The sequence below is a fragment of the Paenibacillus sp. 37 genome (assembly GCF_008386395.1).
In the GTDB taxonomy this organism is placed as follows: domain Bacteria; phylum Bacillota; class Bacilli; order Paenibacillales; family Paenibacillaceae; genus Paenibacillus; species Paenibacillus amylolyticus_B.
Window position 1 is genome coordinate 692,059 of the sequence record NZ_CP043761.1, and the last position, 57,671, is coordinate 749,729.

Below are 57,671 nucleotides of genomic sequence, written 5' to 3' on the forward strand. Positions count from 1 at the left end.
ATGTCAGTAGGTATCTTTATCGCGGGACTTGGCTTGATGTTCAGCAAGGATGAATTTGGTAATGCATTTATGAATGTCATTTTTAACAATTATATTGTAGTTATTATTGGTCTCGTAATCACATTTGGCGCAATGGCACTTCGTTCACTTTATGATGATCATGGCTGGCATATTGAACCGGAGGATCAGGATGAGAAGGGGGCTAGAACATGACAACCTCACATGCCGAACCGGTGAACGACAAATTGCCGCATGAACCGGAGAAAGCAACGCTGGAGGGCCGTAACAAGCTTATCGCCTTCTGGTTGTTCCTTGGCGGCGAGACGGTACTGTTCGGTACACTCTTTGCTACCTTCCTGGCTCTTCGTGGCCAAACCAATGATGGACCTACGGCGAATGAGCTGTTCCACCTGCCACTTGTGGCCGCTGCAACGTTCATTCTCCTGGTCAGTAGTTTGACAAGTGTATTTGCGATTCAGGCCATGCATAAGGGCAAGCGAGATGCACTGGCGTTGTGGCTTGGCATCACAGTAGTACTGGGCATGGGATTTCTCGCCCTGGAAATTTACGAGTTCTACGAGTATGTGAAACATAAAGAGTTTGGCATGACCACGAGTGCATTCAGTTCAGCGTTCTATACACTGGTCGGGTTCCACGGAGCCCACGTTGCTTTTGGTATTGTGTGGATCGGAATCATTATCGGTCAGCTGTTCAAAAAAGGATTGACGGTCGTAACCGCACCTAAAGTATACGTCTCCGCAATGTACTGGCACTTTATTGACGTGGTCTGGGTGTTCATCTTTACGGTCGTGTACCTGCTCGGAAAGGTGGGGTAGCACATGTCGGCACAGGATAAGACAGATCAACAGCCTGTGAAACACCGTCACCGGACGGAAGGGCCACAGAAACACGTCGTGGTGTTTATCTTCTCCATTATTCTCACGCTGATTGCGTTTGCGGCTGCTTCTGCCGGAGGGGTCAACACAACCTTTATCATTATTATTTTGCTCGTCATGGCTATTCTTCAAGTATTCGTTCAATTGGGTTATTGGATGCACTTGAAGGACAAAGGGCACTTGATGCCGATTCTGTTCATGGCCTTTGGCTTTTTCGTAGCCTTTACGTGCATCATTATGGCACTCTATTGGGTCTGGTGGTAAAAGAGATGGCGGCGGCGCAATGCCGCCGTCTTTTCCCCTTTGTGGCGAATGAATCTTCACAACGAAATGAAGGCAACAACCAAATCAGGTCACGGGGAGGTTTCCCGTATGCTCGGGTTGCAATATTTTAGTTTCAACGATTTATGGAGTCCGCTTATATTGGCTTTATTTCTGATCATTGCTGCGGCTTATTTGGTGCTTGTGGGACCGTTAAGCGAGCAAATAAAGGATGCAGAATCTGCGACTGCTGCGCAGAAAATCATGTTTATTACGGGGCTGTTTGTCCTGTATCTGGCTCAAGCTGGACCATTTAATTTGCTTGGTCACGTGATGTTTAGCTTCCACATGGTGAGCATGGCGTTCTCCTATCTGGTAGCCCCGCCGCTGATGATGAAAGGTTTGCCGATCTGGGTATGGCGCAGAATCGTACGCTGGTTGCCTACACGCCAACTATCGTTCCTGGCTCATCCAATCGTTGCGGCAGTGCTCTTTAACGGGCTGTTCTCGCTGTATCACCTACCGATTGTACATGATTACGTCATGCTGAATTTTACCGTTCACCGGTTGTATTATATTGCATTGTTCATCACCTCGATGCTCATGTGGTGGACATTGCTAAATCCATTGCCAGAAGGCAGACAAGCATCGGGGTTATCCAAGATCGGTTTTATTTTTCTGAATATGGTACTGCTCACCCCTGCGTGTGGATTGATTATTTTTGCGGCCGAGCCGTTGTATCAGACGTACAGCAACCCGGCCGTATGGGCTGAAGCCATGCGGTATTGTGTGTCTGGAGATTCTACGGCATTACTTCGCTCATTCGGTGGGCCTGCGTTCTTTAACTTCCTGTCTTCTGCGAAAGAAGATCAGCAGGTCGGTGGCATTGTAATGAAGTTTATTCAGGAAGGAATCTTTGCCTCCATGCTGGCCTATGTCTTTTTCCAATGGTATCGGAAAGAGAAGCAGGAAGATGATGATGACTCGTATCCTGCAGGGGGCGCAGGGGGGCCGCTCAATCCGGCTGCCAAATAATGAAGTAATGTTCTGACAAGAGGGGGAACACACGATGGATATGTATTTTTGGCTACCAACGATCAGTACTTCTTTCATTGTGATTAGTGCAGTACTGGTGGGAATTGGATGGGTACTGATTATTCAGGGTAAACGTGAGGCTCATCAGTCCGCCATGGTAGCAGGTGCGATTGCAGCTCTAATCTTCTTTGTGATCTATATGTCTCGTACAGTGTTCGTGGGCAATACAGCTTGGGGCGGGGACCCGGATCTGGAGATCTTTTATCGGATATTTCTGATCTTTCATATTATCCTCGCTACCGTGGCAGCGATATTCGGCATCTCCACACTGGTGCTGGGGTTCAAAAAGAAGTTCGGAACACATCGTCGCTGGGGCAAGTTCACGTCCATGATCTGGTTCGGGTCAGCGCTAACAGGTGTTGTTGTGTATGTTCTTTTATATCTCTTATATCCTGGTGGTCATACACGTCCGGTATGGGAAGTTATCCTCGGCGTATAAAAGTAGAGATATAACCTCCGGCTACTCGGGCGTGCATCACTATAACCTTCTAAAAATATGAAAATGGACGAATCTAGTAGATGATTCGTCCACGCTTCCTCTCTCATTCATTCATAGAATGAGTTCGAGAGGGGGAAACAAAATGAAAAAAACAGTCAATGTCAGTCAAACGTATCCACGTCTTACCGTGTATTCAGAAGAGAACTACAGAGGGAGAAGCCGCATCTATCGTGGCAATACGGGGCTCCGCAACCTGGACAATATTTTGGATGGGGTGGAGAGCCTGCGCTTTTTCTCAACAAGTTCCAATGCAACACTGGTTGTGTTTACGCGTCCTAACTTTCAAGGTGGATTCCGTGTCTTCCGAGGCAACACCAACTTGAGAGATTTGGATGATCTGATCCGTGGCAATGATGTGGAATCCCTGATCTCCACGAATGAGCGGCTGACTCTGGCCGAGATTCGTGCGATCCGCGCCAACCGCAGTCTGCCTAGTGGCTATAACCTCGTTTAAGCGTAAGGCCTCTTCTTCTAACAGGTGCTAGAGAGCGGCAAAGGGCTGTACCCGAATTGTGTTTACACAATAATGGGTACAGCCCTTCTTTTGTGATTGGGGAATGATGTTTAATCCCCGCCACCCCCACTGTCTCCGCCGCCACTATCCCCACTGCTGTCATTGCTGCTACCTGTGTCTGATGAAGAATCCGACTCAAGATGTTGGTGATCCGGTGTGTGCCTGGAATGTCGATCGTAGGAGTCATCTCCCATAATGACCGGATATCCCGAAGCAGAGTCGGTATAACCGTTGTTACGGCGGATGCGGTGTCTGCCTTTTTTGGCAGAATGACGATGAGGCTCAACCCGGAGGACCAACCATATTACAACGATAAGGAAAAGGAGGACAAATCCGATCTCTACCAGCCAATCCATAGCTGTAACCTTCCTTTCTTTGATTCATTACTCTAATTTATTTTAACGTAAATTCGTACTGTGTCCCATCCCGTCTTCCTGATTCAGGAAAATTAGGGGTTGACGGGATCAGAATTTGGTCTGTATACTGTGTATATTGATATATACAGTAAACACAGTGATCACAGTGCGCAAGATGAGTGAATGACAGGTGAAAGGCAGGCATGCATATGAACGAATGGAAGCAGGCGTGGTGGTTGACCCGCAACCAGACGAGTAAGGATAAGCTCCAATGGCTATGGTCTGCAATATTCATGATATACACTGGCGGCATGAGCGGTGTGATGTTATTGGGACAACAACAGACAGATTTCATTAATCCTGTAGTGGATTCCTTCTTTTTGATCATGTTACCATTTCAAGGGTTCATGTTCTGCAGGCGCTCCTTCCGTTACATACAGGAGGATTCCTATACGCAGATGTTGGCCTACTATCGAAGAATTCCGATCCCTGAACAAGTGGTGATGTGGTCCAGGCTACAGCAGTCTCTGATGGCGTTTACGTACAATGGGATCTTTTTCTACGGATCGTTATACGTGGTTAACCTTCATACCGAAGGATTCCGATGGGATCAATATCTGGCTTTTAGCTTGACCTGCACAGGTTATGGACTTTTGGTAACGGGATTATATATTTATGGAGAGTTTCTGAACAGTGGCAAGAAATACTTGGTTCTAAGTACACTTTTTGTACCCATTGCGATTGGCATATCCTTATTGATTCGAATGTCAGGCAGTTACGGCTTTCGAATGGTGATGGATGCAAGTAAATCATGGGGGCTGCTTTCCCCGATCATGTGGATTTCTCTGGTGACTGGTGTAGCGGTATTATGGCTGTTTAGTCGTTTTACGCTGAAGAAGTTGGTTCATCGGGATTTGAATTAAAATGAGAATTGAGCTTATGTACGAATACAGGATGAAACCGGCACGGTCAGGTAACAGACTGGAGTGTACCGGAGGGCGAGGTGCAAGATGTGAAAATACCCATTCAAATTAATGAAAATAGCGCTGAACCTTTATACCACCAAATTGAAAATCAGTTAAGATCGTTGATAATTACGGGTCAGTTGGGGGAGGGAACACATTTGCCGTCCATTCGTGAGTTCGCCGGCGCACTGAATTGCAGTGTTATTACGGTTAGACGGGTCTATCAGGATCTGGAGAATGAAGGCTTGCTTCGTACGAAGCAGGGGACAGGTACATTTGTGGCCCAGGTAGAAGCCGGTGACAGAGAAAATTATAGATTAAAGGCTGCACAGGAAGCGATGCAGGCAGCGGTACAGTCCGGGAAATCGGTAGGCTGTACGGAAGAAGAGATGGAGAGGCTGTTCCGGGAAGTCCTGAAGGCTATTTACGTGAAGTAAGGGAGTGATTCATACGTGGAACCCATAGCAATCCAGTTGAACGGCGTATCCAAAATGCGAAAACGCAGAGTTATTGGCCCAATTGATCTGACCATCCCCGAAGGGTATATAGTCGCTATTCTCGGTCACAACGGTTCAGGCAAAAGCACCCTTCTTAACATGTTACAGCAAGTGGTGCTGCCAGATGCTGGGCAGATTATATGGTTTGGTCAGGAACATGATGGGCCACTTCCCATTGAACTGAGACAACAGATTGGTTTTGTAGCAGATAACGCTGGTTCAGAAGAGAACCGGATAACAGCACAGGAAGCAGCTCATTTCCGGGCGTACTGGTACCCACGTTGGGATATGAAGTTGTTCGACCAACTGATTCAGGATATGGAAGTACCTATTGATGTGAAGCTGAACAAGATGTCAAAGGGAGAACGGCGAAAATTTGAGATTGCAGCTGCAATTGCAGCTCGCCCAAGACTATTGCTTTTGGATGAGCCTTCATCAGGACTGGACCCCTTTGCCTGGAAAGTGATGGTTGAGCAGTTCCGTACCTTCATGGCGGGGGGAGACACCACGATTCTGATTGCCACACATATTGCAGACGAAGTCAAAAGACTTGCGGATTACATCGTATTGATGCACCGTGGTCAGTCACTGGGGATGGCCGAGAAAGATATGGTGCTCGATCAGTGGAAAGAAGTCTGGTATGAAGGAGATTTAAGGCCAGAAAGTATTCCTGGTGTTGTGGAATCTTCTTTGGAAGAGGGAGGTCTGGTTCGCGTAATTACAACCCGGGTCAGCGAGGCGCAGGAGAGGCTGGAGCTGTCCAATAACCGGGTATTGAAAATCCGTAACTTGGAATTGGATGAAGTGCTGGCATTCTGGATTGCCGGGTATGCACCCGTACAGTGGAAATAACCGAAGGGAGACGATAAATGATGAACCGATTGGAATTGAAGCAAGTCGTCAAGCAATATGCAGACAAAACAGCCGTTAATGGAGTCACGCTCAATGTAAAAGAGGGGGAGATTTACGGACTGCTCGGTGCCAATGGTGCAGGTAAAACAACAACAATGCGTATGGTGCTTGGACTGATTCACCCTGATGGAGGGAATATCCAGTACAATGGCAAGCCTTATAGCACGGAGCTTCAACAGATTATGGGTTATCTTCCGGAAGAACGTGGATTGTACCCGAAGGTGAAAGTCAGTGAACAGATCAATTATCTGGCACGGCTTCGTGGCATGAATGGTAAGGACGCAGATCAGAGTCTCAAGTACTGGCTGAATCGGTTTGAGGTACCTGAGTATTACGATAAGAAGATCGAGGAGTTATCCAAAGGTAATCAGCAGAAAATGGGCTTTATCGCAGCCGTAGTGCATAGACCGCAGATTCTCATTCTGGATGAAGCGTTCAGTGGACTGGATCCTGTGAACGTGGAATTACTCAAGTCCACCGTCAAAGAATTGCGTGACGAAGGCACGGCCATTCTGTTCTCAACACACCGTATGGAGCACGTTGAGGAGTTGTGTCGTCAGATTACCATTCTGCATCGTTCCAACACGGTGGTACAAGGAGAGATCAAGGAGATCAAAAGCCGGTATCCGCGTGAACAGGTATTCCTGGGTACGATTGGTAGTGTGGAAGGACTCGAGCAATTGTCTGGTGTGAAGAAAGTCGAGCGGAATGAGCGTGGGTACCTGATACATATTAGTCAGGTGGAAGCGGCTCAAGAGATTCTGAGAACAGCCATGACTCAGACGACAGTGGAACACTTTGAACTGAAGGAACCAACGCTTAACCAAATCTTTATTCGTGAGGTAGGTGAGTCGAATGAATAAAATGGGAACGATTACGGGTTTTACATTCAAAAACAAAGTTAAAACGAAATCATTCATGGTAACGACCATTGTACTTGCACTTTTAATTTCAATCGGACTCAATGTTCCGTATTTCATTACTTTATTCAACGGGGGTCCCATTGGCGGAGCTTCCAGCAGCAATCCTGTAAATATCGGTCTTCTGAGTACAGGGCAGCCTGAAGTTTCGGAGAAACTGGAGAGCTTCTCTGCGGCTCAAGGAGATCAGGCCTATCGATTCATTGCCAGTGGTGACAAAGATGAAGCTGCTCTTGCGGCGGATGTGGAAGAAGGACTTACCGATGGTTATCTGAAGTTTGAAGCTGTTTCCGGGCAAGAGTTCCCGCAGCCCATTCTATATTCAGCAGAAGACGTATCACCTCAGATCATTGCATCCATTGAAGCTGCTTTGCAAAGTGTGAAGCTGGATGTGGTTGTGAAGGATGTACTCACAGCGGAGCAGAAGGAACTGATTACAACACCTGTGAAGCTCACCGAGCAAAGTTTGAGTACGGATGAGAGCGGAGCAGGTACTGAGTCTGAAGGTGCAATGAGCCCGATTAATTATATTGTGGTGTACTTGCTGATCATCCTGCTGTTTACCTCAACGATGATGACAGGTAACATGATTGCCTCTGAGATCACAGCTGAGAAGAGCTCGCGTATTATGGAGATTCTCATTACGAGTGTATCCCCGCTCAGTCAGATGTTTGGTAAAATCATCGGGATTTTCATGGTGGGGATGCTGCAAATCGGGATCTTCGGAGCGGTGGTTGCCGGAAATATCTTGCTGCCGCATAACCGTGCAGTATTAGGTGACTTCAATATGAATGTAAGTGATGTGAATATTGCAGTTATTGTGTATGGACTCATATTCTACATTCTGGGTTACTTCCTGTATGCCGTGTTGTTCGCTGCCATTGGCTCAATGGTAAGCCGTACGGAAGAACTGGGTCAGGCTGTTCTGCCGATTACGATGTTGTCGCTTGTTTCCTTCTATATTGCGATCTTCAGTATTTCTACGCCGAACATTCTGTTGTTGAAAATCGCAAGCTTCATCCCATTCACGTCGCCGACCGCGATTCTGGTGCGAATTGGCGCAGGAGTTGCGCCAACTTGGGAGATTCTAACGTCCTTAGCGATTCTCATTGTATCCATTATCATCTTCGGATGGCTTGCAGCCAAAATCTATCGCACAGGTGTGCTGATGTACGGTAAACGTCCGACCTTTAAGGAATTGTTTAAGGCCATGAAGGCTTATAAGATCTAATATAGTTTATTCAGTTCTACGACGACGCTACGCATTGATTTTTTAATGGAAATATAGGTTTCTTACATTGATCCATTACAACTATAAAAGACAAAGCACATATGTGGAGGGGATTAAATATGATTAATCAATTAAATACAAAGTCTTATAAGTTAATGAGCACAGGAGTAGTTGTTCTGTTGTTAGCATCAGTCATAAGTGGAGAAGGTTCTGTAGTGAAGGACGCAGTTCAAGGGGCGATGATGGGAGCTGGAGCTATTTTTGCAGCTGTAGGTCTCTGGATGGCTGGCAGCAAAAAGTAATGAAAAAATAAACAAAAAACAGGTGCTACTCTAAAGATGGGTGGCACCATTTCCACCTTTATCCGTAGTATCTAAGTATGTCCATTCTATCAAAATGATTGGCAACTATATTCAATAAAGGAGAATACATAATATGAAGAATTGGAAACGCACGCTATTATCTCTTACAATCTCGGTAGGTTTGCTCGCATCTGCGGTACCGGCAATGGCAGCTCCTCAGGGAACTTCCGTCAAGGTCAATGATCATGCGGTGAAATATGCTACAGGAGCACCGATCCTGGAGAAAGGTACAACATTAGTTCCACTGCGGACTACGCTGGATGCTATGGACGTGAAGCTAACAACTGCGACAGATGATACGATCACGGCTGTAGTAGATGGCAAAACGATTACACTCAAAAGCAAGCTTACACGGATCAACGGTGTAACGTATGCGCCAATCCGCATCGTCGGTGATGCTGCAGGTTATGAAGTTCGCTGGGATGCTGCAACGCGCACCGTGCTGTTGGTATCCAAAGGGGGAGCAACTGAAACTGCGCAAACCGGTGGACGTGGCTTCATGTGGGAAGTTGAAAGCAATGGCAACACGGTCTATCTGGTAGGGTCCATGCATATTGCTGATGAGAGCTTTTATCCATTACGTCCGGAGTTTGAAGAAGCCTTTGCGGAAGCTGACTATCTCGGGGTGGAGATTGATATTAGCAAAGCCGCTGATGAAGAGCAGCAAAAGCTGGTTCTAAGTCTGGGTTCGTATCAGGATGGAACAACACTGAAAGACCACATTTCCAGTGAAACGTATACTAAGCTGGGTGATGTATTGAAGAAAAATGGTCTCGAGTCTAACGCCTTGGATGCGTTTAAGCCTTGGGTAGTAGAGAGCACACTTGCAAGTTTGAAGTCCACAACGGCAGGATACGAAGCGTCAGCAGGAGTGGATCTGTATTTCATCCAGAAAGCGATCGAGCGCAAACTTCCAGTTATTGAGTTGGAGAGTTATCAATCTCAACTTGGCATGTTTAACGACTTTTCCAAAGAAACACAAGAGGAAACACTTAAAGCGACAATCGAAAACTTCGACGTATTGGATAACAGTGTGAAAGAAATGGCTGAGATGTGGAAAACGGGTAATGACGAGCAATTACTTGAACTGACAAACAGCTTCTCCACTAATGAGGAATATAACAAAGCAATGCTGGTTGATCGTAACATTGGTATGGCGGACAAAATTGATGGTTACTTGAAAAACGGCAAAGGCGAGGAATATTTCATTGTTGTTGGTGCGGCACACTACCTGGGCGATCACGGCATCGTGAAACTGCTTGAGGATAAAGGATATAAAGTAGAACGGAGATAAATATAGATTACTATAGAAGGTAACCCTTTCGTCTCGAATATGAGAGTTGAGAGGGTTGCCTTCTTATATATAGAAGAAAGACAGATTGAATAAATAAGATTAAGCTGCAGGATAATACAATTGATTAAGAGTTATGGTAGGTTGAAGATCCTTAATATGGTTAGATCGTGGTTTTGATATGTTTTGAAATTAACTCTTTACAAGTGTGTGTTCTACATGGTATATTCTATTTCCGGCCAAAAAAACACGAGATACACGGTGCGGCAAGCGGTTGAAATAAGCTTCGAAAGAAACTTAAAAAAAGAGCTTGCAAAGTTGGTTCGGACATGATATTATATAAGAGTTGCTGAAGAGAAAAACATTCGGTAACGAAACAAGTTTGATCTTTGAAAACTGAACAACGAGTGAGTAAACATTCTGCTTGCAGAATGAACGCGAAAGTTGGAAACAAGCCTTGGCTTGGATCGACTGGAGCACAAATGAGATTTTTAATCTCGTCAGATTCAAAATGAGCTTATCGCTCTTTTCAATACTTTATTGGAGAGTTTGATCCTGGCTCAGGACGAACGCTGGCGGCATGCCTAATACATGCAAGTCGAGCGGAGTTGATAGGAAGCTTGCTTCCTTGATACTTAGCGGCGGACGGGTGAGTAACACGTAGGCAACCTGCCCTCAAGTTTGGGACAACTACCGGAAACGGTAGCTAATACCGAATAATTGTTTTCTTCGCCTGAAGGAAACTGGAAAGACGGAGCAATCTGTCACTTGGGGATGGGCCTGCGGCGCATTAGCTAGTTGGTGAGGTAACGGCTCACCAAGGCGACGATGCGTAGCCGACCTGAGAGGGTGATCGGCCACACTGGGACTGAGACACGGCCCAGACTCCTACGGGAGGCAGCAGTAGGGAATCTTCCGCAATGGGCGAAAGCCTGACGGAGCAATGCCGCGTGAGTGATGAAGGTTTTCGGATCGTAAAGCTCTGTTGCCAGGGAAGAACGCTTGGGAGAGTAACTGCTCTCAAGGTGACGGTACCTGAGAAGAAAGCCCCGGCTAACTACGTGCCAGCAGCCGCGGTAATACGTAGGGGGCAAGCGTTGTCCGGAATTATTGGGCGTAAAGCGCGCGCAGGCGGTCATTTAAGTCTGGTGTTTAATCCCGGGGCTCAACCCCGGATCGCACTGGAAACTGGGTGACTTGAGTGCAGAAGAGGAGAGTGGAATTCCACGTGTAGCGGTGAAATGCGTAGATATGTGGAGGAACACCAGTGGCGAAGGCGACTCTCTGGGCTGTAACTGACGCTGAGGCGCGAAAGCGTGGGGAGCAAACAGGATTAGATACCCTGGTAGTCCACGCCGTAAACGATGAGTGCTAGGTGTTAGGGGTTTCGATACCCTTGGTGCCGAAGTTAACACATTAAGCACTCCGCCTGGGGAGTACGGTCGCAAGACTGAAACTCAAAGGAATTGACGGGGACCCGCACAAGCAGTGGAGTATGTGGTTTAATTCGAAGCAACGCGAAGAACCTTACCAGGTCTTGACATCCCTCTGATCGGTACAGAGATGTATCTTTCCTTCGGGACAGAGGAGACAGGTGGTGCATGGTTGTCGTCAGCTCGTGTCGTGAGATGTTGGGTTAAGTCCCGCAACGAGCGCAACCCTTATATTTAGTTGCCAGCACTTCGGGTGGGCACTCTAGATAGACTGCCGGTGACAAACCGGAGGAAGGTGGGGATGACGTCAAATCATCATGCCCCTTATGACCTGGGCTACACACGTACTACAATGGCCGGTACAACGGGCTGCGAAATCGCGAGATGGAGCCAATCCCAACAAAGCCGGTCTCAGTTCGGATTGCAGGCTGCAACTCGCCTGCATGAAGTCGGAATTGCTAGTAATCGCGGATCAGCATGCCGCGGTGAATACGTTCCCGGGTCTTGTACACACCGCCCGTCACACCACGAGAGTTTATAACACCCGAAGTCGGTGGGGTAACCGCAAGGAGCCAGCCGCCGAAGGTGGGATAGATGATTGGGGTGAAGTCGTAACAAGGTAGCCGTATCGGAAGGTGCGGCTGGATCACCTCCTTTCTATGGAGAATCGTTTCCCGAGTGGAAACATTCAAATATGCAGCTTAGCTGCAAAACACTCACTCGTTGCTCAGTTTTGAGAGCTCAAACTCTCAAAACAGCTTGCTTTTGCATGGAGCTTGTTCTTTGAAAACTAGATATCGAAACGAAACAAACGCGAATTAGAACATTCCTTTAAGCTGATCTTGTGTAAACAAGTGAAGTGTTTATAAGGTAGATTGCTGGAGCGAGTGATCGAAATGGAGTGACTTTTGGCTTTGGACGTAGTCCAAAACAAGGGAAGCGACAGCTCGAACACGAGCGCAATGGTTAAGCTACTAAGAGCACACGGAGGATGCCTAGGCGCTAGGAGCCGATGAAGGACGTGGCGAACAACGAAACTGCCTCGGGGAGCTGTAAGCAAGCTTTGATCCGGGGGTGTCCGAATGGGGAAACCCAGCTGGGGTAATTTCCAGTTACTCACAACTGAATACATAGGTTGTGTAGAGGCATACCAGGGGAACTGAAACATCTAAGTACCCTGAGGAAGAGAAAACAATAGTGATTCCGTCAGTAGCGGCGAGCGAACGCGGAGAAGCCCAAACCAGAGAGCTTGCTCTTTGGGGTTGTGGGACGTCTCACATGGAGTTACAAAGGAACCGGTTAAGCGAAGAGGTCTGGAAAGGCCCGCCAAAGAAGGTAAAAGCCCTGTAGTTGAAAGTCTGTTCCCTCCGAGACGGATCCCGAGTAGTGCGGGGCACGTGAAACCCCGTATGAATCCGGCAGGACCATCTGCCAAGGCTAAATACTTCCTAGCGACCGATAGTGAAGCAGTACCGTGAGGGAAAGGTGAAAAGCACCCCGGAAGGGGAGTGAAATAGAACCTGAAACCGTGTGCTTACAAAAAGTCAGAGCCCGTTTTAGGGGTGATGGCGTGCCTTTTGTAGAATGAACCGGCGAGTTACGTTCCCGTGCAAGGTTAAGGTGAAGAGCCGGAGCCGCAGCGAAAGCGAGTCTGAATAGGGCGACATAGTACGTGGACGTAGACCCGAAACCGGGTGATCTACCCCTGTCCAGGGTGAAGGTGCGGTAACACGCACTGGAGGCCCGAACCCACGCATGTTGAAAAATGCGGGGATGAGGTGGGGGTAGCGGAGAAATTCCAATCGAACTCGGAGATAGCTGGTTCTCCCCGAAATAGCTTTAGGGCTAGCCTCGGAAAACAGAGTCGTGGAGGTAGAGCACTGATTGGGTGCGGGGCCCGCAAGGGTTACCAAGCTCAGTCAAACTCCGAATGCCATAGACTTACTTCCGGGAGTCAGACAGTGAGTGCTAAGATCCATTGTCAAAAGGGAAACAGCCCAGACCATCAGCTAAGGTCCCCAAGTGTGTGTTAAGTGGGAAAGGATGTGGAGTTGCACAGACAACCAGGATGTTGGCTTAGAAGCAGCCACCATTGAAAGAGTGCGTAATAGCTCACTGGTCGAGTGACTCTGCGCCGAAAATGTAACGGGGCTAAACACACCACCGAAGCTATGGCTTGATGCTTTGCATCAGGGGTAGGGGAGCGTTGTATAAGGGTTGAAGGTGTACCGTAAGGAGCGCTGGACATTATACAAGTGAGAATGCCGGTATGAGTAACGAAAAGATCAGTGAGAATCTGATCCGCCGAAAGCCTAAGGGTTCCTGAGGAAGGCTCGTCCGCTCAGGGTAAGTCGGGACCTAAGGCGAGGCCGAAAGGCGTAGTCGAAGGACAACAGGTCGAAATTCCTGTACCACCGTAAGCCGTTATGAGCAATGGGGGGACGCAGTAGGGTAGTGACGCGGACTGATGGATGTCCGTCTAAGCAGTAAGGCTGATGTGTAGGCAAATCCGCACATTGTAAGGCTGAGCTGTGATGGGGAGCGAAAATTATAGTAGCGAAGGTCATGATCTCACACTGCCAAGAAAAGCCTCTAGCCAGGTGATGGTGCCCGTACCGCAAACCGACACAGGTAGGCGAGAAGAGTATTCTAAGGCGCGCGGAAGAACTCTCGTTAAGGAACTCGGCAAAATGACCCCGTAACTTCGGGAGAAGGGGTGCCCCGGTAGTGTGAATAGCACGAGGGGGCCGCAGTGAAAAGGCCCAAGCGACTGTTTAGCAAAAACACAGGTCTGTGCGAAGCCGTAAGGCGAAGTATACGGGCTGACGCCTGCCCGGTGCTGGAAGGTTAAGGGGAGTGGTTAGGGAGTAATCCCGAAGCTGTGAACCGAAGCCCCAGTAAACGGCGGCCGTAACTATAACGGTCCTAAGGTAGCGAAATTCCTTGTCAGGTAAATTCTGACCCGCACGAATGGCGTAACGACTTGGGCGCTGTCTCAACGAGAGATCCGGTGAAATTTTAATACCTGTGAAGATGCAGGTTACCCGCGACAAGACGGAAAGACCCCATGGAGCTTTACTGCAGCTTGATATTGAATTTGGGTACGATCTGTACAGGATAGGTGGGAGCCTTTGAAGCATGAGCGCCAGCTTGTGTGGAGGCAACGTTGGGATACCACCCTGATCGTATCTAGGTTCTAACCTGGTACCGTAATCCGGTGCGGGGACAGTGTCAGGTGGGCAGTTTGACTGGGGCGGTCGCCTCCTAAAGAGTAACGGAGGCGCCCAAAGGTTCCCTCAGAATGGTTGGAAATCATTCGAAGAGTGCAAAGGCATAAGGGAGCTTGACTGCGAGACCTACAAGTCGAGCAGGGACGAAAGTCGGGCTTAGTGATCCGGTGGTACCGCATGGAAGGGCCATCGCTCAACGGATAAAAGCTACCCTGGGGATAACAGGCTTATCTCCCCCAAGAGTCCACATCGACGGGGAGGTTTGGCACCTCGATGTCGGCTCATCGCATCCTGGGGCTGAAGTAGGTCCCAAGGGTTGGGCTGTTCGCCCATTAAAGCGGTACGCGAGCTGGGTTCAGAACGTCGTGAGACAGTTCGGTCCCTATCTGTCGTGGGCGTAGGAAATTTGAGAGGAGCTGTCCTTAGTACGAGAGGACCGGGATGGACGTACCGCTGGTGTACCAGTTGTTCCGCCAGGAGCACCGCTGGGTAGCTATGTACGGACGGGATAAACGCTGAAAGCATCTAAGCGTGAAGCCCCCCTCAAGATGAGATTTCCCAGTATGTAAGACCCCTTGAAGACGACGAGGTAGATAGGCTGGGGGTGGAAGTGCAGCAATGCATGGAGCTGACCAGTACTAATCGGTCGAGGGCTTATCCAATAGCAAGTGATAATTCGCATGTTTCGTTTCGAATCTAGTTTTCAGAGAACGATCTCTGAAATGTAAGCACAGCTATGCGTTTGGTGGCGATGGCGGAGGGGTTCCACACGTACCCATCCCGAACACGACCGTTAAGCCCTCTAGCGCCGATGGTACTTGGACCGCAGGGTCCTGGGAGAGTAGGACGCCGCCAAGCAATAGGAAGACACACTTGATGATATCGAGTGTGTCTTTTTTGTTTTTATTTTACACCGGGAAACAACTAACTTTACAGATCAGAGTGCACCAGGACCTACACTGTATGATTAGACTGACTATTGATTAAAGCTGCTATATGTATTTCATCTATTTGAATTCCAGACTCTCATAGCTTCGTTCAGCAACCTTTCAGTTGAATTTAACGTACGTTTCAGTGGGATGGGGTATAGTGAAGCCATGTAAAAACGAGGAGGACCATGATGAATATATCTTCTGCAGCCAGCTCCACAACATCATACATATCGACATCTTCGAGTTCGGACAATTCAAGTAGTTTAGAGAAACAAAAGACGAAGCTTGAGGCTCAACTGGAGAAAGTACAATCGAGCAAGGACGATGAGAAGACTAAGGAGACAAAGACCAAACAGCTTGAACAGCAGATCAAGCAGATTGAGGCGCAGATTGCACAGCAAAGCTCTCAAGGATCCGGTACAGCCGTTGCTAAGGAGGCGCCACCTGCCCAACCTTCAGCCAATGGAAAGGGCATAGCTACCCCTAAGGAAATTGCGAACGCAACAACAGATAGCAATGGTCGATTTGATATACGTATCTAATTGCTTACATCTAGTTTAGGATAAAAACAAGCCCTGCCCGATCTTTATGGATCGTGCAGGGCTTGTTTATGGTTTTTGTTAGATAATTTATAAAGTCTACCTACAATTTATCAACGTTCCATTTATCGTCTATCTGATACCACTATATTATCTGTTAACGTTATTCAGACTGCAACGCGTTGATTCGCTCCGTAAGGGAACGTTTTCTATAGTACAGGGCTATGGTTGCGAGAACCAGCATTTCGGACAGCGGTACGGCAAGCCAGACACCCGTGACACCAAAGAATGAAGGCAGGACTGCAATCAACGCAATCATGATGATCATTTCACGCGCAGCTGTGATCCAAATGGCCATTTTGGCATTACCAACAGATTGGAAATAGGTGCTCATGACAAAGTTAACACCCATAAACACATAGGCAAATGTAAATATACGTAATCCGTAAACGGCATTATCCGTTACGCCACTACTGAAGTTTCCAAAGATTTGCACGAAATAAGGTGCACCGATCTGAACGACAAGCAATAACAATAGACCGGATGCGAGAGCCGTTTTGGTGGCTAACCGTATCGTTTGTTGTACCCGTTTAATCTGATTGGCACCGTGATAATAGCTGATTAGAGGTTGGGCAGCAGACGCCAGACCCAGGAACGCTAACAGTACCACACCATGAATATAGTTCAATACGGTAAAGGATGCTACACCATCCGTACCCGCAATGCGGTCCATGGAGATATTGTGAGAGACAGAGAAGACCGACATGCCAAGTTCAGCCAGAAAGCTGGGGAAACCAATGAGTAGAAGGGAAGCCAGCAGTTTGTTGTTCCATTTGAACCGGGTGAACGTGAGATTATTTGTTTTTTTGAAAAAGTGAGTGAACAGGACAAGCAGCGCAAGAGAAGCCGATACGATAGTACCGATGGCCACACCGCGTACACCCCATTCGAGTACATACAATGTTACATAATTAATGACGATATTGGCCACAGCAAACGTAATCTGAGCGTACATGGACGTGTTGGGATTCCCATCGTTTCGTACAAAGACAGAGAGTGCATTCTCAATGGTGAAAACGAACCCGAACAATAACATGATATTCATATAGTCCGAAGCAAACGGGAAAGTCTCGGCGTTAGCACCGAGGGAGTATACCAGCTTGTCTTTGAACGTAAATGCAGTATATCCAATGGCTATCGTAACTAGCATAATCAGCATAATGGATTTGGTGAAAATTTGTTTGGCTGATGTGATATCTTTTCTACCCATAGCGTTGGAGTACAACGTTGCCCCGCCCATACCAATCCACAGCGACATGGCAACAAAAAGCGTGTAGACAGGTGAGGCAATGCCGATCCCGGCCATCGCGGTAGAACCCAGTTTGTGTCCTACCATAATGCCGTCGATAATAAAATTAAAAGCAACTACCAGCATCCCCAATACAGAAGGCACGAGGTAGCTTATAAAAGCTTTGCCTACAGATTGCCCTTCCAATGGATGCGTCCAATTCGTATTCATAATGACCTCCGTTAGTAAACTGAATGTTCATTCTGTATTTAATAATACTGAACGTTCGTTCTGTATGATAACACGCCATGAATTCTCTTGGCAACTTTTGCGTTTAAATATCGTTTATGTGGTAGAGTAGGTGGATATTTATAAGGCGGGAGGAATCTCTTGATGAAACAAAATAAATACGATGAAGCTGAGTTTTTTAATAAATACAGTAAGATGGCTCGTTCCGTTCAAGGGCTGGATGCAGCGGGGGAGTGGCATGAACTGCAGACTCTTTTGCCTGATTTGAAGGACAAGCGTGTGCTGGATCTGGGATGTGGTTTTGGGTGGCATTGCCGGTATGCGCGTGAACAACAAGCGAGTTCAGTGATCGGTGTAGATTTGTCTGAAAATATGCTTCAGCGCGCTCGTGAAATGACGGACGATCCACAGATCGAGTACAAGCAGCTGGCGATTGAAGATATTGATTTTGCACCGGGACAATTCGACGTTGTGATCAGTTCACTTGCCTTGCATTATATTGAAAGATTAGACAAGGTGTACGCTAAGATCAATGATTGTCTCGTAGAAGGGGGCACATTTGTACTATCCTCCGAACATCCCATCTTCACCGCTCGCGCTGCGCAGGATTGGCATTACGGACCCGAAGGTGAGATCCTGCACTGGCCCGTGGATGATTACCACGATGAAGGGAAGCGTGTGGCGAACTTTCTGAATCAGGACGTGGTCAAATATCATCGCACACTGGCAACACATATAAATGAACTCATTAAGGCAGGGTTTGCTATTCAAAAGGTGGCTGAATCCAAACCATCACCAGAGATGATCGAACAGGTTCCAGGCATGAGAGACGAGAATCGGAGACCTATGTTTTTGATGATTGCTGCGGTTAAAGTATAACGATGAAAATGATACGTTAGACCAGAGAGCAGAAAGAAATGAGGAAGTGGAGCGTTCGCCTAAAAACTTTCTAATAGAGATTTCTAACTAAGCAAACTTGAAGGATCAGTGTGTTCAGTGATATTGAACATGCTGTTTTTTTATTTTGCTACAATAATAAGAAATAATGTCCAAAAGAGGGAACCAAACCACATTAGACTCAGTCATATTAAGTGAGGTGAACAACAGTTGGATGATCAATTACTGGCACAGGCTCAGACTATAGACAATTACACACTTAGCAGCATGATGGATGACTACGGAAACGATGTGTGGAATTACGCTTATTTTCTGACCAAAAATGCCGAACAGGCAGATGAATTGTCACAGGAGGTATTTATTCGGGCGTACTCGGGGATCGCTCATTATCGTGGAGATTGCTCATTGAAAACCTGGCTGTTGACGATTACTAGAAACACCACTTTTACATATCGAAAATCCAGATTTTTTCGTAGCAGTCTGTGGGGAGAGACGTTACCCATTGAGACAGAGCGTGGGGGTTCGAGCCAAAAAGTCATGATTGCAGAGCAGCCTGCACATCCTTCGGCCGAGATGGAAGTGATGCGTAAGGAGCATATCCATGAAATCTGGGATATTGTTCTGGCGTTGCCAAAGAAGTTCCGGGAGATTCTTTTGCTGAATTTGAAATATGATCTTACGACGAGTGAGATTGCTGAGATGTTGAAAATCAGCTCAGGCACAGTAAAATCCAGACTATCCCGAGGTAAGGATAAGGTACGAAAACAATGGGAGGAGCGAAGCAAATGAGACACAAGGATGAGCAATGGGAGAAGGTAATCCGGAAAGGACCGTTTGCGTCGTCTCCTTTTACAGAGGATCACAAGCGAAAGGTGCTTCAACAGGTGGAATGGATGAAGAAGTCGGAAGAGGGAAGCAAGGGAGATAGGTCAGAGGACAATTCCAGATCATCCAGGCCGTATAGACCGCAAGTAGGCAACGAGTCACACAAGCGTCGCCCTAGAAGAGGGCCTCTTGTTGCCGGCACGGGTGCGTTGGTTATTGCTGCTGGATTGTTCCTATGGATCTGGGATGATGGACAGCTGGTGAAACCCGTGATCGAGCAGGTCTATCCGACAGCAGCGTTACAGTTATCCGATGGATTGAACACAAATCTGCTAACCGACATAATGAAAAGAAATGTTGCGACTACGATGCGAGACGATCTCGGTAAACAGCTGAAGATTACGAAAGTGGAAGATTTGCCTGTGTCCGGCAGAATATATGTAGAGGCTGGACATGAAAGTGAGAAGGAATATGCGCAGATATGGCTCGATGCGACAACAGGAAATCTGCGTGAAGTAGGAATGAGACGTGAAATGCAGCCAAGTGAGTTGGAGCACCGTTATTTGCGTCAAGTTCCATCACTATTGCAAAGTATAGGCAGTACTCAAACGCTTAAACCTGTATCAGTCCAGCGTTATGTGAGTATGAAGCAAGGGGAGTCGGAGCCAATATCGCATACGACATTAGCGTTAGAGAATGAGACTGGTTATGGGGAGATTGTATGGCAACAGGACAAGGCTATATCGATCACAGGCGACCTGAGACCTGATCAAATATCCCAGGTAGCGCTGGCGGATGCCAGAAACGCGATTGAGGCTCTGTCTGGTAAAGCCAATCTTGATCTGGTAAGAGCAAGCCGAAGCAAAGATGATGAACTCGGCAAGGATACAGTCTCCTTTTCCTTTAAAGATAACTACTTTGTCCAGATGACCGAAGGAAAAGAGGGCTTGGGTTATACGGTTGGGGATGCCAATCATTATGAGCAAGACTTTGCAGACTGGGAAGAAATAGAGGCTTATTATCATGAACTATATAACATACAGGAGTCTCTTCTTAGAGGAGAAGTAGAACCTATAATTAAAAAAATATTTAAAATGGATCTTCAAGCGTATAAACTTCACCGTAATCCTGATCATCCAGGCATGGTCACATTTGAACTGGAGTCGAGCACAGATGTTTTTCAGGTTGAATACAGGGAAGATGGACGGATCAAGATGATCACAAGAGGCGAGTTATAGGGCTTGATCTTACATGTTACAATTTACTTCATAGATGGAATGAGTATAAGGAGATATCGATGAAATATTTGGTGAGTTCATGTCTGGCCGGAGTAGCTTGCCGTTACAATGGAACAGCGAGCCTGGATGAGAAGATTCAGGAGCTGGTGGAGCAGGAGCAGGCTAAGATGGTTTGCCCGGAGCTGCTTGGCGGATTCTCTATTCCACGGGAACCAGCTGAAATTATCGGTGGAACGGGCAAGGACGTACTGGCAGGCACTGCAAAAGTGATTGAGAAAAGTGGCAAGGATGTCACAGACCTATATATCAAGGGAGCCTATCAGACACTCGAATGGGCGCGAGAATTGAATGTAACGTGTGTGGTACTGAAGGAGTTTAGTCCGTCCTGTGGTACAAAGATGATCTATGATGGGAATTTTGCCAATCACAAGGTAACTGGTGAAGGTGTCACATCAGCATTGCTGCGACAAGAAGGATTTACCGTCATTTCTGAAAATGAATGGATGGAGCAACTATAGGTCGCAAAGATATCGTTTCATATTCACAGAAAAGCCGCTGGAATATATCCTGGCGGCTTTTCTGTTGTCTACCATTATTTTTCTCATTAAATGAATAAAGTCGATTTTCCTGAAATGCTAACAAACAATATGGATACATACGATATAGATATAAGATATATAAGGCTATCTACTATTTAAAGTGGGGGAATAATCATGTCAATTCAGTCTAAGCCAAAATATAAGAAAGGAAATAAACTCAAAAATATAAAATTAACAACAACGATGGTCATTATGACTGTGATTAGTCTAATCGGCTTGTTTACTGTTTTTCTGATTGGGATTTTCGGAATGAACGAAGCAAAAACGGGACAAGGTATCCTCTACAATGACCGTTTCCAGCATCAAACCAATGTCCTTGAATTGAAAAGTGATTTCTATAATATGCGTGCCAATTATACAAAGGTTCTTGATAATGCAGAGTATACCGACAAACAGTACGATCAAGTTCAGAAAGGTAAGAAGAGTATCACGGATGGCATGAATGAATTTTCAGCAAGAAACTTGGATACCAAAGAAAAAGAGATATTTGCAGATTTGGTAGCAAAGATGGATACATATTATCAGGATATTGAGCAAATCATGGATACCAAAAAGATGTCGGGCACCTACGATAGTGAGGAGAGAGGAAGAATTAACACAAGCAGTACAGCGATTGTGGAGACGATCACCCTTTTGAGTGCGTATAACGAAGAAGAGTCTGCCAAGCTCTATGCGGATACACAGGAAGTAATTCAGCAGCGAGCATTGGTGCTCGGTTCGGTTCTTTTGCTTTCACTTGCAGCACTCATTCTTATTTCATTTGTAGTGATTCGCAGTATACGTCAACGAATGAAAGCTATCACCCGTTATTGTGAAGAAATAACACAAGGCAACTTAATGGCATCCTTAGATCCGCGTCTAACACAGGGAAATAATGAGATAAGTGTCATCGCACGGGCTATTCGTACAATGACCGATTCCACAACAAATGTCATTCGTGGTGTAATTCAGGAATCTCATCATATCAACCAGGTTAGCGATCTTACCAACCAGAACATGGCTGGTCTGAATGAACGGATTCGTGAAGTATCAGCTACAGTTGAAGAGCTCTCGGCTGCAATGGAAGAGGCTTCAGCCCATACGGAAAATATGAATCATTCGGCTGCTGAGATGCAACAGGGAGCTGAATATATATCGGAACAGACATCTAAACAAGCAGAATCCGCCTATGTGACCAGCACAAAGGCTGAAAAGTTGAAGCAGGAAGCCCGCGAATCGAGCCGAGCAGCCATAGACATGTATGATCATACGAGTAAGAAAATGTCAGAAGCGCTGGAACGTGCAACAGCTGTAGATCAGATTGGTATATTATCCCAGTCTATTTTGGATGTTACAGCGCAGACTAATCTGCTTGCACTCAATGCATCTATAGAAGCTGCAAGAGCTGGGGAAGCAGGCAGAGGTTTTGCGGTTGTAGCAAGCGAGATTCGGAAGTTGGCTGATGATTCCAGACAGGCTGCCGATCAAATCCAACAGGTCACGGAAGAAGTTATGCAGTCTGTAACCAATCTGTCCTCGAATGCCAAAGAGTTGCTATCCTTTATGTTCAATCAGGTTGGCAAAGATTATAAATTATTGGAGGATACAGCTGAACAGTATTATGTCGACTCCCTTGATCATGCCAATGCAGTTAAAGATCTCAATGCAACCTCACAACAAGTGACTGCAAATATCAAAATACTAGTGGGCTCCATTCACGAGATTGCATCAGCCAGTGAACAATCAGCCGCATCCAGTCAAGAAATCGCAGGACATATGGTCGCCTCTACTGCGCAATCTGTGGAAGTAGTTAAACAATCTGATCAAGTCAAGGATAGTGCATTAAATCTGAATAAGCTGGTTCAAGATTTCAAGATTTAAAAGGAAAAGAGTCGTAGATAATCTACTAGGGCATGTAAGTGTCCTGGTGGATTATCGCTGTCTCTCATCCAATACTTACTTTTATAAACCAAGAAACAATAATGTGCGTACTTTTAATTTATGCGTATAGAACCTAAACTAATACTTGAGATGAAACAACTTAAACATTATTGTTCAACATAAAAAAATATATAAAAAGGACGTGGAGCTCCATGGAAGTTACAGCAAAGTCAAAGACAAAGGAAGACATCTTAAAGGCTTATCATTTCCGGCATGCAACAAAGATATTTGATGATACCCGCAAAATCTCGGATGAGGATTTCCAATTTATATTGGAAACAGGCAGATTATCCCCAAGTTCCATTGGTCTTGAACCGTGGAAGTTTCTGATTGTACAAAATCCGAACCTGCGTAAGCGTCTGTCCGAAGTCTCTTCCGGTGCTCAAAAGCAATTGGCTACAGCGAGCCACTTTGTTGTTATTTTGGCTCGGTCCGATGCCAGTTATAATTCTCCCTATGCGGAATACATGTTGAAGGAAACAAAGGGAATGCCGGACGACGTATTTGAGCTAACAAGTCAGGCTTATGGAAAGTTCCAAAATAACCAGAGAATTCTGGAGAATCCACGATCATTATTTGACTGGGCATCCAAACAGACTTATATTGCACTTGGTAACATGATGACGGCGGCAGCTCAAATTGAGATTGATTCCTGCCCAATTGAAGGTTTCAGCCGTGAGGATGTCCATCGGATTATGGAAGAAGAGGGTTTGCTGGAGGATGGTGCATGGGACGTCTCGGTGATGGCAGCCTTCGGTTATCGGGTAGAGGAGCCCCAACGTGAGAAGTCCAGACAATCCGTTGAGAAAATTACCCAATGGATTAACTGAATACAGCATGAACTCAATATGAATCAAAAATGATGATCTAAGATCTAAAATCTAACTTACATTATAGGACAGGATCATAACAGAATCGAAACAGCCCGATATTTTCCACATGTTAAAAGGATGGAAAGGGCTGTTTTTTTTATAAAAAAAAAAACTTGAAAATACATAGATGTCTATGTATAATGAGGTCATGCCAAAATATAACGCCATTGCACTGATTGCAAGAATCAGAGATCATGTCAACAAACGGATTGTACACGAATTGGAACAGCATGAAGTGACAGGCATTGTACCTTCTCATGGGGATGTGTTGATGTTCTTGTACCGTGAAGAGACGCTGTCGATCAAGATGTTGGCTGAACGTGTTCAACGCACGCAACCAACGGTAACGGTACTGGTCAACAAGCTGGAGAAGCTTGGCTATGTTGAACGCAGCAAGAGTGCCGAAGATAGCCGAGTGACGATGATTCGCCTAACCGAACAGGGGAAGCGACTCGAACCGATCTTTCATCAGGTATCAGAGCAGATTAATGACATCATCTATAGTGGCTTGTCCGATGAACAGTCGGAGCAATTGGAGAGCTTGCTGTCCATTATTGTCCGAAAGTTATAATGAATGAACTCTTCTGTCTGCAACCCTTCCACATTCGAATGGGGTGGAGACAGGGGAGCCCAAATATTTTTTTGACCATATACATAGATATCTATGTATATGAAACGTATCAAGCGTATCAATGTAACCCCATTTCCACAACCTAACTCAAACCAAACCTGGAGGGATTCACACTATGAAACATCTTATCGTATATGCTCACCCACGCACAGACAGCCTTAATAATGCAATCCTCATTACTACTGTAGAAGCTCTCGAAGCTCAAGGTCATGAAGTGGTTGTTCGTGACTTATATAAGCTTGGATTCCAACCCGTACTGACTGAAGATGATACAGCTTCCATGCGCGCAGGGCAGACACCACAGGATATCGCTACAGAGCAGCAGTTTGTTACGGATGCAGAAGCTATTACATTCATCTATCCGATCTGGTGGACAGGTCTTCCTGCCATTATGAAAGGATATGTGGACCGTGTATTCGCCTATGGTTTTGCATATGCAGCGGGTGAAGCGGGAATTGAGAAATTGCTGACAGGCAAAAAAGGACTCATCATCAACACACATGGTACACCAAGTGAAATTTATGATCAGATTGGCATGACTGCTGGATTGAAAATAACTTCAGACGTAGGTATCTTCGATTTTGTAGGCATTGAAGCCGTAGATCATCTGCTCTTTGGAAGTATTGGATATCTGGATGCACCCGCATATCAAGCCATGTTGGATCAGGTTAAACAAACGGTTACAACCAAGTTCTAATATGGATGTTGATTCTAAATTTGGATTCCATATGATTCCAGACCGACTCAATCATGAGTCGGTTTGTTTGTTCATGTGTTTGCAAAATGGATGAAAGGGGGTATAATCGTACCCATGGAACCTATACTTATATTCAAAGCGTTATCGAACGAGACACGTAGACAAATCCTGTTGTGGCTCAAAAACCCGGAGCAACACTTTCCACCGCTGGAACTATCTCAGCATCCGGATGGTGGCAAGAACGGAATCTGTGTTGGCACGATTCAACTGAAGGCTGGACTGGCTCAGTCGGTTATATCCAGTTATCTGCTGACTATGCTCAAGGCAGGATTGTTGCTCTCCGAGCGAAGAGGACAATGGACGTATTATCGGCGCAACGAGGAGACGATCCGTCAGTTTGCCGAGTACGTGCAGAACGAGTTATAAGCCGGATGCCGGAACGGAAGCTAGGATGCACTTGCAGGCAGGGATTCCGTCCGGATGTAAACGGCTAGTTTATCATCACATCACCATATCCAGTTGCGATTTAATTAATCTATATATCTGGATATACAAAAATATAATCATCGAGGAGATTAAACGATAATGACTACAGAAAATACGGCTTCATCCCATAAAGAACACATCAATGACGTTAAGCTTTCCATCCTGGATCTGGCTCCTGTCGTAGTGGGTGCAACACCTGCTGATGCTTTGCGCAACAGCCTGGATCTGGCACAGCATGCTGAGCGTTGGGGATATCACCGTTACTGGGTAGCTGAACATCACAACATGCCGGGTATTGCTTCATCCGCAACTTCGGTTGTTATTGGATATCTGGCTGGTGGAACCAAAACGATTCGTCTGGGTTCAGGAGGCATCATGTTGCCTAACCATGCACCGCTTGTCATCGCTGAGCAGTTCGGCACACTGGAATCCTTGTATCCTGGCAGAATTGATCTGGGACTGGGTCGCGCACCAGGTAGTGACCGCCGTACATCGCTTGCACTGCGCAAAGATCTGAACAGTGGGGAAGATTTCCCTGAGCTGTTGGCAGAACTAAGAGCATACTTTGATGCTTCGGCGACATCTTATCATGCGCCTGTTCGCGCAGTTCCTGGAGAAGGATTGAATATTCCAATTTACCTCTTGGGGTCCAGTGATTTCAGTGCACGTCTGGCAGGTCAGCTGGGATTGCCGTTTGCTTTTGCCAGCCACTTCTCGCCCGATTATACCCGGATTGCATTAGAGACGTATCGAAACAACTTCCAACCATCAGAAAGCTTGAAGGAGCCACATGTGATTGTTGGTGTCAATGCTGTTGTTGCGGATACAGACGAAGAAGCAGCATGGCTGGGTACAACGATGCAACAGCAGTTCCTGAACATTATTCGTGGCACAACGGGATTGGTACAGCCTCCGGCAGAGATGGAAGACAAATGGACGGATCGTGAGAAAGCTGGTGTTGAGCAGACACTGAAAGCAGCTGTGAATGGTTCGCCAGAAACGGTACGTGGACAGCTGGAATCCTTCATCCGGCAGACGCAGGCAGATGAGCTGATTATTACGTCGATGATCTATGATCATAAGGCACGTCTGCATTCCTATGAGTTAATCGCACAATTGGCGGGAAGAGCCTAATCTCCATTTTCAGCGTTAAAGCTGGCTTAATGGAAGGCTAGAGCTATAAATTTACGGTTCGTCTCCCAGTGAGGCGAGCCGTTTTTGAATAGGGAGAATTTGCAAATGATTCGTGTGGGGCAGAAGACTCATTTTGGGGTAAAATGACTTTATCGGTTTAATTTGAAACGGTTAATCGGCACCATACGTATAAATCCAGAGTGTTATACATATGTTGGCTTGTACAAGGTACTTTTTTATTCGTGTGTGGGGCATTTATCTAGCTTTATAGTTTAGTTTTGATTAAGCGTCATAAGAGAGGACGACACGCCTATGGAGCAACCTGAGCAACCCCGCGTTTGGCCGGAGCGGTTCAAGCGATTTTTTCTTAACAACAAGTTTGTGCTATTTCTGCTGATTCTGCTGTTGGTGGGACTGAACGTGATGGTTCTGACCAAAGTATCCTTTGTTCTTCATCCGCTCGCAGTACTCATCAAGACGATTGTGTTACCGATCATTCTGTCAGGCATACTCTATTATCTGCTGAATCCGATTGTGGATGTGATGGAGAGGTGGAAAATTAAGCGCGGCTGGTCCATTCTGATCCTGTATCTTGCAATTGGAGGCATTCTGACGGTCGTTGTGCTGGCAGTCATTCCAGTTGTACGTAACCAGATTGTAGGACTAATTGAAAACTTTCCAACGTACAGTGAGACGGTAAAACAGCAGTTTGAGGAGCTTACGGGCAGTAAATTGTTCGGTCAGTTCCAGGAAACGGTGAACCTGAATTCGCAGGACTGGTGGGGAACAATCTCCCAAAAGGCTACTGAAATTCTGAACTCGACCTGGACCAAATTGGGCGGGTTCCTCGGAGCCTTCACGGAGACCGTGTTGTCTATCGTAACGGTTCCGTTTATCCTGTTCTATTTGCTGAAAGACGGCAAGAAGCTGCCAGCGAAAATTCTGTCTTTCCTGCCGATCAAGAGCCGTACGGGCGCAATGCATGTACTGGAAGACATCAATCACCAGATCAGTTCATTCATTCGTGGACAGATTATCGTCAGCTTCTGCATCGGTATCTTGCTCTACATCGGTTATATGGTCATTGGTCTGGATTATGCACTGATTCTTGCAATTATCGCATCATTCACGAGTGTTGTTCCGTATCTGGGACCAGCAATTGCGATTACACCTGCGTTGATCGTGGCACTCGTCACTTCGCCGGTGATGCTGTTGAAGATGGTTGCCGTATGGACGATTGTGCAGTTAATCGAAGGTAAATTCATCTCACCACAGATCATGGGCAAAACGTTGAAGATCCATCCCATCACGATTATCTTTGTCATCCTGACTTCAGGTAATCTGTTTGGAGTCGTAGGCATTTTGCTCGCTGTTCCAGGATACGCAGTGCTGAAAGTATGTGTATCACATATCTTCAACTGGTTCAAGGACAGATCCGGCTTGTACGATCCAAACAAGAACAATCTTTTATAACCGAAGTGGCATGCTCTCCAACTGATCGGTAATCGGAAGGAATAGTCACTTTGCATTCTGTATAAAACGGTACCCTTACCTAGAAGAACCCCCGTCCATCGGCATACAGCCGAGAGGCGGGGGTTCTTCTGCATGAACAAGCTTGGCTGCTGCCTAGCTGTGTTTAATATGTTGGAGTGTTTGCAGGAAAATCTGCTCAATATGAGCATCATCCAGAGAGTAGTACACGGTCTTGCCTTCCTTGCGCCGCTTGACGATCCGCATGTTGCGGAGTGAACGCAGCTGGTGTGAAATGGCCGACTGTCCCATGTCGAGCAGAACCGTCAGGTCATGAACACATAATTCCTTCTGTAACAGCGCATCAATAATACGTAGACGTGTGGGGTCGCTGAATGCCTTGAACCAATCTGCCATCTCGGAAGACGTCTCCCGATCCATGAGTGAAGTGCGAATCGTCTGCACGTCGGCTTCAGTACCCGAGCAGGCTGCATCACATTCGCTTGGTGCTTTAACCGGTTGTTCCATTTCCTATCACCGCCTATGTTAACAACTATAGCTCTATTATATCCAAAACACGCCTAAAGCGAAATGATTACTATTAGCATAATCTGTATGAAAAATCAACAACGATTGTTGACACTCATGTTTAGGCGTGCATATAATAGGGGTAACTAAACATATGAATGAGTGCTCATATATTGAATACAATTGAAATATAACATTGTTTTTGTACTGCAAAGGGGAGAATTCACATGGGAACCGGACAGGAACAGGTGAAAAGGGAACTGCTGCTTGATGGGCTGGATTGTGCGAACTGCGCATTGAAGATCGAGAATGGCGTCAAAAAAATTAAGGGCATTAACGAATGCTCTGTTAATTTTGTTACCAAAACATTATCGCTACACACCACTTCCGACTTGGATGAACAGGTAGTGGAAGAAGCAAAACGCAAAGTGCTTCGGCTGGAGCCTCATATTCGCATTTCGGAAAAAGGAAAACAAGTGAACGGACATGTGCACACCCATACAGGGAGTGCAGCTGGTGCGGATAACTACAGTCATGACCATACCGGACCTAATCATGGACATTCACATTCACATGGCAAACACTCGCATACTCATGATCATGGAGATTCGCAGGGCCACGCACATGAGCACGGAAGTCATGCCGGACATGGGCATGATCACAGCCATACCCATGATGATGCCCATGCAGGCCATTCACATGAACATGGTGCAGGACAGACCAAAGTGTTGCTTGCTCGTCTTGCTGCCGGTTCTGTGTTGCTCGCAGCCGCAATCTGGTCCCCGCTGGAGGGCTGGGCGCAATTTACTCTATATGCGCTCGCTTATCTGATTGCCGGGGGAGACATCGTGCTTCAGGCGTCCAAAAACATCATTCGTGGTCAGGTGTTCGATGAATACTTCCTCATGTCCGTCGCTACCCTGGGTGCCTTTGCCATTGGAGAGTATCCGGAAGGGGTAGCGGTCATGCTCTTCTATCAGCTGGGAGAGCTGTTTCAGGGCATGGCGGTTAATCGGTCACGCAAGTCGATTCAGTCACTGATGGACATTCGCCCGGACTATGCGAATATTCTGACGGGTTCGGGTGACGAGACACGGCGGGTATCTCCGGAAGACGTACGGATCGGTGATCGTATTGTCGTGAAAGCAGGAGAGCGAGTACCACTGGATGGTATCGTTCAAGCTGGGCGTTCCATGGTGGACACTTCTGCTCTGACAGGGGAATCCGTACCACGTGAGCTGGAGTCCGGAAGTGATGTACTGAGTGGATTTGTGAACAAAAATGGTATGTTGACGATTGAAGTGACCAAAACGTTTGGTGAATCAACGGTATCCAAGATTTTGGACCTGGTGCAGAACGCGAGCAGCCGAAAAGCGAAAACAGAGCATTTTATTAGTAAATTCGCCCGTTATTACACACCGGTTGTTGTGATCCTTGCAGCTGTGATTGCATTTGTTCCGCCGTTGATACTTAGTGGTGCAACATTTGCCGACTGGATCTATCGTGCATTGGTCTTCCTGGTTATCTCATGTCCTTGTGCGCTGGTCGTTTCTATTCCACTTGGATTCTTTGGTGGTATCGGAGCGGCTTCACGTAACGGGATTCTTGTCAAAGGCAGTAACTATCTTGAAGCATTGAACGATGTGAAAGTCGTCGTTTTTGATAAAACGGGTACACTAACCAAAGGTGTATTCAAAGTAACAGCCATTCGCCCCGAAGGCGGACGCACGGAAGAAGAACTAATGAAGCTGGCAGCCATTGCCGAAGCAAACTCCAATCATCCGATTGCCGAATCCATTCGCGCAGCTTGGGCCAAAGCGATTCCTACACAAGGTGTGGAAGGTTATGATGAAGTTGCCGGACACGGGATCAAGGTGAGTGTGGATGGTCGGGAAGTGCTGGCAGGTAACGCCAAATTAATGGAGCAGGCAGGTATATCCTATACCACACCAGATACGGCTGGAACGATAGTCCACGTTGCTGAAGCTGGCACGTATGTTGGTCATCTGATCATTGCCGATGAAGTGAAGGATGATGCAGCTGCTGCTATTCAGGCGCTGAAGAAGCTTGGCATCCGCAAAACGGTCATGTTGACAGGAGATGCCAAAGCCGTGGGTGAAGCGGTAGGACGCGAGCTGGGTGTGGATGAGGTCTACGCTGAATTGTTGCCACAGGATAAAGTCGAACGACTGGAGCAATTGGAAGCGGCCAAATCTCCGAAGGAAAAAATAGTGTTTGTCGGTGATGGTATCAACGATACACCTGTGCTGGCGCGCGCCGACGTGGGCGTGGCAATGGGTGGACTCGGCTCGGATGCCGCGATTGAAGCGGCAGATGTGGTCATCATGACAGATGAACCGTCGAAACTAGCGAGTGCGATCCGCATTGCAAAGCGTACACGCATGATCGTATGGCAAAATATCGCGTTTGCTCTGGGGGTTAAGGCAATCTTCCTGCTACTTGGTGTGTTCGGCATAGCCACCATGTGGGAAGCGGTATTCTCTGATGTTGGTGTCACAGTGCTTGCTGTCCTGAACGCCATGCGTGTACTTCGTGTGAAGAATATCTAAGTTTACGAAACGATCCAGGCGGCTCTTCGTATATACGTAGAGCCGTTTTTATATTTTTATGTAGATAAGTCTAACTGGACATTTACACGAGAATGGAGAGGACAGAGATAACCTGAGGAAGCGAAGCTACATCGGCAGGTTATTCTGTCATCGGAGTGTCAGTGTAAGCAGGTCTATGGAAGACAACAGTGAAGGGGAGAATGTGTTGACAGGAGCAATAGTTGGGATCATCATTGGAGTGTGTTATTTCATTCTGGGGTTAATGGTGTTCAAAAAACCACCGAAAATGATTAACGGAATATATGGTTATCGGACCCCGCGTGCAATGAGTAATCCCGAGTTGTGGGACGAAGCGCAAAGTTATAGCGCCAATCTGATGATGCAATTTGGAGTGATCATTACGATATTCGGCATTATCGGTTTCTGGCTTACAGATGTACGAGCTTTGGTGCTGAGTCTGGTTGCTACAGGGTTCTATACGTTCCGACTGTTTACCAGAGTGGAAGGCCGTCTGAAGCAAATGCAGCGTGCACAACAGCAACAGAATGAGCAGAACGGTTAAGGTAAAGTGAATGAATAGTGTTGAGAGGAAGACTCGCGAGTGAAGCGGGTCTTTTTTTTTGTTGAAATTGGAGAAACGAACACGCTGTTAAACTCACTAAGAATTCAGGGATGGAATCTAACGTTGACGTTAACGTTAATATTATATATAATTATATACATAACATTATAGACATATGAATGAGGTGAGGGAAATGAGTTTATATAAAATCGACGACGTAGCCAAGGAATGCGGTTTGACCAAGCGAACCATTCGGTATTATGAAGAGATTGGTGTCATGCCTTCACCTCAGCGGACAGATGGCGGGACGCGGTTGTACACTCGGGAGGATATCGATTATCTGAAGAAGGTGGTTCGCGCCAAAGAGGTACTTGGATTCTCCCTTCAGGAGCTACATACCTATGTGGCAACGGCAGATGCCTTGAACGAACAACGTTTTGACTACCAGCAGACGACCGAAGTAAGAGAAAGAATCGAGAAGCTCACCACGATGGAAACAACGCTGGATGGGCAGTTGCAACTGATTGAGCAGAAACTTCAGAGCATACATGCCGTACAGACTGAACTGGAAGAGCTGCGTGAACGCGTTCGGAGCGGTATTCAGAAGTTAAAGGCACATGATCCGAAGGGTGATGAAGATGGCTAATCGAATTAGCATCCAATATTAATAAACAAAACTGTATACACATAATCGCTACACGGAGGGAGCACCATAGTGCCTGTGGCGATCCTGTACAAACACCGGATGTTCCGGTGTCATTTGTGCCGTTTTGTTACCTCTAATTCTGAAAATGAATAGAAATTTTCATGGTTTTTCACGTAATTTTCAAATATAAAGCTTAACCACATAAATTATTCACAGGAGGAATTATGTATGAAAAGAGAGCCATCATTACCGGACGAATTGCCGTCATCACGTGGGGGCCTGCTATCTCAACCGCGAGCGGTATGGGCGGTCGCCTTTGCATGTATCATATCCTTTATGGGTCTGGGTCTGGTTGACCCAATTCTGCCCGCGATTGCAGATCAGCTGCATGCTTCCAAAAGCCAGGTGTCGCTGCTATTTACCAGTTATAACGCTGTAACCGGGGTAGCGATGCTGATTACAGGGGTTGTATCCAGCCGAATTGGTGTGAAGTGGACGTTGCTCAGCGGGATATTGCTGATTATTATCTTCTCGTTCCTTGGCGGTACCTCAGACACGGTAGGTGCACTGGTTGGTTACCGTGGCGGTTGGGGACTTGGTAATGCCTTGTTCATTGCAACGGCGTTATCTGCCATTGTTGGACTGTCCACGTCAGGGACAGCCAAGGCCATTATTTTGTACGAAGCAGCACTTGGTCTCGGGATTGCGGTTGGTCCGCTGCTTGGTGGTGAGCTAGGTTCCATCTCTTGGCGCGGCCCGTTCTATGGGGTGGCTGTCTTGATGGCGATTGCCTTTATCAGCATTACATTTATGTTGCCCAAGATGGCCAAACCGAAAACACGCAGTTCGTTATCCGATCCGTTCAAAGCATTAAGTTATCCTTCACTGAAAACATTGGCGATTACCGCCTTCCTGTATAACTTTGGATTCTTTACCTTGATGGCTTATTCACCATATGTCATGAATCTGGATGAGCACGGGTTGGGTTATGTATTCTTTGGCTGGGGACTGATGCTGGCGATTACGTCGGTATTCGTCGCACCAAGATTACAACGTCGATTTGGATCAGTTCCGTCCATGAGTGTCATGCTTACGCTGTTCGCGATTGATCTTGTTGTTATGGCTATTGGTACGGTGATGGGTTCACCAACTACCGTTATTGTTGCAGTCATTGTAGCGGGGATTTTCCTTGGAATTAACAATACGTTGATTACAACGGCTGTTATGGAAGCTGCACCTGTGGAGCGTTCTGTTGCTTCTGCTGCATACAGCTTCGTTCGTTTCCTGGGTGGTGCACTTGCTCCATGGCTTGCAGGTAAATTGTCCGAGTGGTTCCTGCCGGAAACGCCGTTTTATTTTGGCGCATTAATGGTTCTGATTGGTGTCGTGGTACTGCTGGTACGCCGTCATCATCTGCGGGATATTGATTCCGCTATTACATCTCATTAATTCACAGGAGGGATTGCAATGCTGAAACATATATTAGTTGCTGTTGATGGTTCGGAACATGCGCATAAGGCTTTGGAACAAGCAATGATCCTAGCTGAAGATATGAAACAACCCGCAAGTCTGTTGATCGTGCATGTTAATCCGGCTATCTCTATCAATGAACCTGCATTGGGTGTTGATCTGGAAGCTCGGATTGCCGAAGAAGGGCAACACATTATAGAACCGGTGACCAGACAGTTGTCCGGAAGGGACATTGCATATGAGACACTGCTGATTGCAGGTGATCCCGTTAATGAGATCTGCCGTGTGGCGCGTGAACGAGATTGTGGAATGATTGTGATGGGTACAGGCGGGAAAGGCATGCTCGCAGAGATGATCGTGGGCAGTGTCAGTCATGGTGTGTTAAAGCATGCAGAATGCCCCGTCCTGACGGTTAAATAGGTTGTGAAATCCTTTATAATGCAGTAGCTCAAGATCGCCACAATGGCTCATCAGGCACGTTACAAGCTATGATTGCTGAACACCGTAGTGGGTTGATGGCACGGAAATAGTGTATAAATAGATTATATAAATTGAACTGAACTTTTAGTTTCTATAAGGATGGAGGATGCAGCATATGAAAAAACAACATCTGTTTATCGGTGGCAAACCGACCGAATCCGTAGATTATAAAGCACTTCAAGCGCCATATTCCGGGGAAACGCTGGCAGAAGTCTCGTCGGCTTCAGCCGAGGAAGCGGAGGCTGCTGTTGCAGCTGCGGTTCAAGCTGGGAAGGCAATGCGCCAGATGCCTGCACATCAGCGTGCAGATATTCTGTACAAGTTGTCCTCCATGCTTGAAGAACGCAAGGAAGAAGCAGCGCGAATCATTGCTCTTGAAGCGGCGAAGCCAATTACGGCAGCACTGGCCGAGGTTGACCGGACGGTGGAAACGTATCGTTTTGCCGCCGAAGAAGCCAAGCGGCTGACCGGAGAGACGGTTCCGATGGATGCAGCCAAAGGTGGAGAAGGGCGTATCGGTTATACGATGCGGCAACCTCTAGGTGTCATCGGTGCGATTACACCGTTTAATTTTCCAATGAATCTGGTAGCACATAAGGTAGGCCCAGCGCTGGCAGCAGGTAATACAATTGTTCTCAAACCCGCGGAGCAGACACCTCTGTCCTCCTATTACATCGCTAATCTGCTTCAGGAAGCCGGATTGCCGGATGGTGCACTGAACGTGGTGAGCGGTGATGGCAAAACGATTGGTGATGTGCTTGTGGGGCACCCCTGTGTTGCTCATATTACGTTTACAGGCAGTCCAGCAGTAGGTACGAGTATTCGTAGCAAAGCAGGACTCAAACGCGTGACATTGGAGCTAGGGTCGAATGCAGCGGTGATTGTGGATAAGGACGCAGACCTGGAAAAAGTGGTTCCTCGATGTGTGACCGGTGCTTTCACGTATCAGGGACAGGTATGTATCTCGCTACAGCGAATCTACGTACATCGTGACATCTCGGAAGAATTCATCCGGCGTTTCGCTGAAGCGGCAAAACAAGTGGTGGTCGGAGACCCGCTGAGCCCGGATACGGTGGTCTCTGCGCTGATTACCTCCAAGGATGTACAGCGTACACTCGACTGGATTGAAGAAGCCAAACAGGCCGGGGCTGAAGTGGCAGCAGGCTGTCAAGCTGAAGGAGGCGTTCTGCGTCCCACGGTACTGATTAACGTTCCACGTGATGCCAAGGTATCCTGTCAGGAAGTGTTTGCACCCATCGTTGTGATCAATACGGTAGATTCCGTTGAAGAGGGTATTGAACATGTTAACGATTCGATATACGGGCTTCAGGCAGGCGTATTTACAAACGATATTCATACCGCCCTCCATGCAGTCGATCAGATCGAAGCAGGCGGAGTTATTATTAATGATATTCCCACGTTCCGAGTCGATCACATGCCCTATGGTGGGGTGAAACAAAGTGGGATTGGGCGTGAAGGTGTAAAATACGCAGTAGAAGAAATGACAGAATTGAAGTTTGTCATGTTTAACAAAGGATAACTTTCTTCCATTATTTTATTCAATATACCGTATGTTAAGGAAATATAACTACACGCTCCTGTGCCAGAATAGTGGCACAGGATTTTTTTAATTGAAGATCATGGAAAAAGTTTTAAAAATACATACGGATTCTTCACTGACTGCGGGTTCACATCTGATGAGACGGGTATAACATAGTTAACAAACCGTAACTTAACTGTCTAAACGCCGCTCATATCACCGAAGCATGATGTACCCATCCATAGCACGAGCGGAATGAAACGGTACAGCATTGCCGAAAGTCTTATATTCTCTCATTATTCAAATACAATGCATTATGAATTAAGCCTGAACTCTGGAGTTGCAGGACAGGCAGGAGGTGTATTCAAATGGCATATTCCATGGTTGACGTATCTGGAATGTCAGGCGTAAGTCTGAACGAGCTGAGTCAGTATGCGGAGACAGGTCTTCTGAATCCGGCATTTGGGGATGTAGATGAGGACATCTATTATGAAAAGCAGGAATTGTTGAGACTCCAGCAAATCCTTTTCTGTAAGGAAGTAGGTATGAAGGAGAATGAGATTGCCCCGATGCTCCGGGATAATCCTCAGGATGTCATACGTATCATGAAGCAGCATCGCATTGATATTCTGGAGAAGGCACTTCGTTTGCATGGATTGATTCAGACACTGGACAAAACGATCTCTCATTTGCAAGGTGAACATGAAATTGATGAACATGATCTTTATATCGGTTTTGTAAAAAAGGGGCGTCACCAGTTGCTGAATGAATCGGGTTCTGACCCTGTAGTCAATAATGATATGAACCATGTGCAGACAGAGGGTGTTCATAAGTCTGACCAGGAGATAAAATCGAAAGAAGATTATCTGGATTCCCAGGCGAAAATTGATCAAGTTCATCTGGACTTGCAACAGGCCATTGAGGATGGATTGGAACCCGGTAGTGCAAAAGTACAACGGATTATCGGCAGGCATCTTGAATGGATCAAAGGTTATTATACACCCACCGCCGAGATCTATCGGGATTTGGCCAATCTGTATGTAGAGCATAAAAATTTCCGTCAGATGTATGATGGTTACCACCCGAGGCTGGCTGAATTCCTGCGGGACGGGATGATGATTAAAGCGGAACATGATTTATCCTAGATGCATAAAGTAACATGGGCGAGCAAGAACATGGGTGTGAATCAGAATGGATAACAAAGAGCGCAGACCTCTGAGAGGACTGCGCTCTTTGTTATTACGGATTCTTCATCATCGTATGTGATGAGGCTCCGATCACCTTAATCATCATTTCCTATAGGGGTATTGCCTCCAACTGCTCTGTGAGCAGGTTTATGGCTTTCTCCAGGAAGACGCGGTCTTCGTCGTCAAAACGGTTTTTGATCGGGCTGTCGATATCCAGTACCCCGTACAGTTCGCCGTTTTTGATAATAGGTACGACAATCTCACTGTTCGATGCTGCATCACAGGCAATGTGGCCTGGGAAGGCATGAACATCGTCAACGACCAGGGTACGTTTTTCCGCAGCAGATGTGCCACATACACCACGTCCCAGTGGAATTCGGATACAGGCAGGCAGTCCTTGGAATGGCCCGAGGACCAGTTCTTTTCCATCATACAGATAGAAGCCGACCCAATTGGTGTCGGTCATGAATACATTGAGCAGCGCAGCAGCGTTCGCCAGATTGGCAATCGCACTAGGTTCATCGCGGATCAGAGCACTTAACTGTCCCAGGACGGCGGTGTGCTGCTCACTTCGTGTTCCTTCATAGGAAACAGCTTGAAACATGGTAAATCACCCTCCCGAGCAAAATGGTACTTATTTTCAAGATAGTGCAGAGGATGCGGTTAGTCAAGCGGAGGATTTCGGAAAGGGAAGGGAATACCTGAAGAATCCTCCTGTTTCTCAGCTTCTTACGTGGGGTAATTACTTAGCAACCACGGAGGGCTATAACCCGGGAAGGAGCTTGGCTTATGCATGCAGAGGTACAGAATCTTTTTGTACGGATTCATCTACTATATTTCGCGCAAAATCAGGACTTGAACGTTAGCGAGGCACTGCCCCTATTGGAAGAAAGGGGATATCGCGTTGGAGAGCGGGAGATCAAGCAGGAGCTTGAACACCTGACACAGGAGAATTTCCTGACCGCCCACGGGGACCAATGGAGCCTAACCGGGACTGGCATCGAAGAATTCAAGGAAATCACGGCTGTGTTTGGCCGGGTTAGCGATGAATTACTGGGGAAGGGCAAGAAAACGTCCAAAGCTTAAAATTCATTTGGACAAGCCATGATTCCGTAATTCACTCAAACTTGAATTGATCCATACGTACAACAAGACCGGGAGCGAAATTGGCCCGGTTTTTTGACGTGTATCCATGACTGAACAGTTGCCATTCGGCGCAGGTTATGATTAGATGACTAGTGAATATTATGGTCTGCGGAGATAGATCGGATCGGAGTGTCTTTATATGTATAAATGCAAAGGAAGAATTCCCGAAATGGAGACTGCGCGGCTTCGTCTGCGTAAAATGCGTCGCCGGGATGCGGCCCAGATGTTCGCATGCTGGTCAGATCGCGAGGTGACCCGTTACATGAATCTTGCACCCATGATTGGGACAAGCGAAGCGGCGGACATGATTGGACTGCTCAACCAAATGGCAGGAGAAGAGGATGCGATCCGGTGGGGGATCGAACTCAAAGAAACAGGCAAGCTCATCGGCAGTTGTGGCTTTAACACATGGCAGCTTGAAGGCGCATTCCGGGGTGAGATCGGTTATGAGCTGGGACGTGATTATTGGCGCCACGGTTATATGACGGAGGCATTCTCTGCATTGCTGCCCTTTGGGTATGAGACCATGGGTCTTAATCGAATCGAAGCGCTGGTTGATCCGCGTAATCTGGCGTCTGGCGAGTTCCTGACAAACCGTGGCTTCACGCGTGAAGGATTGCTGCGACAGGTGCAACATACGTCCACCGGATACAAGGATATGGTGATGTATTCCATGTTGTATGATGAGTTCCTTCGCAAGCGAGGTAAATAAAAGAGACAATATATAATTGTTTTTGAATTTACACGTAAACGAAGAAACAGAACAAAGCTGGAGAAGCACCAATTATATAGAGAACAAAGAGAGAAGGGTTTGTGTGAATGCAACTGGAGGTTTGAAGCGCAGTTTCATCTTGACAGGGCTGTTGCTCGCGACATTTCTGTCAGCGATTGAAGGCACCGTAATTGGTCCGGCGGGGCCGACCATTGTCAGTGAGCTGGGGAGTGTACAGCTGCTGAGCTGGATTTTCACCGCATACCTGTTGACGATGGCAGTGAGTACGCCCATTTTCGGTAAAATCAGTGACTTGTATGGACGAAAGCCTGTATTTCTGATTGGCTGTGCGTTATTTTTACTGGGTTCACTCTTGTGCTGTCTGTCGCAGAACATGGAGCAATTGATTATTTTCCGTGCTATTCAAGGGATTGGTGCGGGTGCGGTAGTTCCTGTTACATTTACGATTATTGGGGACATCTACGCTATTGAAGAACGTGGCAAAATCCAGGGCTGGATTAGCTCCGTGTGGGGCATTTCCTCTCTGGCGGGACCGTTGCTTGGCGGTTATTTTGTAGATAATCTCGGCTGGCAGTGGATCTTTGGTTTTAATGTGCCGTTTGGTCTGCTTGCGATGTGGTTTGTATTTCGTTATCTGAAGGAAGATATCTCTCCACGTACGGCCAAGATTGATTATGTCGGTGCACTGACCTTCACGGTGGGTATTACCGCATTGTTGTTTGTCCTGTCGGCGGGTGGGCAGTATTATGCCTGGAGTTCTCCGTTGATTGTTGTGCTGAGTGTGGTCGCCGCTCTGTTTATTATTTTATTTTTTGTGGTGGAAAAAAGAGCTCAGGCCCCTATGGTTCCACTACATTTGTTCCGAATTCGGGACATCCGTGTGGCGAATATCGCCGGACTGCTGACCAGTACTTTGATGATCGGCCTGACCAGTTATTTGCCGCTCTGGGTGCAGGGGGTTCGGGGAGGTAATGCGACGGAATCCGGGCTGCTGCTCGCGCCGATGTCGGTGGGTTGGCTCATTGGTAGTGTGATGGCAGGCCGTCTATTGATGAAAATTGGATCACGTATGACCGCATTGATTGGGTTAACCGGTATTGCAATTGGATCGGGTGGACTCTTTCTGGTTGGCGGGACATCCCCGCAGGCTGTGCTATTTATATTGACCTTTATTTATGGTCTCGGCTTCGGGTTTGCATTCACGATCTTCACCATTATTGCGCAGTCGTCTGTAGGGTATAAGGAACGTGGCTCCTCCACGGCACTGCATACATTCATGCGTACATTGGGACAGACGATTGGTGCAGCGGCTTTTGGCACTTGGTTGAACTATCGAATCTCGACGTTATCCAGTGAGCAGAATCTGGCTGAGGCTGGAATATCGGAGAGTGATCTGAACGAACTGCTTGCACCACATACGGATGCAGCCCTATCAGATGATAAATGGGCGCTGCTACGTAACGTGCTGGAAGGAAGCTTGCATTCCCTGTTTGTGATTATGTTTGTCATTGCACTGATCTCGTGGGTAACGACGCTTGCTCTACGCAAACGTTTAATTGTACCCGAAGATGCAGATGCTCCACCGCAGCCACAAGGCTCAAAGTAAAAAGAAGATATATATATTACAAACATATAAAAAACCGGATTCGCCGATGTCAGGCAAATCCGGTTATTTTTGTTGATGGCACATGTGCAGTGGACTAGAGTGTATCTTCAAACTCAGGCAAGTGATACGTTGGGGAATGTCCGGGTCTAAAGCATTTTGAAGTAAAGGCTGGCTGATCCTGGTGAATCGTCCAGACGAATTTCTAAGGAACCGAGGACGTCTTATTTGACCTTCTGCTGCTCTTTTTTAATTGTTAGGAACATGAGACACGTTATTTCCCGAAATCACCTGAAAAACACGTTGTAAACGGCTGTTTTTTCAAGGATAGCGTGTGTCAGATTCCTTAAAATGCTGCGAGCGCTTCAAACCCTGAATAAGACGTCACAGGTTCGTTAGCGCTCCTGCTCCATGTCTGCTCCAGAACATTCAGTTACGCTCTGGCTTACGGCAGGTTTGAAGATACGCTCTAGCTGCTTGCTGATAAACGGTCTGCAGAATGTGCAAGCCTTCCCAAGAGTTCGGACAACAATTCCTTGTCTTCCTCACTTAGTCCACTTACAGCCCGATCAATCTTCAACGCATAGCCTGGATAGATGTCATCCATGGTGCGCTGTCCTTCTTCGGTCAGTTCCACAAAGATGATACGTCTGTCTTGCGGACAATGTTTGCGGTGTAACAATCCTTTTTGCTCCAGCTTATCAATCACATAGGTCACATTACCACTTTGCAGCAGAAGTTGTGCACCAACCTGTTGAATCGGCTGAGCTCCTTTCATATATAACACTTCGAGCACCCCATATGCGGTGGGGTTGAAGCCATGCACTTTGCTTCCGGATACAGCGTGTTCATTCACGCTCTTGAATGTCTGGGCCAAGGTGCGGTACAGATGAAGTGAACGTTCGGTTCCGATTTCTTGTAATTCCAGCATGCTGATCCCGCCTTTTCAGATTAGTTTATAAGTTGAAATGATGAAGTTACAACCTACCACTATGAGGACAGAACAACCTTCCAATCACTGTTATCCCCATCGTTATGCTGTTCATGTAAAAGAGTATTTCAACTTATATGAGTTGGTTAGTTATGTTTGACGATTCAGGTTGTCGCCATGGTTTAATTGTAAACTTCTATTTCTACGAAAAACATGCGATATGTCACAAGATTTGCATTTTTAGCATTTAAAATTTGATCATTCATCATGCTGAAAAATCATCCTTCAGATGTCGCTTTTTCTCCGCCTCTGGCAGGAGGTCGAGTCAAGGGCTGCGCTATATAATGAGTTTATACTATGAATTGGAAGATAATGGAGGAGAAGAAGGGTGACAAGTGATTTAACGTTTGAAGGGCAACGACCGCTGAAGAATAACCGATCTTTTGTAACATTGATGGTGGCACAGGCCATTTCCAATCTGGGTGATTGGCTGCATCTGCTCGCAATCCTGACCCTCGTGGGTATCCGTTGGAATGCAACGCCTTGGGAGATTACATTTGTCACACTTTCCGCTGCACTACCCATTCTGTTGACAGGGCCATTCGCAGGCACGCTTGCAGATCGTCTGAACCGTAAATGGCTGATGATTGTAGCTGATGGTGCAAGAATTATCATCGTGGGTGCGTTAATTTTTGCTGACCAGATCTGGCACGTCTACATACTGCTTGTCCTCAAATCCCTGTTTGATGTCATATTCTCTCCGGCCAAAAACGGAAAGCTGAAGGAGATTGTACCTCGAGAACAACTTGCGCAAGCTGTATCCATCAGCTCGGTGATCGAACAGATGTCCAAAATTATTGGTCCAGCACTTGGTGGACTGCTGGTAGCCGCTTTTGGCATTACCTGGTGTTTTGTTCTCGATTCAGCGTCTTTTCTGATCTCCGGCATCATTTTATTGTGGATTCCTGGAACTCGAGTGATCCAAACCGCAATTCATAACGTAACAGAAGTAGAGGAAGAGCCAACTGAGGATGTTCGCAACCACCCAAAAGACTCTTTTTGGAAAGAAACACTGGAGGGTATCCGAATGCTCGCATCTCTCCCTCATGTAGGAACGTCTCTGATCTTGCTTGCTTCAGCCATACTTTTTCTGCAATTTGCCGATTCACAGACTGTGGTGTTATTCAGACAGCTTCCCGGAATTTCAAGTGATCTGCTGGGATGGTGCGTGGCAGCAAGTGGCTTAGGTACATTAATTGCAGCGATGAGTGTGCGGAAGTGGAAGCATGCAGGGCATGTTTTGAAAATGGGTCTAGGTACCATACTCATGGGTCTGGTTATCGGCGGAGCCGGAGTTATTGTTGGGATTTGGCCGCACGCCGGGCTAGGTGCCAATCTGTTGTTAGTATCCCTCTTTGCCCTGGCAGGTGTCGGAATTGGGTTTGCCATTGTACCCTTTCAGATCCTGTTGCAGGAACAGACACCTGAGGCGATGACAGGCAGGGTATTTGGAACGGTAGGCAGCGTGATGACAGCCAGTAATATTATGGGCCCGGTGGTAGGTGGATTCATGGTCACCTCATTCGGTGTAGTGCCGGCTTTTGTCTGTTCAGGCATTTTGCTGACCCTGCTTGGTTTGATTTATTTGATGAAACGTAGCGGGGAAAAAGCCGATCTGAATGGCTCCATTGCAGCCAAGACCATGATTGCAGGCGACTGAAAACAGGCCGAGTCTGCTCAGGTTAGAACAGTTGAAATGAAGGTTTGAATTTACTTCAAATTTTAAATTTATGATTAAAAGGCGTTTGAGTAAACGCCTTCACGTTTAATGAGGAACAGGCAGAAATCCCTGTATTCTAATTATTCCTAGGGGAAAACTCATATGCCTTGTCCCACCAACGCATTAGCGGAAAGGGGGTGAAGCAACTTGAATGTAAAGTTACCAAGATCGATTGTGCGTCTTGGAAGCATACCATTGGCAATACTCGCCGGGACTTTGATGCTGGGGATTGGATCGTCACATGTATACGCAGACGAGGCTCAGGTATCTTCTGAAAAACCGTCCAGCGGATTGTCGCTGAATTTGTTTTCACGTGATTCGGATGGCGGGTTGAATCTGACTCTGTCGGTATCGGTATCCACACCACTACTGGATGTTGAAGTTCCGTCGATCAAAGCGAATGAATCCACAGGTAAGCTGAGTGTATCTGAGCTGAAAGTAGATACACCGCTTGGATCGGCCGGAACATCAGAGATTGGGATTGATGCGAAGAAGGGAACCGTTGAACTGCCGTCTGTACACGCGGATACACCGGTGATCAAAGCCGATGTATCAAGCAGTCAGGTGAATCTGAACGAAGGTACAGCTTCCTTGCCCGGGGTTACCGCAGAGGTACCCGAGGTAATCAAGGCAGAGACGTCTGCTGTGAAAACTGACCTTCGGCAGGGTAAGGTTGAATTACCTTCCGTGAAGGTGGATGTACCCGAGGTTACTTCGGTCAATATCTCTTCATCCCGAGTGGATCTGAGTAAGGGGAATGTCCAGCTACCTTCTGTGAAAGCAGAAGTTCCTGTTGTAGACGTATCCGCTGAACTCAATCCTGATCAGGAGAAGGTGGAGATTCCAAGTGTGAAGCCGGAACTGCCTGTAGTCACTCCGGAACAACAGCCGGTCGTCAAAACACCGAATGTTAAAACTTCCAATACGAGTGCACTCGCAGATCCTGTTTCATCACAGAACAACGTGGAAGGGCAGGACGCAGTTCAGGTTACGGGCAACGTGATTGAGGTCACCCCGGAACCAGGAGTACGTCCAGAACAACCTGTTGTCCCGCAGGCATTGCCTGTTGACGGAACCGATCTGACGCAGGATTCCGATGTCAATGCAGATTTATCTGATAACGAGTTATTCCTCGTGGATCAGAACTCTGCTAAACCATCTGTCACCGAACAAGTGCGGAGTAACCCGGAAGCCAATTCGAAACAAGATGATGATAATGCAGCATCTCCATTGCAGCCTCGCACAGAACGACCAACAAGTTGGTCTGTTGCGGCAACTTCTCCCGGAGCAGTTAATGCTTCCGCAGGGACAAGCTCCGGTTCGTCCGGTGTAACTGGAGGTGGAGCAACCGCTCCAGCCGCTGCACTTCCGGGAGCAACAACAGGTCTGGTTACACCAGATTATGATTTTGCCTTCCGAATGGAACGGCTCGATGGGTTCAGTCAATGGTCACAGGCACCGCCTGGGCGGCCGCCGCAATATACCTCTTTCTCTCAATAACAATGGCGTTAATTCAACCAAAATTGAGAAGGAGTGTATATAATCATGAAAAAAGTGAATCGTTGGGTAAAATTGTCGGTATTGTCGGGTACGTTGGTGGCTGGATTGCTGGGAGCTTCGCAGGCAACTTACGCAGATAGCTATAGCAATAACAGCAGTGGCAATCTGGATTTGAATGCAGGTTTGCGTCTGGAGTTGGGATCTCTTCTGTCAGGACACCGTGACACAGGTTACGGTAACAATGGAAGTTACGGAGGTTCCTCCAGTGTAAGCGGAGCATTGAATTTGGATCTTGGACTCAATGCCGGCTTATCCTCAGAGAGCACGAACCGATACAATGATCGTTCTTCTGACCACACTGCTCAGCGTAGCAGTTCTGGCAAGCTGGGCCTTGGCTTGAATGCCAATGTGTCGGGAGAAGGTACAACGATGAGCGACTATTCACGAGGCGGCGATGATCGGAGCGTAAACAGCAGCTATGCGAGCGAAAGTCGTGGAGCGCTGGATCTCGGTCTGAACGTGAAAGCGGAAGGTGAGAGTGCTACAGTAGCTCAAACTGAACGCAACAACAGCGTGAACGACCGTGAGCGTACCGACAGCAGCAGCTACGCGAGTGAAAGCCGTGGAGCACTTGATCTGGGTCTGAACGCCAAAGCCGAAGGAGAGAGTGCAACAATGACTCAAACTGAACGCAACAACAGCGTGAACGACCGTGAGCGTACCGACAGCAGCAGCTACGCGAGTGAAAGCCGTGGAGCACTTGATCTGGGTCTGAACGCCAAAGCGGAAGGTGAGAGTGTAACAATGACTCAAACTGAACGCAACAACAGCGTGAATGACCGTGGGCGTAACTCAAGCAGTAATTTCGCGAACGAAAGCCGTGGTGCGCTGGATCTGGGTCTGAACGCCAAAGCCGAAGGCGAGAGTGCAACGACGGCTCAATCTGATCGCACTAACAGCGTGAAAGACAGCGATCGCAACACGAGCAGTAACTTTACGAATGAAAGCCGTGGAAGCTTGGATCTGGGTCTGAACGCGAAAGCAGAAGGTGAGAGTGCAACAATGACTCAAACTGAACGCAACAAAAGCTTGAACGACCGTGAGCGTACCACGGGCAGTAACTTTGCTAATGAAAGTCATGGAAGCTTGGATCTGGGTCTGAACGCGAAAGCCGAAGGCGAGAGTGCAACGACGGCTCAATCTGATCGCACTAACAGCGTGAAAGACAGCGATCGCAACACGAGCAGTAACTTTACGAATGAAAGCCGTGGAAGCTTGGATCTGGGTCTGAACGTGGATGCGGATGCAGAGAGTGAAACTACATCTGTGGTGGAGACAAATCGGTAATATGAGATTTTCACTGTAATATGAAGAAGCAGGGGCTCCGGAACCCCTGCTTCTTTTTTATGCTTTTCAAAATTCGAAATAATATGCAAATGGACAAGGATTTCAGTATAATTGTTATAACAGTTGAATAGTATAACTAAGGAGGGAAATGAATGAATAGGGTGAGTGAAATGGAACGAAAAGTAACGAAATTTGGTAATAGTCTTGGATTAACCATGACGGATGCCTTCAAACAAATTGGTCTTGAACAAGGTGACATGGTTCAAATTGAGGTAAATCAGTCTAACGGGGAAATTATTATTAAGAAGTCTACAAAAGTCAATTTGCCTAACGGAATCAGTAGTGATTTTATGGATACATTAGCTGATGTGATAGGTGAATACGATCAAACTTTGAAAGGTCTCAAGGATAGATGAGCATGACCCGGTATTTGAGCATACAAGAGGTTATTGCGATCAATGTCGCTATGATTAAGCGTTACAGTCCTGGAGAGCAGATTGGAGTTAAAGACTCTGGTCTGCTTGAATCCGCGATTATAAGAGCGCAATCATCAGCTTTTGGTAACGAAGCCTACCCATCTATATATGAAAAATCTGCTGCGATTTTTCAATCTTTGGGCCAAAATCACCCTTTTCATAATGCCAATAAAAGAACGGCTTTTACCGCACTGGTAATCTTCCTGCGTTATAACAATGTGTATCTTAAAATGGATCAAACTTTTGCTGAGGACTTAACTGTCGATATGGTGAACCACAAGTACACATTTGAAGAACTGGTCTCGATTATTCGTACATACTGTGTTACTGAAAATGAAATATAATAGTAAGCAATAAGTCATACGTTACTATGATTTATTGCTTTATTTTATTGCGGAAATTTACACGAGAACGTAGAGGACAGAAAGAACCTGAAGAAGTGGAGCGTTCGCCTTTATCCCCCGATTTTCACCTTGTCAAATTGATTCAAAAAATCGGGGGATAACAGCGATCGGAAGGTTGTTCTGTCATCGGAGTGTGCAGTGTAACTGGTCTTTAGTTCAACGAATATAGATTACAATAAAACATAAAGAACGAGTTAAACACCTGATCAGAACAGGGAGTGAATAATATGGGAATGGAATATAAAAGCAAGGAAGTACAAGAGTCCATATTGGACGTACATATTACCGAGGCAGGATACGAGCCGGGACAATCGACCATACGCAATATTCGAATGAGTGTGGCGCGAGGAGAACTGGTAGGTATTATCGGACCAAATGGTGCGGGCAAAAGTACCACAATCAAAACGCTTCTTGGTCTTCTGGAACATGCGAACTATGAAGTGACGATTGGAGGAGATGGTCGTTATGCCTATATCCCGGAGCAACCGGTTTTTTACGAATATATGACCCTATGGGAACATCTTGATCTGGCGGCAGCGGCATATGAAATGGAGGAAGAAGCTTTTGTTGCCAGAGCGGAGGAACTGTTGATTCGTTTCGGGATGGACCATGTTCGAAATGATCTTCCAGCCAGTTTCTCAAAGGGCATGCGGCAGAAAATGATGTTGATGATCGGATTTCTGTCTTCACCGGATATCTATATTGTGGACGAGCCGTTCATCGGGTTGGACCCTCGTGCAACCAAGGATTTTCTGAAATTACTAGATGATGAACGTCGCCGCGGCGCGGGTGTGCTCATGTCTACGCATGTGCTGGATACCGCTGAACGAATCTGCGACCGGTTTATTCTGATTGCTTCGGGCAGATCTGCTGCCGAGGGAACATTGGATGAGATCCGTGAAGCGGCAGGATTGCCGGAAGCCTCTTTGTTTGATTGTTTTGATGTACTGACGTCTTAGATAGAGAGAGGGTGAGAGAGAATGGAAACTTCCCAGCGTTATACCCCACTTCGTTTATACAGACGAAGACGCAAAGAGCACTTCAGGGAACAGATGAAAAATCTCAGACTCGTCGTGGATTGGACAGTGTGGGTATACCTGCTTGTTCCGGGTCTGCTCTATCTAATTGGATGGTACACGAGTCTGTGGACCAAACCGCTTCCTGCATGGGCGACAGGATTACCGCTTCCCGTACTGACTGGGCTGATTGACGTCGTTATGCTTACCGGTGGTGTGTTGATATTTGTGGAGGAAGCGGATGTATTGTTTCTGAAATCAAGGCCGTTGTGGATGCGCACGTTAATGAGACAAGGGCTCTACCGGTCCTGTCTGCAACATCTGGGCAAAATGATCCTGATTACAGCGCTAACCGCACCCCTGTGGTCCCGTGTCTATGAGATGTCGAATCTCCAGATTGCACTTATGGCTGTCTGGTTTGGTGCAGTAGCTTCATTCCAAGCCATAACACTACATATGACGAAGGTTCGACATACAGGATGGCGGCGTTGGATTCAGATGATCCCTCTCGTCGTTGGCATAGGTTACATGACCATTCATGCGACATCATGGATGCATGGACAGACGTGGAAAATCAGTTTTGGAATCGTAATTATCATGCTTCTTCTAATTACAGTTGGACAGATGAGGCTATTGATGAAGGGAACGTTTGAAGGGGATGTGCGGGAGGATCTGCGGAGCAGGCTGCAGCTTACAGCTCTAATGTTAAGCCGGGCGGTGAGCAAGCCGAAAGCCCCACGAACACGGTCCATCATCTTCCGCAAACCGCGTAAACTGTTACGCAATCGTTCCATCGCGAATCGGACAGCGGAGATTGCGTTCAAGGCATTTTTCAGGAACTCGGCCACGATGAAATTGTATCTGCAGCTTGGCGGACTATCCATCGCAGCAGTTGCCTTGCCACCTTTTCCGGTCAATGTCATTGTGTGTGCGTTATTAATCATCATGTTGACGGTGATGTTTTATCGTTCCTGGGATGTTTTTGCAACCTCGGACTATGCTCAGCTCATAACGTATGATTCGGAGGCGCTGCATCTTGCGGGTTCAATGATGGTTCGGATGTTGTTCATCCCGATTGGTATTCTTATGGGATTCACGCTGGGATTGGCCTGGCTCGGCTGGATCGTCGGTATTCTGACAGCTGCAGGTGCGGTGGCCTTCGGACTTTGTGTGTTGTCTATTGCCGGATGGGTTCGGCTTACCCGTGGCTAAAGGAATTCCTTTCTAATTCGGAGCATATCGTGCGCTATAACTGACCATGCTATAGAAGAATAATCTCATCCATGGATGATGAGAGATTAGCTGTAGCAAGGAGGAAGAGACGATGATGGATAATAGCGAACTACAGGTGCACTTTTCAGACGATTCAGCGTTGAATGCCGCAAGGGCAACCTTGGAGGAATTGGGATATAAGCCATATCAGTCCGGCCCGCTGGAATTGTACATCCCTACAGATCGCCAAGATCCTCAGTCTGCCGTAGAGATTGTACAATCTCATGGAGGAAGTGCCGTATTTGCCTCACAGACGGAAGAGCTGGATCAGTTTCAGAATATATCAATTCCGGCTCATCTCGTGAATGAAGACTGGAATGAGGGTTATGCAAACGGAAACCAGGGAAGCCAGACGGAGCAAGGCAGACATAACTATAGCGATGACCCGACATACGATGATTCGGCTGATGGATTTTCAGGCAGTGTGAAAGCATAGAAGCATCACAAGCTAAGAGCAGTTCGAGCCAATTTTTCTAAAATGGAACAATGCCCAAAACCCCCGATCTTCCACAGATGTGGATATCGGGGGTTTTGGCATCTGAAGCAATTCATCGCTGATGATGCCATTAGGCATGATTCGTAATCAAAAGCGGACTTTTGAACAACCTCTATTATAATTTAGCGTGTTTATATTCAGCTGCATGCATGCCAGCCGTATATCCTGTGGAGAATGCAGCGGTGATATTGTACCCTCCAGTGTAGCCGTGAATATCCAAAACTTCACCGCAAAAGAATAGTCCAGGCAGCAGCTTGGATTCCATTGTTTTTGGGTATATCTCCTTTAAGTGGATTCCTCCCCCAGTAACAAAGGCTTCTTTGAGCGATCTTGTTCCGTCTGCACGGAAGGTAAAAGCCTTCATTAGCCCGCACAAGTTGCTTAACATACCTTTGGGAAAATGGTGGAACGTAAGGTCATCGCTGATCTCTGCCCGTTTCATCATTAAGGGAATCATACGTTCAGGAACCCATGTTTTTAAAATGTTTTTGACAGCCTTGCGGGATTCTTTTTCCAATACCTGTTGCACCTGTGCTTCCAATGCACCTGGGGACAGCTCCGGGAACAGATCAATGCTCATAATGACCTGTGGGTTTCCAGTCTTCATCTGTACCTTGCGGATAAATTGGCTGCAGCGCAGTGCAACCGGTCCAGACACTCCAAAATGCGTGAAGATCATATCCCCGCGATGAGAGATGACTGTTTTTCCTTTGGCATCCACTACGGATAGAGCGATATCCCTTAAAGACAAACCTTGCAGTTCTTTGGACTGAATCCAACTCTCCCCAGACACAATGGGCACTTCGGTTGGATATAATTCTGTAATGGTGTGACCCGCAGCCTCAGCCCAGGGATAACCGTCTCCGGTAGATCCAGTTTGAGGTACGGATTTGCCGCCGGTAGCGATGATGACAGAGCGTCCAAGAATGGTTTTACCGGATATCAATTTAACACCTTGTATCTGCTGACCATTCTGAATAATTTCCTTGACCGGTTCTTTGGTGCGAATCTCAACGCCGAGGGAGACAATCTTGCCTACCAGCGCATCCACAACTGTTTTCGCTTTATCGGTTACAGGAAACATTCTGCCGTTGTCTTCTTCTTTCAGGGCAATTCCGAGATTCTCGAAGAAACGCATGATTCCCTGGTTGTCCAGATTCTGAAACGAACTATATAAAAAGCGTCCATTACCGGGAATATGTCGGATGAGTTCATCCGTTTCCTTGGCATTGGTTACATTGCATCGACCTCCGCCAGAGATGCCGAGTTTACGACCCAGTTGATCTCCTTTATCCAGCAGAAGCACGGAGGCTCCATGCTCGGCAGCAGCAACGCAAGCCATCAGGCCCGCAGATCCACCACCAATTACAATGACATCATACATATGTTATTACCCTCTTTTTTCATTGATTTTGTCTGTTTTACGTAAAATGTGTCTACTCCTGGCTTTTTCTGAAATATAATGGAGTTATGAGCAGTTCTATTGTGCAGTCTTAAGGGATATATTGTATTATACTGTCGCCTATGTTTTAATCAGAAATACATGAGGGAATGTGCAGGCAGAGGAGGAGATGGCATTGTGGTTGCGTTAAAGGACATGCTTTTACAAGTACTGCTGGCAGGGTCGGCGGTATTTCTGATTCCCTTATTCCGTTTGGTACTCTCCAAGCGGGTTATTGCCAGAATGGAACATGACGGAACCGTTCATACCAGTTTTGCTGTGACAAGTGCCCTGAGCATGTTATTGTGTCTGCTGTTTGCGCTCTATGCAAGCCCGGTGGCTGTACCCATATCATTAAGCATCGTACCTGTAATACTTGTTATTTTGTATTGTAAGTCCGCTATAGGCGTAACGCTGTCCATTCTACATATTCTCTTCTATTTTCTTTTTGCGCATCCCTATGAGCTGTACGGATTTCTCCTTCATACGGGCATTCTTCTCTATCCTATTGTATGGTTGTCTGCCAAACGATTCAAGCATAATACACCTTCACGCAAAATGGCGATCCTCATCATCCTGATTACAATGGAACTGGTTGTAACGAGTCTGTTATGGATCGCATCCCTCCAGAATGAATCCACGTACTCTGCGACCTACATGATACTTACAGCACTTGGGTATACCGCTGGAGCCATTGTTGCGGGCAGTCTGAGTCTGCTATGGCTGGAACGGATGAAGCACTATCGCGGGCTGGAGCAGCATCTCTCGGAAGTCCACCATCGATACATAGCCGAAACGGAGAAACTTCATCAGATTCTGGACGCAGTGCCTCTCTCCATTGCCACTGTAGATAAACAAGGCACAGTGATGTTTGTCAATGAGATGATGGAGCATACCGCAAGGGAGCAGCTACCTTGTACCTCCACACCTGATCTCATTGGACAGCCTGCCAGTCAATTTGTTGAACAAGGTCAGGCGGATAAGATGGATAAAAGCATTCGCAGAGCCGTCGTTCATGGTGAGATTAGTGGGTTGACCGTTCGTTACGGTGCACACGTATTTCAGTCCCGAACCGTACCGATTTATGCCTTTTCAACAGAATCTGCGAGAGAAGTTACAGGAGCCATGCTAATCATTCAGGATATCACGGAGCTTGAGATGTTGCGAAGTGAACTGGATAATGTGGATCGTCTCAGTCTGGTGGGGCAGATGGCTGCAAGCATTACGCATGAAGTGCGTAATCCAATGGCGGTTGTGCGGGGTTTTCTTCAACTTATGCAGGAAAAGAGTCCTGATTCCCTCGATCACTATTACCGGATCGTTCTGGAAGAGCTGGACCGGGCCAACAGTATCATTAATGATTTTTTGTCTTTGGCTCAGAATCGTATTGCCGAGAAAGAAGAATCCCAGCTTCACGATATCATACATGAACTCAGTCCGTTGTTATGGGCGGATGCGAACCTGCGTGGTCAGAGTATAGAACTCATGTTGGCCCATAATGTGCCGAAGCTGCATCTCAATTCTAAGGAAATCAAACAGGTGGTGTTGAACCTGGCCCGTAACGGGATGGAAGCCATGAATGAGAAGGGCGTGCTTACGCTGGAGACGCGGATAGTGGATGATAAGGTCGAACTGTGTGTACGAGACACAGGGCCTGGTCTACCCAGGGTGAAGAAGGAAAAGCTGTTTGAACCTTTCTATACGACAAAAGCCAAGGGGACCGGACTTGGATTGTCCATGTGCCTGAGTATTGTGGAGCGACATAACGGAACCATTACTGTGGAATCGGAGGAAGGCCAGGGCACGACCTTCAAAGTGGCATTTGAACGTTAGTCATTCAGCATATTTTGCCAGACATTGAGACATAATATTATGGAAGAAGCCTTTCCGCAGGCGGTTTCTGAATCTTGCTTTCATTGCTTATGGATGTATAATAGGAATAGCACATCATTACATCCATAATGTTCGATATGAATGTAACGTTGTTTTGGAGAGTTTATTGGCCTTTAATTCGATCGAGATCATAGAACAACCATTTATAAGGAGTGAAACCGAATGTCGATGTCATTTGATCAATACATGAAAGATATGGTTCAACCGATGCGGGATGATTTAACTCGTCTGGGAATCCAGGAGTTGCGTACTCCTGAAGAAGTGGAAGCAAGTCTTCCGGATGCAAAAGGAACAACGCTGGTTGTCATTAACTCTGTCTGCGGATGTGCCGCGGGTCAATGTCGCCCAGGTGTGTCCCAAGCACTTCAGCACGATATTACACCGGATCACCTGTACACTGTATTTGCTGGTCAGGACAAAGAAGCCACTGCAAAAGCACGTGAATTCTTTGCACCGTATCCTCCATCTTCACCGTCCATCGCTCTGATGAAAGACGGAGAACTCGTTCACTTTATCGAGCGTCATCAAGTGGAAGACCGTTCTGCAGAGGATATTGCGGCTGATCTCAAAAGTGCATTTGACCGTTACTGCCGTTAATTCGCTCCAATAGAACGCCCCGCCCTTCGGATCACCGATGCCGGGGCGTTTCATTTTGGATAGATAAGGTTATTGAACCATTCGGACCTTTCAAGCTGGACATCAAATTTCATTCATTTAGAAACGGGGTGTGTGAACGATGAGTTTGCAACAACAGATCATCGCTGAATTGAAGGTTAAACCAAGCATTAATGAGGAAGAGGAAGTACGCAAGCGTGTTGATTTTCTGAAGACGTATGTGAAAAATGCGGGTGCCAAGGGCTTGCTGATTGCGATCAGCGGCGGTATCGACAGTGCAGTGGCTGCGGCGTTGTGCAAAAAAGCAACGGACGAGCTTACGCAAGAGAACAACCAAGAGTACAAAACGCTTGGTGTGTTCCAACCTTATGGTGAACAATCCGATATCGATCACAGCTACGCTGTAGCCAAAGCATACGATCTGAAGCATGTCGTGGAAACCAATATCGAAGATGCAGTGAACGAGATTGCGCTGGAAGTGGAGCAAGGGTTCAAATCCTTGGGCAGCCCACGCCATATGACTCACCAAGGCAAAGGTAATGTTAAGGCGAGAACTCGTATGGTTATGCAATATGCACTATCGTTTGAAGAAAACCTGCTTGTTGTAGGTACGGATCACGCGTCCGAAGCTATCACGGGTTTCTATACCAAATGGGGCGATGGCGCTGTGGATATCACGCCACTAAGCACCCTGAACAAACGTCAGGTGCGCCAGCTGGCAGCATATCTTAACGTGCCACAAGCTATTTTGGACAAAGCACCATCGGCAGGGCTGTGGGAAGGTCAGACGGACGAAGATGAGCTGGGAATTTCGTATGAAGCGAACAGCGACTATCTCGAAGGCAAACAGATCGATCCGGCTGCACAAGAGCGCCTCGAAGCGTTCTATACGCGCACACATCACAAACGTAATGCCATTCCTGGTATCTAATACGGGTGGATGAACATGATCGTTATATAGGGAATGCAAAAAGAGTCACTGCTCACGCAGTGACTCTTTTTGTTATGTGGAACGAGAAACCGCAAAAATCCAGGTGACTACTATATTAAAGATGTGTTAGCTATTCCAGTCTTTGATCTGTTGCAGGGTTTGGGTGATGGCTTGCTCCAGTTGCGGAGTGGTTTCTTTAAATGGGTGAACGGTGTTGAAGGTGTGGTTTCCCTCATTAATCTGGTGCCACGGGATATCAGGGCGTGCTTGCACAAGTGCGGCAGAACCGTCCCGCAGACGTTGGGGATCTTCTGTTCCCTGAATGAGTGCGACTCGCACAGGTGAAGAAGCCAAACGGTCAATGATAGCGTAACGTTCGCTATGCTTGTCCAGGTCTTCCAGAATAGCCACGTCCAGTGGCATCTGCTGGCCTGTTCGTCCGTTAACGACATGGCTGCGGCCATGCGTACGCATTTCTTCTTTTTGCTCCGCTGTAAAGAGATCCAGATTGGTTACGCCATTCCAGGAGATGACACCTGCCACCTGCTCGGGGTGATCCAGTGCATAGACGAGACTTACGCCTGCACCGCGGCTATGGCCAACCAGGTATACAGGAAGTCCAGTGAGTTCAGGTTGTGTAGCCACATATTCCAGTACCAGGGCCAGATCGGAAAGCTCCCGGCTGTAGGTATTCACTGCGAACTTTTCAAGTTCAGAGAATTGCTCCAGATATTCGCCGATACCGTTGTGAGAGAAATTAAAGGTCAGCACATGATGCGTCTGGCTTAGCTGTGCAGCTGCGCAGGGGAACATACCCCAGTCTTTGAAGCCTTTGTATCCGTGAGCCAGAATGATGACACCTTGAGCGGGTTGTTGTGCAGGGAAAAAGTCTCCGCGAATGATCGCATCTACGTCAGTGGGCAATTCAAAAGTTATGGGCATTATTCAGACCTCCTAAGAATTTCAGACGATTCCTGATTCATATTTTAGCATATATGGTAATGCGGATAGGTACTCGCTTCTGATCGCCCCTCCTGCTACAATAGAATACGTGTTCGGAGAGTTACGGATCATGTGATTGAATGGAGATCTTTTACAATGCATGTTCAAAAAGAGCGGTTTTCAGTACCAAGAAGGTGGAACTTTTGAACAACCTCTTACAGTATAAAAGATTAAGCGGGTGAAGCGTTGATGATATATGGCATAGGCAATGATGTGCTGGAGATTGGACGTATGCGGAAGCTGCTGTCCGGTCGCCATGCGGAAGCTTTCATAAAACGAATTTTAACGTCAGCAGAGCGGGAGATCGCAGTTCGTCGAGGGAAGCGGATGACGGAGTTTGTATCCGGTCGATTTGCAGCGAAAGAAGCGGTGTCCAAGGCATTTGGCTGCGGTATTGGTGGCATAATGGGCTTCACTGACATTGAAGTGCTGCCTGATGGGACAGGACGTCCAGTGGCCTCGTTGTCCAGTCAAGCCTGGGAACGTCTGCAGTTGCCATATGATAAGCAATATGACATTCATTTGAGCATTACACATCAGACGGAATTGGCAGCGGCCTTTGCGATCGTGGAGCAGATGGAAAAGTAGTTAGCTTGGTAATAGGAGAGGACGGAAATATGGGTTTACAGGAACAGAAACAACATTTCAGCGTGAATTTGCTGGACTGGTATATGATCAACCGACGGGATTTGCCGTGGCGGCGCCACAACAATCCGTATTTTACATGGGTATCGGAGATTATGCTTCAGCAGACTCGGGTGGATACGGTAATTCCGTATTTCAATCGTTTTATCGGGAATTTTCCGACCGTACAGGCGTTGGCGGAAGCACCCGAAGAGGATGTGTTGAAAAATTGGGAGGGACTCGGTTATTACTCCCGTGCACGTAATCTTCAGGCAGCCGCGAGACAAGTCATGGAGCTGCACGAAGGCGAGATGCCGCAGGACAAGCCTGCTGTCTTTGCATTAAAAGGGGTTGGCCCCTACACGGCCGGGGCCATTCTCAGCATTGCCTTCAACCAGCCGCAACCTGCGGTAGATGGCAATGTCATGCGGGTACTGTCCCGATACTTCCTCATCGATGAGGACATTATGAAGGGCAGCACCCGGGTGTTGATGGAAGAGCTCGCAGGAGAGCTCATTCCGGAAGGGCGGGCGCGTGATTTCAATCAGGCGCTGATGGAGCTTGGCGCGCTGGTATGTACACCCAAAGCGCCGCACTGTCTGACTTGCCCGGTCATGGAGCAATGTTCCGGCCGTATTGCCGGAAGAGAGCTTACACTGCCGGTCAAGACCAAGGCGAAGCCGCCGCGCCCTGAGCAGCGGCTGGTCGCGATTGTGGAGGGCCGCGGTGCTCATCGCGGCCAAGTGCTTGTGCGCCAGCGCCCAGACACGGGCCTATTGGCCCGCATGTGGGAGCTGCCGCATGTGCTCGCGGCGCCCGCCGCAGCCAGCAAGAAGGCGGCGCCGCTGGCGGATGAGCCGGCCATGGCAGTGCTGGCCGGCAGTCTGTGGGCGGAAGGCTTCGCTGCCCGCCCGGAAGGGCTGGCTACCCATGCGGAGCATGTGTTCAGTCATATTGTCTGGAGCCTGCAGGTGTACAAGTGTACCGAGCAGGACCAGAGCAGTGAGCTTCCGCTAATCGCAGCGGAAGCCAGAGCCGCCTACGATGCACAGGCGGCAACAAAGGAGGGCACAGCCTCATCATCAGCTGTGTCACCTGAGTCAGACATAACGCATTCATCGGAGCCAGGCACGCCTAATACGCAGAACATCGCAACATCGCTTAACGAGGGAGAGATGTTGGCAACATCTGATGTTAGTGACCTAGCGCTGAGCACTCCGACACTGACTGGTAAAGGCG

General features: G+C 47.2%; 55 protein-coding genes and 3 rRNA genes (2 of these 58 only partly in view). 51 read left to right on the forward strand and 7 right to left on the reverse strand.

From position 1 onward, the window contains the following. The 6 genes from ctaD to F0220_RS03245 all read left to right on the forward strand — a co-directional run. Positions 1-213 carry the final stretch of a cytochrome c oxidase subunit I gene (gene ctaD, locus F0220_RS03220; protein WP_373419873.1) on the forward strand. 1,638 nt of this gene lie to the left of the window's left edge, so only the last 213 of its 1,851 coding nucleotides appear in the window; its start codon lies off the left edge, out of view; the stop codon is at positions 211-213. Beyond that, positions 210-836, forward strand: coding sequence for a cytochrome c oxidase subunit 3 (locus tag F0220_RS03225; protein ID WP_047840264.1), 627 nt, complete (start codon positions 210-212; stop codon positions 834-836). The genes ctaD and F0220_RS03225 overlap by 4 nt, the downstream gene beginning before the upstream one ends. A gap of 3 nt (positions 837-839) precedes the next feature. Next, positions 840-1,160 (forward strand): cytochrome C oxidase subunit IV family protein, encoded by a 321-nt coding sequence (locus F0220_RS03230; RefSeq protein ID WP_036613178.1) that lies wholly within the window; start codon positions 840-842, stop codon positions 1,158-1,160. A gap of 108 nt (positions 1,161-1,268) precedes the next feature. Next, on the forward strand, positions 1,269-2,192 hold the full coding sequence (ctaG, locus tag F0220_RS03235) for a cytochrome c oxidase assembly factor CtaG (RefSeq protein WP_105601400.1): 924 nt from the start codon (positions 1,269-1,271) through the stop codon (positions 2,190-2,192). Positions 2,193-2,226: 34 nt separating this feature from the next. Next, the gene (locus F0220_RS03240) at positions 2,227-2,691 is read left to right on the forward strand and encodes a DUF420 domain-containing protein (RefSeq protein WP_105601398.1); all 465 of its coding nucleotides are present in this window, start codon (positions 2,227-2,229) and stop codon (positions 2,689-2,691) included. A gap of 142 nt (positions 2,692-2,833) precedes the next feature. Further along, positions 2,834-3,205: a hypothetical protein gene (locus F0220_RS03245; protein ID WP_105601396.1), complete on the forward strand. Its 372-nt coding sequence runs from the start codon at positions 2,834-2,836 to the stop codon at positions 3,203-3,205. A 110-nt stretch (positions 3,206-3,315) separates the two neighbouring features. Here the strand turns inward: F0220_RS03245 and F0220_RS03250 are convergent, their stop codons facing one another. Then, positions 3,316-3,621, reverse strand: coding sequence for a hypothetical protein (locus tag F0220_RS03250; RefSeq protein ID WP_105601395.1), 306 nt, complete (start codon positions 3,619-3,621; stop codon positions 3,316-3,318). Positions 3,622-3,830: 209 nt separating this feature from the next. Between F0220_RS03250 and F0220_RS03255 the strand changes: the two genes are divergently transcribed. From F0220_RS03255 to F0220_RS03305, 11 genes are all read left to right on the forward strand, one after another. Further along, the gene (locus F0220_RS03255) at positions 3,831-4,544 is read left to right on the forward strand and encodes a hypothetical protein (RefSeq protein ID WP_146117125.1); all 714 of its coding nucleotides are present in this window, start codon (positions 3,831-3,833) and stop codon (positions 4,542-4,544) included. A gap of 89 nt (positions 4,545-4,633) precedes the next feature. Beyond that, positions 4,634-5,023, forward strand: coding sequence for a GntR family transcriptional regulator (locus F0220_RS03260; protein ID WP_105601635.1), 390 nt, complete (start codon positions 4,634-4,636; stop codon positions 5,021-5,023). Between the two features lie 15 nt (positions 5,024-5,038). Further along, positions 5,039-5,935, forward strand: coding sequence for an ATP-binding cassette domain-containing protein (locus tag F0220_RS03265; RefSeq protein ID WP_091018646.1), 897 nt, complete (start codon positions 5,039-5,041; stop codon positions 5,933-5,935). A 20-nt stretch (positions 5,936-5,955) separates the two neighbouring features. Further along, positions 5,956-6,858: an ABC transporter ATP-binding protein gene (locus F0220_RS03270; RefSeq protein ID WP_105601633.1), complete on the forward strand. Its 903-nt coding sequence runs from the start codon at positions 5,956-5,958 to the stop codon at positions 6,856-6,858. Further along, on the forward strand, positions 6,851-8,146 hold the full coding sequence (locus F0220_RS03275; protein WP_105601392.1) for an ABC transporter permease: 1,296 nt from the start codon (positions 6,851-6,853) through the stop codon (positions 8,144-8,146). The genes F0220_RS03270 and F0220_RS03275 overlap by 8 nt, the downstream gene beginning before the upstream one ends. Before the next feature lie 119 nt (positions 8,147-8,265). Continuing rightward, complete coding sequence (locus F0220_RS03280) at positions 8,266-8,448, forward strand: hypothetical protein (RefSeq protein WP_091018649.1); 183 nt, start codon at positions 8,266-8,268, stop codon at positions 8,446-8,448. 133 nt (positions 8,449-8,581) lie between these two features. Then, positions 8,582-9,802: a TraB/GumN family protein gene (locus F0220_RS03285; RefSeq protein WP_105601390.1), complete on the forward strand. Its 1,221-nt coding sequence runs from the start codon at positions 8,582-8,584 to the stop codon at positions 9,800-9,802. Between the two features lie 534 nt (positions 9,803-10,336). Further along, positions 10,337-11,889 (forward strand): 16S ribosomal RNA (locus F0220_RS03290). Positions 11,890-12,196: 307 nt separating this feature from the next. Next, positions 12,197-15,124 (forward strand): 23S ribosomal RNA (locus tag F0220_RS03295). A 79-nt stretch (positions 15,125-15,203) separates the two neighbouring features. Continuing rightward, positions 15,204-15,320 (forward strand): 5S ribosomal RNA (gene rrf, locus F0220_RS03300). The 16S, 23S and 5S rRNA genes sit together here, the layout of an rRNA operon. A gap of 262 nt (positions 15,321-15,582) precedes the next feature. After that, on the forward strand, positions 15,583-15,936 hold the full coding sequence (locus F0220_RS03305; protein WP_105602421.1) for a FlxA-like family protein: 354 nt from the start codon (positions 15,583-15,585) through the stop codon (positions 15,934-15,936). Between the two features lie 160 nt (positions 15,937-16,096). On the opposite strand, the gene F0220_RS03310 is transcribed toward F0220_RS03305, so the two are convergent. Beyond that, positions 16,097-17,452 (reverse strand): MATE family efflux transporter, encoded by a 1,356-nt coding sequence (locus tag F0220_RS03310; RefSeq protein WP_105602420.1) that lies wholly within the window; start codon positions 17,450-17,452, stop codon positions 16,097-16,099. A gap of 162 nt (positions 17,453-17,614) precedes the next feature. On the opposite strand from F0220_RS03310, the gene F0220_RS03315 reads away from it, so the two are divergent. From F0220_RS03315 to F0220_RS03365, 11 genes are all read left to right on the forward strand, one after another. Continuing rightward, entirely contained in the window at positions 17,615-18,349 is a 735-nt protein-coding gene (locus tag F0220_RS03315; protein WP_105602418.1) for a class I SAM-dependent methyltransferase, read from the forward strand. 228 nt (positions 18,350-18,577) lie between these two features. Continuing rightward, the gene (locus tag F0220_RS03320) at positions 18,578-19,156 is read left to right on the forward strand and encodes an RNA polymerase sigma factor (protein WP_105602417.1); all 579 of its coding nucleotides are present in this window, start codon (positions 18,578-18,580) and stop codon (positions 19,154-19,156) included. Then, positions 19,153-20,430: a hypothetical protein gene (locus F0220_RS03325; protein ID WP_105602415.1), complete on the forward strand. Its 1,278-nt coding sequence runs from the start codon at positions 19,153-19,155 to the stop codon at positions 20,428-20,430. The genes F0220_RS03320 and F0220_RS03325 overlap by 4 nt, the downstream gene beginning before the upstream one ends. Before the next feature lie 59 nt (positions 20,431-20,489). Further along, a complete protein-coding gene (locus F0220_RS03330) occupies positions 20,490-20,948 on the forward strand; it encodes a 2-thiouracil desulfurase family protein (protein ID WP_105602414.1) in 459 nt (152 codons plus the stop codon). A gap of 195 nt (positions 20,949-21,143) precedes the next feature. Further along, on the forward strand, positions 21,144-22,889 hold the full coding sequence (locus F0220_RS03335; protein WP_149846254.1) for a methyl-accepting chemotaxis protein: 1,746 nt from the start codon (positions 21,144-21,146) through the stop codon (positions 22,887-22,889). Positions 22,890-23,101: 212 nt separating this feature from the next. Further along, positions 23,102-23,779: an NAD(P)H-dependent oxidoreductase gene (locus F0220_RS03340; RefSeq protein ID WP_105602411.1), complete on the forward strand. Its 678-nt coding sequence runs from the start codon at positions 23,102-23,104 to the stop codon at positions 23,777-23,779. A gap of 175 nt (positions 23,780-23,954) precedes the next feature. Beyond that, positions 23,955-24,392, forward strand: coding sequence for a MarR family winged helix-turn-helix transcriptional regulator (locus F0220_RS03345; RefSeq protein ID WP_317451995.1), 438 nt, complete (start codon positions 23,955-23,957; stop codon positions 24,390-24,392). A gap of 175 nt (positions 24,393-24,567) precedes the next feature. Further along, positions 24,568-25,149: an NAD(P)H-dependent oxidoreductase gene (locus F0220_RS03350; protein ID WP_091018803.1), complete on the forward strand. Its 582-nt coding sequence runs from the start codon at positions 24,568-24,570 to the stop codon at positions 25,147-25,149. Between the two features lie 114 nt (positions 25,150-25,263). Continuing rightward, positions 25,264-25,575 (forward strand): ArsR/SmtB family transcription factor, encoded by a 312-nt coding sequence (locus tag F0220_RS03355; protein ID WP_017690814.1) that lies wholly within the window; start codon positions 25,264-25,266, stop codon positions 25,573-25,575. A 159-nt stretch (positions 25,576-25,734) separates the two neighbouring features. Next, on the forward strand, positions 25,735-26,769 hold the full coding sequence (locus F0220_RS03360; protein WP_105602409.1) for an LLM class flavin-dependent oxidoreductase: 1,035 nt from the start codon (positions 25,735-25,737) through the stop codon (positions 26,767-26,769). A 312-nt stretch (positions 26,770-27,081) separates the two neighbouring features. Continuing rightward, positions 27,082-28,242: an AI-2E family transporter gene (locus F0220_RS03365; protein WP_036614215.1), complete on the forward strand. Its 1,161-nt coding sequence runs from the start codon at positions 27,082-27,084 to the stop codon at positions 28,240-28,242. Positions 28,243-28,395: 153 nt separating this feature from the next. Here the strand turns inward: F0220_RS03365 and F0220_RS03370 are convergent, their stop codons facing one another. Beyond that, positions 28,396-28,767, reverse strand: coding sequence for an ArsR/SmtB family transcription factor (locus F0220_RS03370; RefSeq protein ID WP_091018799.1), 372 nt, complete (start codon positions 28,765-28,767; stop codon positions 28,396-28,398). Positions 28,768-28,994: 227 nt separating this feature from the next. Here F0220_RS03370 and F0220_RS03375 point away from each other — a divergent pair, with 227 nt between their 5' ends. From F0220_RS03375 to F0220_RS03405, 7 genes are all read left to right on the forward strand, one after another. Beyond that, positions 28,995-31,337 carry a heavy metal translocating P-type ATPase gene (locus F0220_RS03375; protein ID WP_105602408.1) on the forward strand — a complete coding sequence of 781 codons (2,343 nt, stop codon included), beginning with the start codon at positions 28,995-28,997 and terminating at the stop codon, positions 31,335-31,337. Positions 31,338-31,542: 205 nt separating this feature from the next. Then, the gene (locus F0220_RS03380; protein WP_181155618.1) at positions 31,543-31,899 is read left to right on the forward strand and encodes an SdpI family protein; all 357 of its coding nucleotides are present in this window, start codon (positions 31,543-31,545) and stop codon (positions 31,897-31,899) included. Positions 31,900-32,092: 193 nt separating this feature from the next. Further along, positions 32,093-32,545, forward strand: coding sequence for a MerR family transcriptional regulator (locus F0220_RS03385; RefSeq protein ID WP_105602405.1), 453 nt, complete (start codon positions 32,093-32,095; stop codon positions 32,543-32,545). 228 nt (positions 32,546-32,773) lie between these two features. After that, complete coding sequence (locus F0220_RS03390) at positions 32,774-33,994, forward strand: MFS transporter (protein WP_105602403.1); 1,221 nt, start codon at positions 32,774-32,776, stop codon at positions 33,992-33,994. Between the two features lie 18 nt (positions 33,995-34,012). After that, positions 34,013-34,435 (forward strand): universal stress protein, encoded by a 423-nt coding sequence (locus F0220_RS03395; RefSeq protein WP_091018789.1) that lies wholly within the window; start codon positions 34,013-34,015, stop codon positions 34,433-34,435. Positions 34,436-34,610: 175 nt separating this feature from the next. Beyond that, a complete protein-coding gene (locus tag F0220_RS03400) occupies positions 34,611-36,035 on the forward strand; it encodes an aldehyde dehydrogenase family protein (RefSeq protein WP_105602402.1) in 1,425 nt (474 codons plus the stop codon). Positions 36,036-36,403: 368 nt separating this feature from the next. Further along, positions 36,404-37,180: a MerR family transcriptional regulator gene (locus F0220_RS03405; RefSeq protein WP_091018785.1), complete on the forward strand. Its 777-nt coding sequence runs from the start codon at positions 36,404-36,406 to the stop codon at positions 37,178-37,180. A 151-nt stretch (positions 37,181-37,331) separates the two neighbouring features. Here F0220_RS03405 and F0220_RS03410 read toward each other — a convergent pair whose 3' ends face one another. Further along, positions 37,332-37,826 (reverse strand): GAF domain-containing protein, encoded by a 495-nt coding sequence (locus tag F0220_RS03410; RefSeq protein WP_105602400.1) that lies wholly within the window; start codon positions 37,824-37,826, stop codon positions 37,332-37,334. Between the two features lie 185 nt (positions 37,827-38,011). Between F0220_RS03410 and F0220_RS03415 the strand changes: the two genes are divergently transcribed. The 3 genes from F0220_RS03415 (at position 38,012) to F0220_RS03425 (ending at position 40,707) form a co-directional block, all read left to right on the forward strand. Further along, positions 38,012-38,308, forward strand: a complete 297-nt coding sequence (locus F0220_RS03415) for a hypothetical protein (RefSeq protein ID WP_036614170.1) — start codon at positions 38,012-38,014, stop codon at positions 38,306-38,308. A 199-nt stretch (positions 38,309-38,507) separates the two neighbouring features. Next, the gene (locus F0220_RS03420; RefSeq protein ID WP_036614167.1) at positions 38,508-39,080 is read left to right on the forward strand and encodes a GNAT family N-acetyltransferase; all 573 of its coding nucleotides are present in this window, start codon (positions 38,508-38,510) and stop codon (positions 39,078-39,080) included. A gap of 121 nt (positions 39,081-39,201) precedes the next feature. Further along, the gene (locus tag F0220_RS03425; protein WP_223199962.1) at positions 39,202-40,707 is read left to right on the forward strand and encodes an MDR family MFS transporter; all 1,506 of its coding nucleotides are present in this window, start codon (positions 39,202-39,204) and stop codon (positions 40,705-40,707) included. Positions 40,708-41,173: 466 nt separating this feature from the next. Here the strand turns inward: F0220_RS03425 and F0220_RS03430 are convergent, their stop codons facing one another. Then, positions 41,174-41,635 carry a MarR family winged helix-turn-helix transcriptional regulator gene (locus F0220_RS03430; RefSeq protein WP_017690799.1) on the reverse strand — a complete coding sequence of 154 codons (462 nt, stop codon included), beginning with the start codon at positions 41,633-41,635 and terminating at the stop codon, positions 41,174-41,176. A 388-nt stretch (positions 41,636-42,023) separates the two neighbouring features. Here F0220_RS03430 and F0220_RS03435 point away from each other — a divergent pair, with 388 nt between their 5' ends. The 8 genes from F0220_RS03435 to F0220_RS03470 all read left to right on the forward strand — a co-directional run bounded on the left by F0220_RS03435 (position 42,024) and on the right by F0220_RS03470 (position 49,866). Then, complete coding sequence (locus F0220_RS03435; protein ID WP_105602397.1) at positions 42,024-43,355, forward strand: MFS transporter; 1,332 nt, start codon at positions 42,024-42,026, stop codon at positions 43,353-43,355. A gap of 207 nt (positions 43,356-43,562) precedes the next feature. Further along, positions 43,563-44,915, forward strand: coding sequence for a hypothetical protein (locus tag F0220_RS03440; RefSeq protein WP_105602396.1), 1,353 nt, complete (start codon positions 43,563-43,565; stop codon positions 44,913-44,915). A gap of 45 nt (positions 44,916-44,960) precedes the next feature. Beyond that, positions 44,961-46,262: a hypothetical protein gene (locus tag F0220_RS03445; RefSeq protein ID WP_105602394.1), complete on the forward strand. Its 1,302-nt coding sequence runs from the start codon at positions 44,961-44,963 to the stop codon at positions 46,260-46,262. A 152-nt stretch (positions 46,263-46,414) separates the two neighbouring features. Next, positions 46,415-46,678, forward strand: coding sequence for an AbrB/MazE/SpoVT family DNA-binding domain-containing protein (locus F0220_RS03450; RefSeq protein ID WP_091018775.1), 264 nt, complete (start codon positions 46,415-46,417; stop codon positions 46,676-46,678). Beyond that, positions 46,675-47,082, forward strand: a complete 408-nt coding sequence (locus F0220_RS03455; protein WP_105602392.1) for a type II toxin-antitoxin system death-on-curing family toxin — start codon at positions 46,675-46,677, stop codon at positions 47,080-47,082. Before F0220_RS03450 ends, F0220_RS03455 begins: the two co-directional genes overlap by 4 nt. 287 nt (positions 47,083-47,369) lie before the next feature. Then, positions 47,370-48,101 (forward strand): ABC transporter ATP-binding protein, encoded by a 732-nt coding sequence (locus F0220_RS03460; protein ID WP_091018771.1) that lies wholly within the window; start codon positions 47,370-47,372, stop codon positions 48,099-48,101. A 21-nt stretch (positions 48,102-48,122) separates the two neighbouring features. Further along, positions 48,123-49,370, forward strand: coding sequence for an ABC transporter permease (locus tag F0220_RS03465; RefSeq protein WP_105602390.1), 1,248 nt, complete (start codon positions 48,123-48,125; stop codon positions 49,368-49,370). A 112-nt stretch (positions 49,371-49,482) separates the two neighbouring features. Continuing rightward, positions 49,483-49,866 (forward strand): hypothetical protein, encoded by a 384-nt coding sequence (locus tag F0220_RS03470; RefSeq protein WP_091018768.1) that lies wholly within the window; start codon positions 49,483-49,485, stop codon positions 49,864-49,866. Between the two features lie 175 nt (positions 49,867-50,041). Here F0220_RS03470 and F0220_RS03475 read toward each other — a convergent pair whose 3' ends face one another. Next, the gene (locus F0220_RS03475; RefSeq protein ID WP_149846255.1) at positions 50,042-51,310 is read right to left on the reverse strand and encodes a BaiN/RdsA family NAD(P)/FAD-dependent oxidoreductase; all 1,269 of its coding nucleotides are present in this window, start codon (positions 51,308-51,310) and stop codon (positions 50,042-50,044) included. Positions 51,311-51,505: 195 nt separating this feature from the next. On the opposite strand from F0220_RS03475, the gene F0220_RS03480 reads away from it, so the two are divergent. From F0220_RS03480 to nadE, 3 genes are all read left to right on the forward strand, one after another. Then, on the forward strand, positions 51,506-53,200 hold the full coding sequence (locus tag F0220_RS03480; protein WP_223199840.1) for a two-component system sensor histidine kinase NtrB: 1,695 nt from the start codon (positions 51,506-51,508) through the stop codon (positions 53,198-53,200). Positions 53,201-53,422: 222 nt separating this feature from the next. Continuing rightward, positions 53,423-53,857 (forward strand): BrxA/BrxB family bacilliredoxin, encoded by a 435-nt coding sequence (locus F0220_RS03485; RefSeq protein ID WP_091018761.1) that lies wholly within the window; start codon positions 53,423-53,425, stop codon positions 53,855-53,857. Positions 53,858-53,996: 139 nt separating this feature from the next. After that, on the forward strand, positions 53,997-54,806 hold the full coding sequence (nadE, locus tag F0220_RS03490) for an NAD(+) synthase (protein ID WP_091018759.1): 810 nt from the start codon (positions 53,997-53,999) through the stop codon (positions 54,804-54,806). Between the two features lie 126 nt (positions 54,807-54,932). Here nadE and F0220_RS03495 read toward each other — a convergent pair whose 3' ends face one another. Then, complete coding sequence (locus tag F0220_RS03495; RefSeq protein WP_149846257.1) at positions 54,933-55,748, reverse strand: alpha/beta hydrolase family protein; 816 nt, start codon at positions 55,746-55,748, stop codon at positions 54,933-54,935. A 249-nt stretch (positions 55,749-55,997) separates the two neighbouring features. Between F0220_RS03495 and acpS the strand changes: the two genes are divergently transcribed. Beyond that, positions 55,998-56,396, forward strand: coding sequence for a holo-ACP synthase (acpS, locus tag F0220_RS03500; protein WP_091018755.1), 399 nt, complete (start codon positions 55,998-56,000; stop codon positions 56,394-56,396). 29 nt (positions 56,397-56,425) lie between these two features. After that, positions 56,426-57,671, forward strand: the 5' portion of a protein-coding gene (gene mutY / locus F0220_RS03505; RefSeq protein WP_149846258.1) for an A/G-specific adenine glycosylase. Its footprint extends 119 nt past the window's final position; 1,246 of the gene's 1,365 nt are visible here — the first part of the coding sequence; the start codon lies at positions 56,426-56,428; its stop codon lies off the right edge, out of view.

Bases quoted from the DNA above. Each gene is read 5' to 3' on its own strand.
- F0220_RS03225 (WP_047840264.1), top strand. From the start codon at position 210: ATGACAACCTCACATGCCGAACCGGTGAACGACAAATTGCCGCATGAA.
- F0220_RS03230 (WP_036613178.1), top strand. From the start codon at position 840: ATGTCGGCACAGGATAAGACAGATCAACAGCCTGTGAAACACCGTCAC.
- ctaG (WP_105601400.1), top strand. From the start codon at position 1,269: ATGCTCGGGTTGCAATATTTTAGTTTCAACGATTTATGGAGTCCGCTT.
- F0220_RS03240 (WP_105601398.1), top strand. From the start codon at position 2,227: ATGGATATGTATTTTTGGCTACCAACGATCAGTACTTCTTTCATTGTG.
- F0220_RS03245 (WP_105601396.1), top strand. From the start codon at position 2,834: ATGAAAAAAACAGTCAATGTCAGTCAAACGTATCCACGTCTTACCGTG.
- F0220_RS03250 (WP_105601395.1), bottom strand. From the start codon at position 3,621: ATGGATTGGCTGGTAGAGATCGGATTTGTCCTCCTTTTCCTTATCGTT.
- F0220_RS03255 (WP_146117125.1), top strand. From the start codon at position 3,831: ATGAACGAATGGAAGCAGGCGTGGTGGTTGACCCGCAACCAGACGAGT.
- F0220_RS03270 (WP_105601633.1), top strand. From the start codon at position 5,956: ATGAACCGATTGGAATTGAAGCAAGTCGTCAAGCAATATGCAGACAAA.
- F0220_RS03275 (WP_105601392.1), top strand. From the start codon at position 6,851: ATGAATAAAATGGGAACGATTACGGGTTTTACATTCAAAAACAAAGTT.
- F0220_RS03280 (WP_091018649.1), top strand. From the start codon at position 8,266: ATGATTAATCAATTAAATACAAAGTCTTATAAGTTAATGAGCACAGGA.
- F0220_RS03285 (WP_105601390.1), top strand. From the start codon at position 8,582: ATGAAGAATTGGAAACGCACGCTATTATCTCTTACAATCTCGGTAGGT.
- F0220_RS03305 (WP_105602421.1), top strand. From the start codon at position 15,583: ATGAATATATCTTCTGCAGCCAGCTCCACAACATCATACATATCGACA.
- F0220_RS03310 (WP_105602420.1), bottom strand. From the start codon at position 17,452: ATGAATACGAATTGGACGCATCCATTGGAAGGGCAATCTGTAGGCAAA.
- F0220_RS03315 (WP_105602418.1), top strand. From the start codon at position 17,615: ATGAAACAAAATAAATACGATGAAGCTGAGTTTTTTAATAAATACAGT.
- F0220_RS03325 (WP_105602415.1), top strand. From the start codon at position 19,153: ATGAGACACAAGGATGAGCAATGGGAGAAGGTAATCCGGAAAGGACCG.
- F0220_RS03330 (WP_105602414.1), top strand. From the start codon at position 20,490: ATGAAATATTTGGTGAGTTCATGTCTGGCCGGAGTAGCTTGCCGTTAC.
- F0220_RS03335 (WP_149846254.1), top strand. From the start codon at position 21,144: ATGTCAATTCAGTCTAAGCCAAAATATAAGAAAGGAAATAAACTCAAA.
- F0220_RS03340 (WP_105602411.1), top strand. From the start codon at position 23,102: ATGGAAGTTACAGCAAAGTCAAAGACAAAGGAAGACATCTTAAAGGCT.
- F0220_RS03345 (WP_317451995.1), top strand. From the start codon at position 23,955: ATGTATAATGAGGTCATGCCAAAATATAACGCCATTGCACTGATTGCA.
- F0220_RS03350 (WP_091018803.1), top strand. From the start codon at position 24,568: ATGAAACATCTTATCGTATATGCTCACCCACGCACAGACAGCCTTAAT.
- F0220_RS03355 (WP_017690814.1), top strand. From the start codon at position 25,264: ATGGAACCTATACTTATATTCAAAGCGTTATCGAACGAGACACGTAGA.
- F0220_RS03360 (WP_105602409.1), top strand. From the start codon at position 25,735: ATGACTACAGAAAATACGGCTTCATCCCATAAAGAACACATCAATGAC.
- F0220_RS03365 (WP_036614215.1), top strand. From the start codon at position 27,082: ATGGAGCAACCTGAGCAACCCCGCGTTTGGCCGGAGCGGTTCAAGCGA.
- F0220_RS03370 (WP_091018799.1), bottom strand. From the start codon at position 28,767: ATGGAACAACCGGTTAAAGCACCAAGCGAATGTGATGCAGCCTGCTCG.
- F0220_RS03375 (WP_105602408.1), top strand. From the start codon at position 28,995: ATGGGAACCGGACAGGAACAGGTGAAAAGGGAACTGCTGCTTGATGGG.
- F0220_RS03385 (WP_105602405.1), top strand. From the start codon at position 32,093: ATGAGTTTATATAAAATCGACGACGTAGCCAAGGAATGCGGTTTGACC.
- F0220_RS03390 (WP_105602403.1), top strand. From the start codon at position 32,774: ATGAAAAGAGAGCCATCATTACCGGACGAATTGCCGTCATCACGTGGG.
- F0220_RS03395 (WP_091018789.1), top strand. From the start codon at position 34,013: ATGCTGAAACATATATTAGTTGCTGTTGATGGTTCGGAACATGCGCAT.
- F0220_RS03400 (WP_105602402.1), top strand. From the start codon at position 34,611: ATGAAAAAACAACATCTGTTTATCGGTGGCAAACCGACCGAATCCGTA.
- F0220_RS03405 (WP_091018785.1), top strand. From the start codon at position 36,404: ATGGCATATTCCATGGTTGACGTATCTGGAATGTCAGGCGTAAGTCTG.
- F0220_RS03410 (WP_105602400.1), bottom strand. From the start codon at position 37,826: ATGTTTCAAGCTGTTTCCTATGAAGGAACACGAAGTGAGCAGCACACC.
- F0220_RS03415 (WP_036614170.1), top strand. From the start codon at position 38,012: ATGCATGCAGAGGTACAGAATCTTTTTGTACGGATTCATCTACTATAT.
- F0220_RS03420 (WP_036614167.1), top strand. From the start codon at position 38,508: ATGTATAAATGCAAAGGAAGAATTCCCGAAATGGAGACTGCGCGGCTT.
- F0220_RS03430 (WP_017690799.1), bottom strand. From the start codon at position 41,635: ATGCTGGAATTACAAGAAATCGGAACCGAACGTTCACTTCATCTGTAC.
- F0220_RS03445 (WP_105602394.1), top strand. From the start codon at position 44,961: ATGAAAAAAGTGAATCGTTGGGTAAAATTGTCGGTATTGTCGGGTACG.
- F0220_RS03450 (WP_091018775.1), top strand. From the start codon at position 46,415: ATGAATAGGGTGAGTGAAATGGAACGAAAAGTAACGAAATTTGGTAAT.
- F0220_RS03455 (WP_105602392.1), top strand. From the start codon at position 46,675: ATGAGCATGACCCGGTATTTGAGCATACAAGAGGTTATTGCGATCAAT.
- F0220_RS03460 (WP_091018771.1), top strand. From the start codon at position 47,370: ATGGGAATGGAATATAAAAGCAAGGAAGTACAAGAGTCCATATTGGAC.
- F0220_RS03465 (WP_105602390.1), top strand. From the start codon at position 48,123: ATGGAAACTTCCCAGCGTTATACCCCACTTCGTTTATACAGACGAAGA.
- F0220_RS03470 (WP_091018768.1), top strand. From the start codon at position 49,483: ATGATGGATAATAGCGAACTACAGGTGCACTTTTCAGACGATTCAGCG.
- F0220_RS03475 (WP_149846255.1), bottom strand. From the start codon at position 51,310: ATGTATGATGTCATTGTAATTGGTGGTGGATCTGCGGGCCTGATGGCT.
- F0220_RS03485 (WP_091018761.1), top strand. From the start codon at position 53,423: ATGTCGATGTCATTTGATCAATACATGAAAGATATGGTTCAACCGATG.
- nadE (WP_091018759.1), top strand. From the start codon at position 53,997: ATGAGTTTGCAACAACAGATCATCGCTGAATTGAAGGTTAAACCAAGC.
- F0220_RS03495 (WP_149846257.1), bottom strand. From the start codon at position 55,748: ATGCCCATAACTTTTGAATTGCCCACTGACGTAGATGCGATCATTCGC.
- acpS (WP_091018755.1), top strand. From the start codon at position 55,998: ATGATATATGGCATAGGCAATGATGTGCTGGAGATTGGACGTATGCGG.